This window comes from Anabaena sp. 4-3 (assembly GCF_001597745.1).
Classification (GTDB): Bacteria; Cyanobacteriota; Cyanobacteriia; order Cyanobacteriales; family Nostocaceae; genus Trichormus.
Map to the genome: position 1 here is coordinate 205,997 of NZ_LUHJ01000061.1, position 57,671 is coordinate 263,667.

The window sequence follows — 57,671 nt, forward strand, 5'->3', positions numbered from 1 at the left end:
GTTCTTCTCGGCTCCCTCTGCTCCCTCTGCTCCCCCTGCTCCCCTCCTTGAGCCACAGCAACTGTGACTGTGCCTACTTCTCCTGGTAAGCGGAAAATTTGCTTGGGAACTAATAGCTTGACTGCCTGATTCTGGCGAGTGGCTGCTAAAATCGCCGCCGCTTCTGCTACACTTGGGGTTCTGACTTTTTGCGCGATCGCTGCGTTAGGATTGGGAACAGCTACAGTAGATAAAATCTCGGCGGCAAAGGTTTTTAAAGGTAATTTTGTTAGGCGACAATAGTCCAATATCCCGGCTTCTGTGGCTTTGCTGTCAATCGTACCAATTCCGGCGATCGCATTTTTATCTAATTCATACTCTCTAAAAACGCCCTCAATTGCTACATCTACCAACTTATAACTAATCCCCGATTGACAACCAATTCCCACCCACAACCTTTGTTGTGGCTGCTGTTCCTCAGATTTTTTTTGGCTCACTCCTAATTTACTGTCGAGTACAATTTTCTACCTAAAACTTTTCAGGATTTTATTCTTGAGTCACTGATTAATTTTCAGCGTTTACTAAAATACATGAAAACTGATAATTACAATACTGTTATCAGAAATGAAAACCTATATATTAAGCATATCTAGCACAGTAGGAAACGCCGGAGGAATGACAAGGTAAACAGCAGAAAGTAATTTTACTTCTTCAGTTTGGCTCCATTGGTATCCTTGAAGCTCAAGCGTTTTACCTGGTCTACTTCGGTGTTTCAATTTCTTCCCATCTTTGCTGTAGCTATTTTATCCCAAGCCGCTACAGATGTTTATTCTTTTAGTTTTTCATTTCTGAAACAGATTTTTTATACCTCCTTATTATCTAATTAAATACCGTGTTTTTTCCTAGTTGTCAAGTTGTTTCAAAAAAATCGTCTCATGGGGTAATTCTAGAAAGAATTTGTCTAAATAACCACAGATTTTTTTGACTTTTATTGCTGTGTTTTTACTCAAAATTTAGGTCTGCAAAATATCCAGAAATCTTGATTTTTGCTAACGCCATTATTCTTGTGCGCCAGCCTGTTTTAAACTGAGAACGATATTTCGATAACCATTAAATTCGGCAATCATCAAAGCAGTATAACCACCGCGATTTTTTAAATTTATATCCGCGCCTCCGGCGAGTAAGACTTGCACGGCTTTGCTATAACCGCCAGCAGCAACCCACATTAAAGCTGTAGCTGCCGCCGAGTCTTGATAATTGACATTTGCGCCTTTGGCTAACAATAATTGCATTATGCTGGGATAATTGCGCTCTGCGGCTTTAATTAAGGCAGTTTTACCATCATCGGCTGGTAAATTAACATCAGCACCGTAGTCTAACAATAACTTTACTGTGTCGGTGTGTCCTTGGGATGCGGCTAAAGTTAACGGTGTCTCACCGAGATTTTTTACCTGTGAATCTGCACCCTCACGTAGCAATATCTCGACTATCTGAGTATGTCCTTGTAAGGCAGCAACTAATAATGGTGTGTCACCTAGGTTGTTTCTAATTTGGGGATTTGCACCCCGATTGAGTAAAATTTGGACTAAATCCAGATGCCCTTCCACGACGGCGAGATGTAAAGCTGTTTCACCGTCGTGGTTTTGATGATTAATCTCAGCTACTTTATCTAGTAAAACGCCAGCGATCGCACCTTGTCCAGCCGCCGCAGCTGCAAACAGTGCCGTGTCACCATTTTGGTTTTGCTGGTTGACATCAGCCCCAAGAGTCAGCAATACTTCCACTACATCCTGCTTTCCCAAGTCGGCTGCTATCATTAACGGTGTTTCACCTTCTTCATCTTGGGTGTTAGCATCTGCACCATGTTGTAACATCACTTGCACTACTGCGGCTTGTCCTTGTTTCACAGCCAGCTTTAAAGCTGTATCATCATCTTTGTCGGATAAATTCACATCCGCACCAGCAGCCAGCAACACCCGTACTATTTCCACATAACCTTTTAAAGCTGCTGCCATCAAAGCTGTACTACCATCTTCATTAGTAGCATTGACATCAGCCCCTTTAGAGATAAGAAGCTGGACAATATCAAGCTGTTTGTTACTAGCAGCCAACATCAACGCCGTCAAACCGTAGAGTTTTCTGGGTAAATTGATATTTGCCCCAGCATCCACAAGCGATCGCACAATTTCGGTATAACCTAGATTAGCAGCAAACATTAACGGCGTAGTGCCATCGCGATCGCACACATCCGCCCTAGCACCAGCCGCCAGTAGTGCAGACACCTGCTTCAAATCGCCTATTTTAGCCGCCTTCAGCAGCAAAGCATCATTGTTATTATTCATGAATTCGGTTCTAACAGGGAAATCTTATGTTGTTAGTCTCAGATGATTGAGCAACTTTTGCAAGGGGAATTAAACAGTGCTGAAAAACTTGCTCAAACTTACTCAAAATCCACTATGATTAGGGATAAGCGAAAACCAAGCTAAAAAAATTTTAGGCTTGAGAACCTGTACAAAACTTTTGAGAGTAGCCAGCCTGTAGCAAGGTAATTGAGAAAATCCAGAAATTTTAAATGGCTGAAAATCAGGGAGTAAAGTAGCAAAGCCTCTCAATGTAAAAACTCCAAAATAGGGTGAGTTACGCCCGATTTTAAGCCTGTGGACTGGATAATGCCGACATTACCAGAATGAAACAGGAAGCTAACGTCTTAAGTCTTTGAACAGATTTAAGCAAGTTTAGTTTAACGGACTTTTGATAGTTGATAGTTGACTGTTGACTGGGTAAAAGTTATTCTTCCCCTGCTTCCCCTGCTTCCCCTGCCCCCCTGCTTCCTCATCCCCTCCGTCGCCCACGGTACATCAAACTATGCTAATTTTTATTAAGATTTAAGAATTGGGCGAGAACACGATGAATCTGGAATTGTCTCCCTCGGTTAAATATTGGCTGAATTTCTTTCACCCCATGCTCATGTGGGCATTATTAGCACTCTCACTGTATGCTGCTTACCTAGGGTTGCAAGTACAGCGTACTCGCAACGCACAAGGGGAACAAAAAAAGGAACTAATTAAAGGTAAGTATAATATCAAGCACTACCAAATTGGCTCAGTCATTTTAGCTTTGATGGTAGCTGGTACAATTGGCGGCATGGGTGTCACCTATATCAATAACGGTAAGTTATTTGTGGGGCCGCACCTACTAGCTGGGCTGGGTATGACTGGTTTAATTGCATTTTCTGCTGCATTATCTCCTTTCATGCAAAAAGGAGCAAACTGGGCGCGGGTAACTCACATTGTCTTAAACTTTGCCATTTTAGGACTGTTTACTTGGCAAGCTATCACTGGTGTAGAAATTGTGCAAAGAATTCTTTCTAAGGCTTAGTCATTAGTCATTAGTCATTAGTCATTAGCTAATGTTAGGGACTGATGACTATTGACTACTGACTATCTAAATCATTATTTATGGAATTTACCAGGGAAGGGAAGTCCTAGAAATGTGTGAAAATCTTCTTGGACTTTGCGAGTTAAGCGGCGAGAAACTTGACGCACGATTTGGTTTAGGAGGCGATCGCCTGTAGACTGAATTAAAGACTTGGGCAAACGCTGGATAAATCGCGGAAAGTGCAGACAAACGACTAAATCTAACTCCCATTCAACCCGCGTGATTTCGCTGCCATCCTCTTGTAACTGTAATGATGCCCGATAATCCACATCATAACCAGGCGGTTGATAGTCAGGAATCGGAATTGTGCGAATGCGATAAACTCCGTCTTCGGGAGGTAACAGTTCTAAGCCAATTTTCGGCTCGACTTCATAACCAAACGAGCCAAAACGACCTATAATCAGCGCGTAACCGTTTTCCCCCAACGGTTGTACTTTCATCGGTTCAGCACAGCGCGAAAACCAGCTAGCATGAGCATTAAGATACTCAACCACGCGATGCGCTGGAGCGAACATTTCCATACAGTCGCTATAACGACCGTAAAATTTAGTTGGTGTGCCTACAGGTAATTGTGTGTCTGTAACCTCATTCTCTGGGAGGTTGGCAGCGACGGGTACAACTGTTTCTGTTATATCCAAAGATTGATACTCGCCGTTTGCTGAAAGCATGAAGCATTCCCCTCTGATTTGGCGTTTGTCTATATTAATGATTCCCAATTTGTTTGGGTTGTGTAGCACTAAACTTCTATTTTGACCGAAAGCTTAGAAATCTGTCATGAAGTTCATGAAATCACTACAATATAAAACGAATTAATCACCTACTTAGTTTCTCAGGATAGCGTTGATCATGAAAGCATTTGTAGCCGGGGCGACAGGTGAAACAGGTCGCCGTATTGTACAAGAGTTAGTAGCGCGTAACATCCCGGTTCGCGCTTTGGTACGCGATATGCAAACAGCTAGAAACATTTTGCCTCCTGATGCTGAGTTAGTTGTTGGTGATGTCTTAAACCCACAAAGCCTAACTACCGCTTTGGGAGATAGTACAGTTGTGCTATGTGCGACGGGTGCAAAACCAAGTTTAGATCCCACTGGGCCGTATAAAGTAGATTTTGAAGGGACAAAAAATTTAGTAGATGTCGCCAAAACCCAAGGCATTGAAAATTTTGTGTTAGTGAGTTCCTTGTGTACTTCCCAGTTATTCCATCCGTTAAACTTGTTTTGGTTGATTTTGGTGTGGAAAAAACAAGCAGAGGAATATCTTCAGAAAAGTGGTTTAAACTATACCATTGTCCGTCCTGGTGGGCTAAAAAATGAAGATAATTCCGATTCTATCGTCATGCAAAGTGCAGACACATTATTTGATGGTAGCATTCCTCGGCAAAAAGTCGCTCAAGTCTGTGTAGAAGCGTTATTTGAGCCAGCCGCACGTCACAAAATCGTCGAGATTATCGCTAAACCGGAAGCTAGTCCCAAAAGCTTTACAGAATTATTTCAGCAGTGCTAGTCAACAGAAGCCAGTCAACAGTCCCTAGCATTACCCAATGACTAATGACTAATGACTAATAACTAATGACTAATGACTAATAACTAATGACTAATTTTGCACTTTGCCGAAATGGGTACATTAACTGTTGTTTTTAGCTAGGATAGCGAATTTGCAAGGAGTGAGAATCTGAAAAGTTTTGAACTCAAAGGCGTAGAAAAACTAATTGCCCCTTTAGCCGCGCTTCTCGGCTTCGTGTACCTATTTCAATGGTATATTTTCGGGGACTTGCGATCGCCTTCTGAACCCATCTTTAGTCAAAATTTACCACCTTTGGTGATGAAAGGCGGCGACCCTTACATCCGTGCTTTGATGCGAACCATTGCCGCCAGCGAAGCCAATGGCAAACGTCCCTATTCTCTCTTGTATGGTGGACAACAGGTCAGCGACCTCAGTAAACATCCAGAGATATGCGTCACTATCGTCACCGGGCCAAACAAAGGTAATTGTTCTACTGCGGCTGGTAGATATCAAATAATTAATACTACTTGGTATCATATTGCACCTCGTTATCATCCTAAACGTTCACAAATGATGTTTTGGTCTACTTATAGTTTTGAAGCAGAATATCAAGATGTAGTAGTCTACCGTTGGTTGAAAGATTCCGGCGTTTGGGGAGTTGATATTCCCCAACTATTGCGCCAAGGAAAGATAAACGACGTTTTGCGCCGACTCTCCCCCACTTGGACAAGTTTAGGATATGGTATCGAAACCAATTCTATTAGTAGTTCTTTGCCCAGAATTTACCAAAAAATGCTGCAAGAAGAATTAACAATAGCTCAACAACCAGACACAGCTAATGCTGCTCCACCCCCCACGCCAAATAGTCATACCACCGATAAGCAAAAACGATAAGTAAAAAAATTGTAGGTTGGGGAGCCATCGCCGTGGACGGGTTTCCCGGCTTGGGGCGAATGGCATTTGACGTAGGAAACCCAACACCAAGATTTTAGTTGGGTTGCGCTGTGCTTAACCCAACCTACATCTAATGCACAAAATTAGCTGTGTCAGTCCACTACTACCTTGACAAATTATCTCTCAAGCAACCTGTAAGGTGGTGGACAAACTCTAAAGTATTTTCAAAGTGAATATTATGGGCAGAATTCCGAATAATTTTTAGCTCTGCTAATTGGCAGACACTAGCCGTTTTTTTATTAATCTCTATAAATTTATCATCATTTTCACCGACTAATAATAGTAGAGGAATTTGATTATTTTTAAGTTTCTCCCATAAGGATGGTTGACTACCAGTCCCCATAAATTGCAATGATTTAGTCAACTCAACTGGATGATTCTGCAACCTGTTTTCTAGCAGACTATTAAAATCTGGATGAGTTTTCATAGCACCAAAAATCGGCTGATTGTACCAATTTAATAAAAAAGCGGCGAAATCAGCTTTGGCTTCACTTCTGGCTAATTTTCTCGCTATTTGAGCATCACTTTTAACTCTGGCTAATCTTTCTGTTTCGGTTGCTAAACCAGGCGAAGCAGATTCTAAGATAACTTGATCAAAACGTTCAGGAAAATTTAGAGTTAGATATAAGGCTAATCTACCACCCATTGAATAACCAACTAAAAAGCATTTCGTAATCTTTAATTTATCTAGTAAGTTAATAATAGCTGTGGCTGTATTTGCCATTGTATAATATTCATCCCCTCCTAAAACTTGAGTCTTGCCATGCCCAGGAAGGTCTATGATTAAATAAGAAAATTCATCTGCTAGTAATTTTATAGCTGCATCGAATTCATGAAGATTACCCATGAAGCCATGTAAGAAAACAATTATCGGTTTATTGGGATGAATAATTAAATTATAGTTGAATTGATAATTTTCCCCAATCATAAGTAGAACAGCGTAAATAATTAAAGGTTTGTAGTCAGGACTTCAGTCCTAAAATAAGGACTGAAGTCCTTACTACGAACTCGATTTACAGAAGTTTACATTACTTAACATAGTTATATTTATTCCCACCGACTGACTTACAGCATATTTCATCTTAGTGAAGTACAGCAGGGTGGGCTTTCCTGTTCCCTGTTCCCTATTCCCTATTCCCTATTCCCTGTTCCCTACCCCAACAGATATGATAACTATTCAAACGGACATGATATTACAATCTAAAATTTAATGGTTAATTTATAAAACATTTGTAAATGTATATGCAAGCTAGTCAGGAATTATATCTACCAAAGATGGGTTGTGGAACTTGGGCTTGGGGAAACCAATTGCTTTGGGGATATAAAGAAAGCATGGACGAGGAATTACAAGGAGTGTTTAACCTGTGTGTGAGTAATGGTGTGACTCTCTTTGATACAGGTGATTCTTACGGAACTGGACGCTTGCAAGGACGTAGTGAGATATTGCTAGGACGATTTGCCAGGGAGTATCAAGGGGTAAACCGTGAGCATATTTGCATTGCCACTAAGTTGGCTGCTTACCCTTGGCGATGGACACGTAAATCAATGATAAAAGCTTGCACAGCTTCGGCGCAACGCTTGGGTAGAAATGTTGATTTAGTACAGATGCACTGGTCTACAGCAAATTATGCACCTTGGCAAGAAGAAGGACTTTTAGATGGTTTAGCTGACTTGTATGAACAAGGTTTAGTCAAGGGTGTGGGACTATCTAATTATGGAACGAAAAGATTACAACGTGTATATCAAAAGTTTGCTAGCCGGGGAGTACCGATTAAGACGTTGCAAGTGCAATACTCGCTGTTGTCTACATATCCTGTTACCCAGTTAGGACTAAAACAAGTGTGTGATGAATTAGGTATACAATTAATTGCTTATAGTCCGTTAGCGTTGGGGATATTAACCGGAAAATACACTGAGAAAGGACAATTACCCAAAGGTATTAGAGGTTTATTGTTTAGACAGTTATTGCCGGGGGCGCGATCGCTTTTAGAATGTTTGCGAGCCGTGGCAGAATCTAGAAATAAAACTATGTCTCAAGTCGCAATTAACTGGTGTATCTGTAAAGGAACAATTCCCATTCCTGGGGCGAAATCTTTAACCCAAGCGCAAGATAATCTTGGCGCGTTGGGTTGGCAATTAGACGCTGGTGAAATTGCCGAGTTAGATCAAGCTGCTGCGAATACAGATAAAAAAATGGTGCAGAATATTTTTCAAACTAATTAGTCATTGGTTATTGGTCATTAGTTTCTCTTTTCTGCTCCCCGGCTGCCCTACTCCCCGTTTTTCTGGAATAAAACCCCCCTTGCTAGGTAATTAAACATGGGGGGAATTGGAGCTAAAGCCCGGTTGGGCAATCGGGCTATTAATTATTTAGTGTTTATGCTCTCTAATTTAATTCCTCCTAAAGATAGAGCCAAACAACTTCTTAATATTTTCTTAATTATTTGCTGATTAAAAAAAATCTCCCGCTACAATTTAGTAACGGGAAGAGATAAAGTTCAAGTTCGTCAGGTGATCGGAATAGTTATTTATTTAGTATTTATTGTCTTTTGAGCAAGTCTGTCATGAGATAGATAAATAATCATCTTATGCGTTGAAAAATGTATACTTTAACACTGTATTCTCAAGAAAAGCTCAAATTTAGGAGCTAGAAACTAGCAAATTCATACTTTTAATGTTTTTTGTATATAAGTTGTCTATATTTTTATTTTAAAAAAGCAAAATAAATCATTCTAAAGATACATTATTGTTGATCAGGACAAATGCACTAATAAAAAGCTTAATTACTCAGTTTGTTTAGGTGAATGATGAAAAAATATGGCAATAACTATCTAGATAAATTTTCAGGTAATTGCACTGTAAATGTTGTCAAACCATAAGCACTTGTCACTGTAATTGTTCCTTGCAGATATTCTACGAGTTTCTTGACTAATGCCAAGCCTAAACCAGTACCGCTAGTTTGCAGAAATTCATTTTGATTTATCTGGTAAGATGAGTCAAAAATTGACGATTTATCTGGGGCTGGGTTTTGAGAAAATTGATAAAATGGTTCAAAGATTCGAGATTGTTGGGTGGTGGGGATTTCGACATCAGAGTTGTTAATTCTAATTTCAAAATAGGGAACTTGTAAAACTGGGGATATACTAGATTGAGCATCCTGAACTTTGGAAAGTTTTGGGTTGTTGTTGAGGTGAACAGTGACTGTAATTCGCCCTAGAGGTGGAGTATACTTACAAGCGTTAGTCAGTAACTCTGAGACAATCCGATTGAGAAGATGTAAGTCAGAAAATAGAGGCGGTAAGTCAGGCGCAATACTCAATTCTAAAATTTGTTTTTGAGTTTGGGCAATGGGTTGAAAACTGGCTACCAAATGGGTTAGCCATTTTTGCAGTTGAATTGCAGTTAATTCTAGGGGATAAGCATCTGCGTCAATGATTCGCATAATCAGCAAATCATCTACTAAATTTAATTCGCGTTCACATTCATGTTGAATGATATTTAAATAATGGGATGTAGATGTAAAAGCTTCAGGTGCATAGGCTTGAAAAATCTTCTGTTGATTCAGAACATTTTTGAGCATACTGATAGCTAATTTAATGTTTGATAATGGCGTTCGCATTTCATGAGAGGTTGCTGCTAAGAAATCTTCTTTGAGTTGATTGATTTTTTGCAGTTCTATTACTTGTATTTCTAATTGACGGGAATGCTCATTTGCTAGGTTGCTCTCTTGTGTGAGTCGTCGTTGGGTGTCATCCCGAAACACCATCACCGCGCCTGTAATTACACCAGTGTTATCTCGCAGAGGGGTAGCACTATCGGCTACGGGAATCATGATCCCATCTTTGTGAATTAGCAGGGTGCGATCGCCTAAATAAATTGTATGTCCTTGTTCAATAGCCGACAGCATGGGATTCTCTACAGGATATAGAGTTTGTTCATCAATCAGTTGTAAAATCTCGGTTAAACTTTTGTCTTTAGCTTCATCTAGTCGCCACCCGGTAATTTCTTCCGCTATCTGATTCATGTACTTGATTTGTAATTGCGAATCAACTACCATCACCCCATCCCCCATTCCTCGCAATACAGAACTCAAAAATTGTTCGCGTTCATAGCGATTAAGTGCTGTTTGAATCGCTACATAAAGTTCTTGTTCGCGCACGGGTTTAAGGATGTAACCAAAGGGAAATGTTAATGTGGCTCTTTCGACAGTGCTTTTGTCAGAATGTCCAGTAACGTAGATGATAGGAATTTGTAGATGATTCCAGATGTACTCGGCGGCTTGGATACCGTCCATTTCACTGCGGAGTCGAATATCCATTAAAATCAAATTGGGATGCAACTGTGTTGCTTTCTCAATGGCAGTTTCGGCAGTATCAGCAAGATCGACAACGGTATAGCCTAAAGATTCTAAACTTTCTTGTAAGTTGATGGCTAAAATATATTCATCTTCCACCACCAGAACCTTAATTGTTTTTGTGTTTTGGGTGTTTGAGGAGACGCTAATCATGTTTACACCTTGCTGGTTGTAAAAGTAATTTTAAATTCTGTGCCTTGCTGGCTGTTAATCTCAAGATTACCGCGCAATTGTTTAACTAAACCTTGGATAAGAGTCATACCCAGAGTTTTGCTTTTTTTGCTATCAAATTCCGCAGGTAATCCCACGCCGTTATCGCGGACAATGAGAATCAAAGTGTGATTATCTTCTAGCCATAACCTGACTTGAATCTCGCCTAAACGATGAATAGGAAAGGCGTATTTTAAAGCATTAGAGACTAATTCGTTAATAATCAAGCCGCAAGGAATAGCGGTTTCAATGTCTAAGCTGATATCTTCAACTTGAATATTCAATTGAATATCGTTAGAACTGACGTTATAAGAATCAAATAAATGAGTTGTTAAATCTGGGATATATTGAGCAAAATCAATGTTAGCCAAGTCATCAGAACGGTAAAGTTTCTCATGTACTAAAGCAATAGAAGCAATGCGGTTTTGACTATCGCGCAGAATGGCGGTAGCTTGAGATTCTTGAGTGCGTCTGCTTTGCATTTGTAAGAGACTGCTGACAATTCCCAGGTTGTTTTTAACTCGATGGTGAATTTCTTTGAGTAATACCTCTTTCTCTCTTAAAGATGCTTTGATTTTCTCCTCCGCTTGCTTGTGTTCAGTAATATCCTGTTGGACGGTAACAAAAACTTTACCATATTCAGGATGTGCAAATACTGACGTAGTGGCACTACACCAAAACGGAGTACCATCTTTTTTGACATTGTGGACTTCGTAAGTAGTTTCACCGTATTGTATAACAGCAGATGCGATCGCTTCATGAACTTCTCTAGCTGTCATCCGCCCATCTTCGTAGTTGATGATAGACGCGTGTTGATCAATTAATTCCCCTGCCTCATAGCCAAACATTTGGTCAAATTTAGGGTTAGTATAGACAATCACACAATCATCGGCTCTAACTAAGCAAATGCCCTCAGCCATGTTCCGGGTAATCACAGCTTGTAGTTCTAACATCTGTTCAGAACGTTTGCGATCGCTAATGTTGATACTATTACCGACTATCCGGTAAACGCGTGAGTGTTGATCCCGTAGGGGAGTCAAGCTAGTAATCCACCAAGTTAGTTCACCCTGAAATGGTAAACACTCCTCATAGGTGATGCTTTCGCCAGCATCTATACAATCTTGATAATGTTGGCGTACCAGTTGGGCTGTTGCTGGGGGTAGAATCTGTTCTGGGGTTTTCCCTTGCAAATCACTAGAACATAAACCCGTCAGCGTTTCGTGAGTCCAATTCAAACCCGCGTAGCGAAAATCATTATCCTGAACATTAACTACAAAAATCGCCTGTTCGACGTTATCGTAGATACTGCGTAAAAAAGCTTCTTTTTCTTGCAGTGCTTGTTCTGCTTGTTTGCGTTCGCTGATATCCGTAACTCTGACAAGATACATTTCTTTCCCAGCCGCAGAGATGCGTTTGGTTGCTAAATTTCCCCAGAAACAATTCCCCTGCTTGCTGATATATTCAATTTCTTGACTCCAAAATTCATGCTGATCGGTTGCAGTCATACAAGCTGCTAATTCTTCTGGAGACAAGGGTTGTTTCTGCAAAGTATGACCTGCTGTGCCAATCAGTTGAGCTTTGCTAGCAGCTTCAAATAATTTTACTGCTTGTTGATTACAGTCCGTAATCAATAATGTTTCTGGGTCTACTAAAAACAGCGCATCAGCAGATTCGTTAAAGATGGCTTCTCGCAAGTCACGGCTGTGGATAATTTCTAACTCGGCTTGTTTGCGTTCTGTAATATCTATAATAGCTCCAAATAGCTTTGGTGCTGGGTTTTTCGGCTCATAAATAACTTCTCCCCTAGATTCCACATAACGTACTGCACCATCAGGGCGGATAATGCGGTATTCTAAGTAAAATGGGGTATTGTGTGCGATTGTCTGGATAAACTGATTCTGGACTGTAGCGCAGTCTTCTGGGTGAACCAGTTGTAAAAATTCCGCGTGGCTCGGTTCTGGTTGCTGGGGGTTGAGTCCAAAAATATGAAAGGTTTCCGTTGACCAATGACGTTGTTGAGTATGGAAGTCCCATTCCCAACTACCGACATGGGCAATTTTTTGAGTAGTGGCTAACCTGGCTTGACTGTAGCGGAGTTTTTCTTGAGCGCGTTGGCGATCGCTAATATCTCTGACAATATGGGAAGCTCCGATTTGTTTACCATTGGCATCTTGAATGATGCTGTAGTTGATTTCATAGAAATGGCGTTCATTGGGATTGCCGAACTCTCTAATCACAGTGAATTGTTCTCCAGCCAACGCCCGCGCCCAAGTCTCGACGTTTTTAGCTTGTTCTTGGGGTAGATGCGCCAGTGCTTCTACTATGCTCATACCGAGTTGGATGTGACGACCAAAAATTTTGAGAAATTCGGCGGCGTAAGCTTTGTTAAAGGCAATAAATTTAAAATCTAAATCTAAGGCGGCGATTAAATCTGTGGAACCATTAATTAAGTTATTGAGCAGAGTTGCCATCTGCTGGCGATCGCGTAGTGCTGTTTTCTGTGCTGTAATATCTTTCGCCAGTACAAATTTAGCTGGTTTACCTGCCCAAGTGAGACTATGGGAGTTAATTTCTACATTAATGATAGTACCGTCGCGTTTCCAGTGTTTTGCTTCACAGACAAACATCGACGGTGAACAACTTTGAAATGTTGATAAAGTCGTATGTAAGTAGGAAATTTCTTCAGGAGGGCGAATATCTGCCAGTGTCATTGACAGAAATTCTGACTCAGAGTAACCATATTTGTGAATTGCAGCCTGATTAACTGCTAGAAACCTCAAAGTTTCTAAGTCAAAAATCCACATAGGATTGGGGTTAGCTTCAAACAGCAATCGATATTGAGTTTCTGATTGCAACAGTTCCATTTCTACACGTTTGCGTTCAGTAATATCTCCCAAAGAACCAACCAAACGGATGGGATTTCCTTGTTCATCCCAAACTGCTTTAGCACGGGAGCGAAACCAGCCATAGCTACTGTCTTTACGCCGGAGGCGATACTCAATACTATAACTGTGGGTTTGTCGTTGCAAATAAGCCGCTTGAGCAGTTATTACTCGTTCATAATCATCAGGATGAATGCGTTTGCTCCATTCATCATCCCAGTTGCTCAGTTCGTGCCGTCGATATCCCAACATCTCAAACCAACGGTCTGAACGGAAGGTAATATTAGTTGTGATATCCCAATCCCAAATGGCTTCATCTGTGCCGGCAATAGCTAATTGCCAACGTTCTTCACTGTGGCGGAGGGCTGCTTCTGTTTGTTTGTGTTTGGTGATATCAATACTAATTCCGGTGACAATCCAACAGTTGTCTTCAGAATGATAGCGGGATGTATAGGTTGTAGAAATCCAACGCAGAGAACCATCTTTGTGATAAAACCGAACTTCCACATTGGTAGTGCGTTCAGCCAGGAAATCTGCGAACAGGGGAATAATCACTGTTTTTTTATCTTCGGGATGCACTCGTGACATCCATAAGTATTTATCTGCCAAGATTTCCTGTGATGTATAGCCAAAGATGGTTTCACAGGCGGGTGATTGGTATTCATATTCCCAATCGTAATTGGGAAATACCCGAAAACTAAACAGCCAAGTTGCGATCGCACTATTGATAATGTCTTGTAATCGAGTTTCTGAGGCGCGATAGTCTGCTGCTGTTGCTGACAACAAATCAATTAATTGCTGTCGCTGCCTAATTTCTTGTTTTAATTCTGCGGTTTGAGTGGCGATGATTTGCCGCAGATTGGTAATCTCTTGATATAGTTCTTCCGGGTTTAAGTTTTGTCTCGCATTATCCATCTGTGTATTAATTTAACTAGCTGCTGTCAATCATAATGCCCTGTTAAAATGAATTTTTGTTTGTAGTCAAAAAAAGCCCCTGAAAAAATACCTCCTTGCACAAATCCCCTAATTTTAATGATGGAGATTTCCCTGTTCCCTATTCCCTGTTCCCTGTTCCCTACCCCAACAGAATTGTAGAGTGGGCAATGCACACAACGCCAAAATCAGGATTGCAGCGAACTGTCAGTATTGCCCACCACAATATGCCCTAAACAGCAAAATCGAGAGTTTTGACTAAAAATGCCCACTTGTCTGCGGCTTCTTCAATCATTTTAGCTGTAGGTTTACCAGCACCATGTCCGGCTTTAGTTTCAATTCTAATTAAGACTGGTGCATCACCAGCATGAGCAGCTTGCAAAGTGGCGGCAAATTTGAAACTATGGGCAGGAACAACGCGATCGTCATGATCTGCGGTAGTAATTAAAGTAGCTGGGTAAGCTGTACCTGGCTTGAGGTTATGCAGAGGTGAATAAGCGTAAAGTGTGGGGAAATCTTCCGGGTTATCTGGAGAACCATATTCAGAAGTCCAAGCCCAACCGATGGTAAACTTGTGAAATCGCAACATATCCATGACACCGACGGCTGGTAAAGCTGCGCCGAATAACTCAGGACGTTGAGTCATACAAGCACCGACTAATAAACCGCCATTACTACCACCTGCGATCGCTAGTTTTGCAGATTTTGTATAATTATGCTCAATCAACCATTCAGCCGCCGCAATAAAATCATCAAACACATTCTGTTTTTTCTCCTTCATTCCGGCTTGATGCCATTCCTCACCATACTCACCACCACCCCGGATATTAGGCATAGCATAAACACCGCCCATCTCCAACCATACCAAAAGACTCACAGAAAAACTAGGAGTCAGCGAAGCCTTAAAACCACCATAAGCATAGAGATAAGTTGGATTATTCCCATCTAACTTTATCCCTTTTTTGTGAGTAATAAACATCGGTACTTTTGTACCATCTTTACTGTGATAAAAGACTTGTTTTGTCTCGTAATCATCAGAATTAAAATCTACCTGTGGCTGTCTAAAAAGTTGACTTTCTCCCGTCACCATATTGTAACGGTAAATAGTTCCGGGTGTAGTGAAGCTAGTAAAACTATAAAAAGTTTCCGTATCATAACGCTTACCACCAAACCCACCCACAGAACCCAACCCAGGTAATTCTACATCCCGAATTAATGCGCCATGCAAATCAAAAATTTTGATTACTGAGTGAGCATCTTTTAAATAATCAGCCACAAACTGATTATTTAAAATATTCACCCCATCTAAAGTAGCTTCAGATTCAGGAATAATTTCCCGCCATGCTGATTTCTCAGGGTGATTAATATCAATTGCAATCACTCTACCCCGTGGCGCATCTAAATCAGTCGAAAAGTAGAAAACGCCGTTATCATGCTCAATAAAACCATAACTCGCTTCAAATTGATTAACTAATTCGACAACTTCAGCATTGGGATTAGTTAAATCTTTGTAAAAAACTAAATTGCGTGGGTCAGTGCCTAACCAAACTGATATAATTAAATAATTGCCATCTTCTGTGACATTACCACCAAACCCCCATTCTTTTTGATCAGGACGATGATAAATCAGGATATCTTCAGATTGGGGTGTACCTAAACGGTGATAGTAAAGCTTTTGATAATAATTAACATCTTCCAATTTAGTTTGTGCATTGGGTTCATCATAACGACTGTAGAAAAAACCTTGACTATCACTTGTCCAAGATGCACCAGAGAATTTAATCCATTGTAAATGATCAGATAAATCCTCACCAGACTCTACATCTCTGACTTTCCACTCTTGCCAATCAGAACCAGAAGTAGATAAACCATAAGCTAATAACTTACCATTATCACTGACAGCCAAACCAGAAAGAGCAACAGTCCCATCTTCAGATAACTTATTAGGATCAAGTAAAACTCTAGGTTCACCATCCAGAGACTTCAAAGTATAAATAACACTTTGATTCTGCAACCCATCATTTTTGAAATAAAAATAATTGTCCCCCTCCTGAAAAGGAATACTATACTTTTCATAATCCCAGAGCTTAGTGAGACGCTGCTGAATTTTCTCCCTAACAGAAATCCCACCCAAATAATCAAAAGTAACTTGATTCTGTGCCTCAATCCAAACTTGACTTTCATCCGAATCAGGATTTTCCAACCACCGATAAGGATCAGCAACTAAAGTACCGTGATAATTATCAACCTGCTCACATTTACGACTGCTTGGATAAATCATCATAACTCCCAACTCAAACTACTAAAAACCCCAACCAAAAAACCCTCAAAAAAAACTCCGCGTTCCTTTGCGTTTACCTCCGCGCGACGGCAGTCGCTACAAGTCGGCAAAGCCGCCCAACGCGCTGCCTCCCCTCCGCGTTTAAAAACCTCTTAACCCCTCCCCTCCATAACTAAATAAACACCCCAAATCGCCATAGCTCGTAAATACGTACTAGCCCGAAAAGTCCCAGATGCAGTAATAGCTTCAGGTGTCCGAAACTGCAAACCATTATCATAAATTTGCTCAACAACAGCCTGAGTTAACCGCAAAGCTTCATCCTGCATACCCATCTGCACCAAAAAAGCTGCTAAACCAAAATTAATCCCCGTCCAAACCTCTAGAGGATGGGTAGCTTTCGGGTTTTCTGGTGAACCATCGGGACGCACACCATTAGCCGCACCAAATTTACCATTGTAGAATTTGAGGAAGCAAGCATCATAAACAGTTCTTAAAGCAGAAAGGGCGCGATCGCTAGGAACAATATCCGGTAAATTTAATAAAGCAGCGTAAAATTGTCCACACAATTGATCTGCCATCACCACATCAGAACCGCTTTGACTATCTAAGCGATAATATTGACCATTCCAGAGTTTTTCTTGATAGATAGGTAGAGACTTGTTTAACCAAGTTTCATAGATAGATTTTTGGAAAAGTAATTTTTCTCGGCTGTCTGCATCTGACTGATTTTTGCTTAAAATCTCACTAATAGCAATAGCCGCTTCTAAAGCTGCTAACCATAAACCACCACAATACGCGCTAACCCCTTGCAGTCGCCAGTCATCAAAAGTTTGATCAGGTGCGCCGGAATTTTCAGGAATGCCATCATTATCTAAATCAAAGGTTTTGACATAATCTAGAGTTTGGACAATAGCATTCCAGCAGTCTTGAAGAAACTCGATATCATTAGCACCAGTAAACAGGAAATCACGGTAAACTTGTAAGACAAAATCACAGCCTAAATCCTTCCACAAATTACAGTCTTGATAACTGGTGTAGTTGGTTTTTTCCCAGACGTGTTCATTAGGTGCGCCTAAATCGTGGGGTGTTGCACCGACAGCTTTACGTACAGCCATCGGACTTTCTGCACCGATAGTATAGTAATAACCAATCACGCGAGTTGTATCATCACCTTGGGGAATAGCCCGCGCAAAAGCACGGATAACTGATTTTTCTAGTTCTGGGAACAGTAGCAGTAGTCCGAAAGAACCGTATAACCGGACATCTAAACTTTCATACCAACGGTAATCTAGACATTCTAATACAGCAAACTGACCAATAGGGTCGCGTTCTGTAGCTGCACTCCAGAGTGTACCACCACTGGTGAGGTCGTAAAGCTCATTAAAGAGAGCCATTTTAAACCAGTTGGGTAAGTCTTCCCGTTCTAGAATAGGTTGTTGCCAAGCTTGAATTTGTTGTTGCCAAGAGTGATATTGTTCTAAAGCCAGAGAAGCGATCGCCCAAGCATTGTTGCCATTAGTACCAAAAAAGTCTGTATATCTGCGATAATAGTTAACTCCGGCAGCAAATTCAGTCACGGGGAAATCCCAAGCTAGAACAAAGGGAATTTGCAGACTTGCGCCGGGTGCGAGAGTCAAACGAACTGCGATCGCTGCCCCTATTTGTTCATTTTCTCCGGCTGGGGTGGTATCTATATAATCAGGTAGTGAACCATCCGCCGCAAAGCTTTGCCATATCTCATCCCCCTTACCAACACTATTCCAACGGCTATGATGAAAAACTTCCACTTGGGGATGTTTCTGAGTAGCAATACACCAACTACCCTCACCTTCCTGTAAAGGTTCTGTAATTCCCACCCGTCCCAAAAAGCAACCGATAGATTGGGGACTTTCCACCAGATAATTATAATTGCCTTTACTCTCACCTAAACACGGCTGATACTCATAAACTGGACTACCATCATCGCGCATTTTCACCTCTGGAGATTTAAGCGCGTTAGTAAACCAGCCCGTCATATTCTGCCAAGTCAGCATAATACTGAGAGTGATAGGTGCATTTGTCGGGTTGTGCGCCTTCCAGACAAACACCGCCACAGGGTAGCTAGTTTCTTGATAATTATCAGCATAGATAGGGGAAAACTGCTCACAGGTTAACTGTGTCTGCAAGACATTTTCATACACAAACCAACTACGAGGATACAGTGCATGATATGTACCTGTCTCCTGTCTAACGGTAGAGGCTGGATACCATTGCCAAGCTTGCAGACTACCATCTGTGGGTGCTGTTGTTGCTAAAGCGTAAGCTTGGGAGGATGCGCCATTTGACTCAAACACACTGAATTGACAAGCGGGGAAGTTTTGAAACAGATGTTCACCCCCGTCAATGTGCCATAGATTAAAATCTCCCCGCGAAGAACGCCCGATGCAACCAGCACCGAAGCCACCCAAGGGCATACCATGCCAAGGCCCATCATCTATATTACTAGCGTAGCGAACAGTATAAGGTTTGTCCCAGCCTAAACCGATAGGACGATTCCAAGTACAAACGGGAATTTGCGGAGAGGGTTGAGTTGCCATTACCTAGTGTTACAGTGCAGTTATGCTATGGAAGCTTAACGCGATGTGCCAATTTTCTCAAGTGGAGATGTTGCAATGCAAAATCTGTACAATATACCTTTGTGCCTACTCTCCGAGAAGCCGCTTCTCTTCGAGAGGCTTCGCCAACGCGTCTTTGCGCCTACCCTGCGGGTTCCGCTTTAGCGGTATGCGCGAACTTCTAAATAATATTATTCAGCAACGCGCATAACTGGGATAAGGTAGTTTGTCAATGTCAACGCATCCACACCTAATTCTGTGCGTTCTTGGGCTGCTAATATCCCGGCTTGGGCGTGCCACCATGCCGCCGTCGCTACAATATCTTCTATAGGTAATTCTTTTGTGGCTGCTTGTGCTAATAATCCACCGATTAACCCTGTTAACACATCGCCACTACCACCACGGGCTAAGGCTGGGGTACTTTCGGGATTAATCCAGATTATACCTTGGGGATTGGCAATGGCGGTTCTTGCACCTTTCAACAATACTACTGCCTGACTCTGGGTTGCTGCTTCTCGCACAGCATTAATTCTGTCGCGTTTAGCATCAGGAAGGTGAGGAAACAAGCGTTGAAATTCTCCAGTATGGGGTGTGAGTACAGTTGCCGCTTGACGCTGTTGTAATGTGGGGATGGTGTCTAGTTGTGCGAGAATATTTAAACCATCAGCATCGAGAACTAAGGGACGTTGACTAGCAATAACTGCTTGCACAATGGGAGTAGCATCTGTAGTTAAACCAGGCCCACAAGCGATCGCACTAAAGGAATTTAAATCTGTCTTCTCTGGTAATTGTAACTGAGCGAACGCCCCTGTTTCCGTTTCTGGGCAACCAATAATTAAAGCCTCCGGCAAATGCGACACCAAAAGCGGCTTGAGAGATTCCGGTACAGCCACAGACAGCATCCCCACACCACTCGCCCTAGCACCCAACGCCGTTAAAATTGCCCCTCCTGCATAACGTCGCGAACCACAAATTAACAATAAATGTCCTTCTTTATATTTGTGCGTCACTGGGGGACGGGGTAAGGGTAAAGTAGAAAGTGCGCTTGCTGGTGTAATGCGTTTAATTTTGTGGGTGTCTCCCAACACAGCTTGCACATCAGCCAAGGGGATATCAAAATCAATTAACTCAGCCTTACCTACATACTCCAAAGCCTGATCCTGCAATAAACCCAACTTCCACAAACCCAAGCAAAACGTGTGAGTAGCGCGGATAGCTGTCCCCAAAACCTCACCTGTATCGGTATGCAAACCCGAAGGCACATCAATACTAATAATTGGTTTATCCCAGTCGTTAAAATGATTAATTGCTGAGGCGATGTTATCAGTAATTGCTCTTTCTAACCCAAATCCAAATAATCCATCAACTAAAACATCACAATCAGGTAATTGTGCAATCTCTTGATAACAGGGGATACCTAAACTTTGAGCATACTGCAAATGCTGTGAAGTTAAATCTTTGAGCTGAGAAATAGGTGCGTAAATCCAAACATCGTAACCGTGAAAGTATAACTCACGGGCAACAACCAACGCATCACCCCCATTATGTCCTGGCCCGACGAGAATACCAACACGGGGAGATGGGGAAGCAGGGGAGAGTTTTTCCCAATAATTCTTTAATTTTGAGTTAATTTGTCCTTCATTGGGGTAAATCTCTCGAATGCGCCCAGCAATTAACCCCGCGACTTTCTCCATCAAAGCGGGTACGGGCATTCCGGCGGCAAATATCCGCCCTTCAATGTCTCGCATTTGGGCAGCAGTGACTACGACTTGGGAGATGTGTTCGTTTCTATTCATCTTAAGTTGCGTTGAAAAAGAATATTGAGAAATAGGTAAGGTAAAAATTACGAATATTCCTCATCCCTACTTCCCATTCCCCACTCCCAGCCTAAGTTAAAAATTGCAACTTGGTGTACTATCGAGATTTTCCAGAACGATGCTCTCGGTTTTCATAGGGGCCAAGGAATCTTTCCCCGTTAAAATGAATCATGTGATCTGGTTGATCTGCTACCCAAACTTCTGTTTCCCAAGAAATTTCCGCCAAATACCGAGTCATTTCCTTACGACTGGGGAAAGCAGTCACAAAAACTAATCCTTTATGGCAAGACTGAAATAGCTGCTTCAACTCATTATGACGTTTCAAATTGATTGCGCCATGACTGGTGACAGCTTCAATCAATACTAGCCAGTCTTGCTGTTCATAGTAAACTGCAATGTCTGGCATTTTACCGTGAGGATCTAATTCAATCCCCATTTCTCGGAATTTCTGAGTTTCATTAATGATGAACTTATCCCCAGCATCGCCTACATAGAAAACTAAACCCCCAGGCGTAAATCTGGGACAGAAATTTTCTAAAATCTCTTTGATTAATAAATTTTGTCCACCTGATGATAATTGAATAGCTTGACCATCAGGCAAAGTTACGGGAATTATCGGTATGTTGCGATTTCTATCCTGTAATAAGTTTGTGATTGAAACAGCATAATTGCGACAAGCCTCTTCCCACTGCCCAGAACCATAGGATTTAAGCAGTGACAATGCTTGTTGATGAAGTTGATAACACCATTTCGGGCTGTTTATTGGTCGATCAGGTTGATCTGGATTCTCAACAACTATCCCCATCTGCACAAACTGGTGCATCGTCTGCCGTCGAACTGTTTCGCGTGTATTCGGTGCGTATTGTTTACCGTAGTAATCACGAAACCAATCCATCATTTCTGTAATTCTGCGTCTGGGTGCTGTCGCTTGATACCAAGGTGTTTCAGGACGAATATCTGCCAATGCCAGTAAGCAAAGTGCTGAACGCTCGTTTTGTTGTTGCCTCGGAGCAGAAATTGCTTTGAGTATAGCAAGTGCTTCCTCAATTCTTTTACTAGCTTGAATCGCGTTCGTTGCTTCGCTCATAATCGACAAGGTTTTATGTACAATCTGATCAAGTTGCTCCTGATCAAAGTGAAAATCACCAATTTGGCTTCCTAGTCGCATTAAATCATCTTTGCCTGGGTATTTAATTCTCCGCAAATCCGTTGCATTAACTTGTGTGTGTCCGCTAAACTGCCGGAAGTAATGATCAAATAAAGTTGAATTGAGAAATCCTGCTAAACCTCTTGCTAAGTCAGGGTTAATTCCCTGACCTTTAGCATGATAATAGTTGAGGTGATTTTCTATACCTAATGCTGGCGCATCTAAAGGAGAACACACAGCAGCAACCACACGCCGCTTTTCTTCTTTAGCCGAAAACCGTTTTGTCAACACGTACCAACCCGGTTGAATTAACCATTTTTCTGTGTCTTGGTTTTGTTCAATGGCGATCGCCTTACGCGGATTATTAGGTGGGAATACAACTTTCCCTGTCTTGATAGCTTCTGGATAAAGCAATGGAACGCTTTGCTTATCCCAGCAAGTTCTCAAAGCTGATTTGAGACGAAAATCGACAACTGGCCCTGTTGAAACTTCTAAACCAATTTCATCCAAAGTAAATGAGAATTTATTCATTTGCACTCTCAAAGCATCTTCAAGAGAGTTAGTCACGATATGAATAAAATTCTCAGCATCATTAGCTGCAACAACTTCTTTATAAGGAACGTACCTTAATTCTGATAATTCATCTAAATTGTTTTCAGAATTATTAGTAATTTGCACATAATCAGGCTTAATATTTGTTTTTATAGTATGAAAAATAATATTTTCTTGTAATACTTTATCTTCAGAAAAAGCTGCGGAACGACTTTCAAAAATATGAATTTTATTAAGTGCCGTATTTGCCAACAAAGCTTGACGAAAAGGACGAAAATAAGCACCATTACAGAAACTTCTCGGCGTAATTGCAACTATCTCTCCATTTTTTGCAAGCTGTAAAACAGTCAGCCAAACAAATGCACTATAGAAATTTACAGTGTCAATTCCCTGTTTTGAAAGTATTTTCTTTTCGACTGATTGGCTACTAATTTTTTTATAAGGTGGATTCAGAATCGCGTGAGTAAAATTAATGGATGACTTAGTAAAAAGCGGCAAATTAATTTCAGTAACAGCCTTAATGAAGCTTTCTTCATGTAAGCAGTAATTTGCTTTAATTCCTCTGTTTTCTAAAGCTACACAACATTCTGTAAGACATTGCCTCAAAGAAGATAAAAAAGCTGATTCAACTTCATAAGCTGTGAGCAAGCAGCTTTCAACGTTGTTGGGATTTGCTAATATTTGCTCTACAAATGCAGCAGTTAATGCACCAACTCCCGCACCCGGATCTAGAAGACTGATATTACCAGATAGATGACTGAATTGTTTCGCCATAAAACGAGCAACTGGGGCAGGAGTGAAAAACTGTCCCAGTTCACTACGCTGCTTCAGATCCAGTCTTGAGGAGAATTGAATCCTATTAATGTCAGTGGAGTCTGTAAGAAACGTTGTCATGGTGTGAATCTCCCGAACTAATTCGGGAGAGTGTCAAACAACTACTCCCCCTCATCCCTAAACTAAAAACGGCCGTGCTAACAAAAAGCTAGAAATTGTCTTCGCATCTACTGGTTCACCTTCCAGAATCGCTTTTTCTAACTGTTCAGGAGTGAAAAATACAATCTCAATATCTTCATCTGAATCTTGCGCTGGTGGGGTTGCCAACTTTTCTAAATCCCTTGCCAGAAAAGCGTAGATAATTTCATCAGAATAGCCAGGTGCTAGAAAAAATTCGCCTAGTTTATCCCACTTTTGCGCGCTATAACCAGTCTCTTCTTGAATTTCGCGCTGTACTGTCTCTAGAGGATCTTCATTAATTTCTACAGTTCCGGCAGGAAACTCTAATATTCTGCCTTGAATTGCAAACCGATATTGGCGTACAAGTATAAGTTTACCTTCCGCAGTCACAGGCACAGCTAAAGCACCACCAGGGTGACGAATACATTCCCATTCCCCTTCGGCTTTGTTGGGTAAACGCAAACGATTCACTTCAAAGTCAAACTTGCGTCCTTTATAAAATAAGCGTTGCTTTAATAGCTGTGGTAATTCTCTACCTATTGGCATAGTGAAATAGTGTTGTTGTTGAGAGGACCAAAAAACACTGGGGGGTGGTAATCGCACCAGGGTTTTATGCGTTGATGGGTGGTAATTTTAACTGTCCTTTAACAAAAGTACATCAGAACAGTCTACTTTTTTTACCAACTCTTTTATCGCTAATCCGGAAACTGGATCTATCCAATCGGGGGCAATTTCCGCTAGCGGTACTAACACAAAGGCTCGCTGTTGCATTCGCGGATGGGGAATTTGCAGAGTTGGCGTATCGATCATTAAATCATCATACAGCAATATGTCCAAATCCAGCGATCGCGCTCCCCAGTGTTCTTGCCGTACCCGCCCAAATTTTTGTTCTATCGCTAGCAATGTCTCTAATAATTCCTGGGGACTCATTTCTACTTGCACAATCGCACAACCATTAATGTAATCGGGTTGTGGCGGCCCTACGGCTTTGGTTCTATACCAACTTGATGTTGTCTCTAGTTTAATGCCGTCAATTGTAGCTAATTCCTGAATTGCTGCGGCTAATATTGCCAAAGAATCGCCCAAATTACTGCCAAGGGCTATGGCACTACGTCTGACTTTGACTACCACCCCATTATCCCATAAATCATTATTGAGACTGATTGATAAATTCTGCCAAAATTTTTTTTACTACTTTGGATAGTGTTTTTGATGTTTAACAATTAATTAAAACAAATGTAATCCTCTATGCAAAAAAAAATAATTAAATATAAAAAAATTCTTATGTAATAACGAATTTAGTGATTTCATTATGAGATATTATACTAACACGAACGTAGTGAGGCAAGTCAAAAACTACTATTTAGTAGTTAGCGGGTGACTACATTCAGCTACGAACTAATAAGAAGAAACTTACCTCTAAGTTCCAGCAAGCAATTTCAATGACTCAGACAAGGAGGAACGGCACTTGTCGTCTGGTAATCATTTAGAAAACGAAGAATCCACAACCGAGCATTTACCACCCAACAGACTGGTGAAAGCAAGGCAGGTACTGCACCAGATGAGCAGTGTCACCTCTGGGATGATGAGCAGGATCAGTAGCCGAGAACGTCCAATCTATCGGCGTTGGTGGTTATGGACAGGTTTGAGTGTAGGGGGTGGGATCATTGCTTTTAACTATTGGATATCGACAATAGATCAGACACTACCCGATAAATCGGAACTGCAAACGGTGATCCGCGAGCAAACATTAACAATCAAAGCTGTGGATGGCAGTATATTACAACAGCAAGGGGAAGCAACTAGAGAAGCACTGAATTTAGAACAGATACCAGACAACCTGAAAAACGCCTTTATTGCGATTGAGGATAGAAGATTTGAGCAACATAGTGGCGTTGATCCTCAAGGAATTATTCGAGCAGCTATAAATAATTTGCGCTCGCAAAATATCGTAGAAGGTGGTAGTACCATCACCCAACAGTTAGCTAGGATTCTGTTTCTCAACCAAGAACGCACAGTCTGGCGCAAAGTCAAAGAAATCCGCCTCGCCCAAAAACTAGAAACTGAGTTAACAAAAGACCAAATTTTAGAGCGTTATTTAAATTTAGTGTATTTGGGAGCAGGGGCTTATGGTGTAGCCGATGCGGCCTGGGTGTACTTCAGTAAACCAGTAGATCAACTCACTTTGGCAGAAACAGCCACCATTGCAGGGCTTGCCCCAGCACCCAGCACCTATTCCCCAGCCACTAATCCCGCACTTGCCAAACAAAGACGCAATTTAGTCTTGCAAAGGATGCAAGAAGACGGATTTATCACAGCTGCCGAAAGACAAGCCGCATCACAAGCAGCAATCCAACTCAAACCCAGTTTACCTAAGCGGCTACAAGTAGCAGCCCCTTACTTTAGTAGCTACATTCTGCAAGAATTACCAAAGTACGTTCCGGCGGATGTTCTCGCCAAGGGAGGGTTAACCGTAGAAACCAGCTTAAACCCAAATTGGCAAAAAGCAGCTGAAGCCGCAGTAGCGAAAACCCTGAAAAATCAAGGACGCTGGCAAAAGTTTACACAAGCAGCATTGGTAGCCATTGATCCCCGCAACGGTGAAATTCAGGCGATGGTGGGGGGGAAAAACTTTGGCAAAAATCAATTTAATCGCGTCACCCAAGCCCAACGTCAACCAGGCTCAACATTTAAAACCTTTGTTTATGCAGCCGCGATCGCCACAGGTAAAAATCCCAACGACAGCTATTTAGATGCGCCTTTTGTTGTTGATGACTACGAACCCAAAAACTACGGTAGAACCTTCCGGGGTAGGATGAGTATGCGTGATGCCCTGACGCGTTCTGTGAATGTGGTAGCGGTGAAAGTATTACTAGATGTCGGATTTGATCCTATTATTAACGTAGCCCATAACATGGGCATTAAATCTAATCTGCTACCTACCTACTCACTAGCTCTCGGTTCCAATGAAGTCACGTTACTAGAACTAACTAGCGCGTATGGTAGCTTTGCCACGCAAGGATTATACACTCAGCCTCATGGTATCCGTCGCATCCTCAACCGCAAAGGCGAAGTCATCTGGTCAGTCGATTTTCAACCCAAGCGAGTCATTGACCCGACTACAGCCGCCATCATGACTTGGATGCTACGCAACGTTGTAGAAGCTGGTACAGGTGCAGCCGCCCAATTAGGTAATCGACCAGTAGCCGGAAAAACAGGTACTTCCGATGAAGCCCGTGATTTGTGGTTTATTGGCTACATTCCCCAAGTAGTAGCGGGGGTGTGGTTAGGTAATGATAACAACCGTCCCACCTCTGGTAGTAGTGGTAGTGCGGCTTACACTTGGCATGAATTTATGGAAGTTGCAGTTGAGGGGATGCCAATAGATAAGTTTCCCCCCAAACCTCAACTAGAAGGTCGCAAAGGCAGCATCAAAGCTAAACCGATTAAGCCTAAAAAAATCATCAATGGTTCTCTTAACGCTGATGAAAAATCAGACCAACAGGAAACCAGACCATCCAGAAGACGCAGCAGCCGTTACCAACAAACAGATAATAACTCCAATTCCAACTCATCCAGAAGACGGCGGCGTTATCGCCGTAGCGAAGCATCCAGTTCTAGTGCGGTTGCTGCTCCTCCCAGAAGAAGGCGCACCGGAACAGTAGAATCAGGTTCTTCTACACCTTCTAGTTCTAGACAGTCTTCATCTCCAACCAGTTCCCCATCCCCTAAACCCTCTTGGCGTGAACGACTCAGACCGAGGTCATCTAATTCGGATTGAGTCATTAGTCATTAGTCATTAGTCATTAGTCATTAGTCATTGGTCATTAGTTTCTCTCCTCCGCTTCCTCCGCTTCCTCCGCTTCCTCCACTCCCCTGTTCCCCTATATCTTTTGGGCTATGTGAACGGCTGAGAGAAATGAGACGGGTATACTGGTGATGGAGTGTCTTTCTAATGCTTTCCTTAAAGCTGACAATAAAGCATTTCTCTGCTGGGTGTCTAAAGCTATATATGGTGCTAAGGTGCTTAAAAGCAAGAAATAATCATCTATGCTATAAGTCAGTTCACAAGGTAATTCTTCAGATACTAGACACTTAAACAAACCAGAGTTAGTCACAGCCTGTGCAAATCTTCTGAGATAGTTTTGTTGAGTTTCCCTTTCTTCATAGCTTGCCAAACTGGAAACTTGAGTTTGATAAACCTCATGTAAAACTTGATAAATTTCATACTGTGGTTGGGGTGTCATATTCCACAGCAAAATCAAAAATCCATCTTCTTTTAAAGCATCGGCGGCTTTTGCATACCCCATTTCTGGGGAAACCCAATGAAAAGAAGTTGCAGCTAACACAGCATTGAACTTTCCTGGCTCTAGCTGCCATTCTTCAAATGAGGTATTGGTAATTTCTACGGAGGGATATTGTCTACAGTTTTGTCGAGCTAGTTGACAAAGTTTTTGGCTTGGTTCTAGACACAGCATTGCGAAGCCCAATTGAGCAAAAGCCGTCGTCGCAGTTCCAGGGCCGCATCCAATTTCTAAAATAATTGCATCTTGTGGAAGTTGGGCTAACTCTACAGCACGGTGAATCAGTGCTTGAGGATAGCGTGGTCTGGTTTGATGATAAGCATCAGCTACTTCGCTATACCAATTTTTTCTCTGCTGCGAAGTGTAGATATTTGATAATTGCTGATACCAATTTTTTCTTTGTTCAAAATCTTTCATAGCAAGCTTGAGAGCAATTTCCACAATGTTGGGAATACATCAATGGAAAATTCCACATCCCAGAGGATTACAAAGGGTAAACCGGCAAAGTAAAGTGAAACCATGCACCACCGTTTGGGCTAGAGTCTACCCAGATTTGACCGTAATGCGCCCGGATAATACGTTGGCATAAACAAAGACCAATACCGTAACCTTCTGTACTTTCGTCCCGTTCTAGGCGATAGTGGTTTTCAAAAATGCGATCGCGATTTTCTGGGGGAATACCAGGGCCAGTATCGCCAATACTAAACTGCACTTTTTGCGTAGTCCGATGCAATCCAGCAACAGTGATTTTACCAAAATCTGGTGTATATTTTATGGCATTATCTAACAAATTAATTAAGACTTGGTGGATGCGTTCCGGGTCAGCATATACACAAGGTAAATCTTTAGGTATATCGGTTTCTATGATTTGGGATTTGGCTGTGTAGCGATCGCGCAATTCTGCTAGGACATCTAAACACAGTTCACCGAGTTGTGTCTTCTGGGGTGTGATGGGAAACTCTGTATCATTTCCTCGCCCGACTTGTAACAGTTCCGCGATCATCCTGTCGATGGTTTTGGTTTGATTGCGGGCTTGCTTTAACAAATGAGCGATTAATGCGGGTTTGAGACGCTGAAATTCGCCTGTTTCGGAATTATAGTTAGATTGTAGAGTTTCTATAGCGATCGCCGCAGCCGTTAACGGATTGCGGAGGTCGTGCGCTAGCATCCCAATGATTCTATCTTTAAATTGTAGCTGCTCTAACAGTTTCTCCTTTTCTTGTTTGAGATGAAATATCTCATCAGAAAGTTTGATGAGTTCTGCCGAAACCGCCACAGAATAAATTGGCGACTGTGGTTGTGATATACGACCGTTGTCATCTATACGTTCTTGTAAGTCTTCCTGCAATTGGTGATAAGTTTCTACAGCTGCCACCCAGCGCGGCCACCAAGTTTTCAATTGGACAATGATGTTGCTGCCAGCTAGAATTTGCCTCGGTTCTGGGTGAATTTTAACTAAAGCCGGTGTCGCCACTAATTTAAAGTGTTCTGCCAAATAGGGTTGTTGCCTAACGTCTATAATTTGCAGTTCAAATTTATACTCAGCCTTTAATTCTTTTAAGTAAGCACGGATACGCTGCACCTGTTGCTTGGACTTTGGTCGTCCATCAATAAACAGAAGCAGCTGGAGCGGAGCCTCAGAATAAATAGGCTGATCCTGGGAAACTTGCATGTAATCTTGTTTCAACACTGGTAACAACCTGGCGGCACTTTGCAGAAATTTAGAATAGACTGACACTTGTCAATGGTCGTTCTTGTTTCTCAATTTAATATCTATTTTAGATTTTGCATACTCCTATCTGACCAGGGTTTTGACGATGAGATACATATTTTTGAGCGTTTTGCTTCCATTTTGTTTAACTGGTGTTTCGAGAAGCGTTCTGGCTGGGCCATATCCGTCTTCACCTTCTGATAATCATACTCTGGCTTCCGAGCCAATTAATGAAAATTTTTATACTCAAGCCCAGAGATTGATGCAGCAACAGCTAGATTTTATTGCTCGTGTTGAGCAAGCGTTAGTTTCTCCTGATGCGAATCGGATGCGGGTGGTGCGGGGACAATTAATTTTCCACACGAAAAACACAGAACGTTTTCTCAAGCGTCAATCCCAAAATCCCCAAAGTTTATGTAGTCACAGAGATACTTCCCCTATACCTAGCCAGTTAACTCAACCACAAGTAGAAATTTATTGCGCCTTGTATGCTTCTAGCCAGGAATTATTAAAACTTACGCCAGTGCTAGATCAGTTGTTGTCTCGACGGGGTGAATTAGCTTTAGTCAGAGAGTTACCTTTAGTTAGTGGTGAACGACTATCAGATCCCGTGCTGGCAATTGCACCTGTGCAGCGTCCCAATTTGGGAAAACCGGCGACACCCTTCGCAACCAGAGAGGCAAATCTAGCACCAATCAATCAAGCTGCATCCACATCTAGTCCTTTACCGATTGTCGGTAGAGTGGGCAAGACAGCTATAGCTAATTATCGTCCACCTGTACAACCTGCGATCGCACCACCAGCAAATGCACTGACTGTTTTGGCTAATGCCAAGGGATTTTTAACAGCAGCCCAAGTGGCACTTCCTGCGGGTACTCAATTAACAGACTCCCAGGAAACTGCTGCTGCCCTTGATCGTTTTGCTTACGGATTAGATCCCCAAGAACCACAAACTTACGCCCAGTTTTTGCAACTACCACGCACGGGAATTTTTCGCGTATTAGCTGCTGCTGCTTACCAACGTCCACTGAATACTTTGTGGAATCGGCTGCAACCTAGCGTCAGTCAGCGTTATCCTTTCCCTATTTTGAGTGATGCTCAAACAGGTTTTAAACCTAGTTTAACACTGGAGTTAATCGGCGATCGCTTCCAAATGCAGCACCCTGGAGTAGATTACAGTTTCATGGTAGATGTGGGAGATATCCCCTTGGAGAAATTAGATCACAAACTGAGTGCTATAGTCTCACCCACAAGGGAATTTCTGCTCAATTACCAGCCTCCCCAACAATTAGAAGCTTTGCAAGTAGAAAGACGGAGATTTTTAACTGGCAAACATCAACACTTCCATCAAAATCGAGTCATGTTAGCTAGTGCGCCCGCCAAATTAAATCATACTTATTTAGTGCGATCGCTGCAATTCCAACTCCCAGAGATGATTTTAAATAGTCAGCTAATTCCTACGGCAAAACAACGCTACATAAAGCAATTAAAACAAATACAAAGCAGTGATCTCATAGTCGCCTTCCGACCCGTGCGACAACGTGCCGACGGCAGCTATACTATACTGTGGCGAGTCATACACGAGCTACCAGCCCCGCAAATTGTCCAGCTATGAGGGACTGGGGACTGGGGACTGGGTATTGGGGACTGGGGAAGATGAGGTAGACAAGGGAAGGGAGAAATTCTTTAACAGTCAACAGTCAACAATCAACAATTTTGAATTTTGAATTTTGAATTTTGAATTGATTAGTCTCCCTCATCCCCTAAAAATCTACAACCGCTCACGATAAACCACCCCAGTCTGCGCTAGGGTAGGAATTGACACGCGTTTGTGATTTCCTGTGCTTTTGTGTAAACGTCCAGTCACATTTTTCAGTTTGGCTGTTTTACTAACTTTGCTATCAGCCTGTGGCAATACTCCTACTGCCAAAAACTGGGAACAGTCTTTGGCAGCAGATCCCAGGCTACAAAGTAACCCAGTTATTTTTGGGCAAAATCCAGCCAGTGAACCGCTATCGGGGCAGAATCAAACCTCAGTGCAATTACCTGCGGATTTTCCCCAAGAAATTCCTATATATACGAATGCTAAACTAGAAGAAATTACTCCAGCTAGTGGTGCAGATAACAGGGTATCAGCGCGCTGGCTGAGTTCTGAACCCAGCAATTTTATCACGAGCTTTTACCGTAGTCAGTTTCAGAAAGACAACTGGCAGATTTTACAACAACCCACAGATGATGTAGAAGGTAGTTTTGCAGCTCGTCGCAACGATTTGCTGGTGAATGTCTCTATTCAACCTCAATCAGTGACTAATCCCGCACCGAACCAACCACAAGCGGCGACATTAATCAAGATTGAGTATGTCAGGAATAGTACAGCAACTACGCCAGGCACGTCAACAGTAACCGCTAATAATCCTACCCAAGCAGGTGATCCAAAATTTATCGGCCCTGTACCTCCCGCTAGCTGGGGTAGTATAGCGGAGAACCAAACACCAGCCTCAACATTATCATCTCAAGTTTTTAGTGATTTGAGCAAAGCACCCGAACAACTGCGCCAATATATCGAAGATTTAGGGGCGTTAGGTGTGTTCACATCCGCCGCTTCAGCCACTAAAACTAATTCCTATACAACGACTAACCAATTTGAACCGAGCAAAATTACTACCCGTCGAGAATATGCCCGTTGGCTAGTGACGGCGAATAATGCTATGTATGCCAACAATCCAGCTAAACAAATTCGCCTGGCATCAGAAACTACCCAACCTTCTTTTAGTGATGTGTCGTCTCAAGATCCTGATTTTCCAGTGATTCAGGGGTTAGCTGAAGCTGGGTTAATTCCTAGTGCCTTATCTGGAGATTCTACAGCAGTTTTGTTCCGTCCTGATGCACCTTTAACACGGGAACAACTGCTACTGTGGAAAGTACCTCTAGATACGCGTCAAGCTTTACCTGCGGCTAATCTCGCAGCTGTTAAGGAAACTTGGGGTTTCCAAGATACGGGTAAAATTGACCCTAAAGCGTTGAGAGCAATTTTAGCTGATTTCCAAAATGGTGAACAAGCAAATATTCGCCGTGTGTTTGGTTATACAACTTTGTTGCAACCGAAAAAACCAGTAACTCGTGCAGAAGCGGCGGCGGCGTTGTGGTATTTCGGTACTCAGGGCGAGGGTATATCGGCTAATGAAGCGCAGCAATTACAGCGATCGCCAACCTAACATATATAATTATTTGACCAAAGGAATGGGATACAAGCCCCGCCCTTGCAGTTAGTAGTTAGTAGGGTGCGTCAGTATGAATATTTTCTTGGTATAGCTAGGTTTCTCGTACTGACGCACCCGACATTTTGGATATTTTTTTATCTCATTGAGGGTGGGCTTTACCTCACCTCGATATATTGCCCTTAAATCCTAAAAATCCCTGAAAAATCAATCTTGTCTGTGATTTTTCCTGATATGTTATTGATAGCTACGTAAACTTACTTACATAAAATCGCTAAGCTCTGCACTAGGTAGGGTGGATTTTTCAGTAAATTTATCAAGCTGGCTGGACTTTAACATTTCAGTATGAAGATATGAAGACAAAAATTATAGCGGCAGGATTTGTCATCTTTTCTGTGATGTTGCCGCTTGAAGCTAAGGCTCAGAGTTTTAGCGGCATGTATGTATTTGGCGATAGTTTAGCTGATACTGGTAATATCTTTAACCTAACCAATGGGGCTGTAAATCCAGTAACGGCTATTCCACCAAGTCCACCATATTATTCAGGACGCTTTTCTAATGGCCCGATCTGGGTGGATTATGTAGGACAACAGTTAGGATTACAACCTACTTTAGTAACTCATATATTGCCTAATCAGCCACTTCCTACTCAGGGTATTAACTTTGCTATGGGTGGGGCTAATTCAGGATTCGGTAATGCAGTTGTTCCTAACGCCCCCTTACCAGGAGTATTACAGCAAGTTCAGGGTTTTGTAGCAGGAAATAATGGACAGCCCGTAGACCCTAACGCGCTTTATGCTGTAGTGGGAGGTGCAAATGATTACCTTTTCCCGTCATCACTTAGTCATCCTCATCAGCCTAAGCCTTACACCCATATATCCCAAGCTGTACATACCCTAGCAGCCGCAGGTGCTAAAAACATTGTAGTATTTAACCTGCCAGATTTGGGTAAACTACCAGGGGCTAGTCTACCAGGGCGGAATCCTGCTGATTTGACCGCAGCGACTTTAGAGTTTAACTCAAATTTAACTAAGGATTTGGCAACTATTCGTCAAAACCCAAATATTAATCTCAGGGAAGTTAATGTTTATTCTCTAGTCAATCGTTGGCGTGCATCTCCTGAGAAATTCGGTTTTTCTAATGTTACCGATGCTTGCTTTTCAGTAGCGAATGCTACAAGTTGTAGTAATCCAAATGAGTATTTATTTTGGGATCCTCTCCATCCTTCAAGTCAAGCTCATAAAATGATAGCAGAGGCGGTAGCCGTACCTGAACCTTCAGAAACGATGATGACTTTAGCACTTGCTGCTGTGGGTACACTAGGTTTCCTCAAGCGTCAACGTCAAAAGTCAAAGTTGACTGGGGTGGGTAAGTAATTTTTTGAGCTAGCTAAATTCATGTGGACTAACGATCGCTTATTTGAAACTATAGCCGAATTGGTGATGCAGCACTCTCCTAGCGGTGCCGAAACGGAAATTAATCAATTTCTGATGCAGCAATTTGCTGCGCTAGGTGTACCAACTTGGTGCGATCGCGCGGATAATATCATCGCCAAAATTCCTGGTAAAATTTCCGATAGAGCGATCGCCATTACTGCCCACAAAGATGAAATAGGCGCGATAGTTAAAAATATCGCTGAAGACGGTAAGGTAGAAGTTCGCAAACTGGGCGGTGCTTACCCTTGGGTTTACGGTGAAGGTGTTGTAGACTTATTGGGAGATAATGAAACTATTAGCGGCATTCTCAGTTTTGGTTCGCGTCACGTTTCCCATGAATCACCGCAAAAAGTCCAGCAAGAAGATACAGCCGTCAAATGGGAAAACGCTTGGATTGAAACTAAACTCACAACTGCGGAATTAGAAGCGGCTGGTATTCGTCCCGGTACGAGAATGGTAATTGGGAAGCATCGCAAGCATCCTATTAGGTTAAAGGATCATATTGCTAGCTATACGTTAGATAATAAAGCATCTGTGGCAATTTTGCTAGCTTTGGCGCAACATTTACAACAGCCAGCAGTCGATGTTTATTTAGTCGCTTCCGCTAAGGAAGAAGTAGGAGCAATTGGAGCGTTATTTTTTACCCAAAATCAAAGTTTAGACGCTTTAATTGCTTTAGAAATTTGTCCGTTATCGCCAGAATATCCGGTGAAAGATGGGGAAAATCCGGTGCTTTTATCGCAGGATGCCTATGGGATATATGATGAGGGGTTAAATGGACAGTTACGCCAATGTGCTAAAAAGTTAGATATGCCGATACAATTAGCGACATTGAGTCAGTTTGGTAGTGATGCTTCGATTGCTATGAAGTTTGGTCATGTTGGGCGTGCTGCTTGTTTGGCTTTTCCTACTCAAAATACCCACGGTTATGAAATTGCTCATTTGGGTGCAATTAGTAATTGTGTTAGTTTATTGAAAGCTTTTTGTGAGACTGATTTTGAGTAGGTTGTTTTAGTAAGATTTTAGTGTTGCTGACAAGATTGTTTGATGGTTCGCGCCAAGGCGCAAAGGCGCAAAGAAGAGCGCGAAACAGGCGGGTTAAGTAGGGTGTGTTAGCGATAGCGTAACGCACCTAACGCACTCTAAAAAATACCTAATTTTCTGCAAAAATAAAAGCTGATTTCTATATTTAGCTCATTTAAATATTATAATTATCATCTAATCCCAAGCTGAGAATCCCTAAAATTTTACCTACTTGGTTTAAAAAGTATTCATTCAAATCTACTTCTATTGTTGTTCCTTTTAACTGCATAAATTTCCAATTACTACCAGTAGTTACAGCACCAATTATGTAGTTTACTTGGTTTCTTTTCTGCTGGTTAAAAAGCTGAGAAGCTATCATTTCTGCCATACACTGTCCTAAGCCAGCTTCAATGTTTTCGTTTTTTGCCTCGACTATGGCTATAACTGGTGATGTAATAAATAACTGTTCGGGAGAACTACTAATCAAAAAATCACAAAAACCACTTAAGCCTTTTTCTATATCAACATTAAACTCTTTGCCAGAAAATAAACTGACTTTTTGCGGGTATAATCTTTTTAATTCCAATAATATAGGCGCAATAATCATCTCAGAACGAGATTTTTCTGAATTAATTGCTAAAGCAATTGGTGCATTAAATCGCAGTGTTTCAGTTAAGTAATTACTACATTTTATTTCTGGTACTTCAGCAAATTTACTGGCTTGCTCAATTAGAGTAATATTAAATTTTTCTTTAACTGATTCAATATCAAACTGACTGTAAGACATTGCCTCATCCTGTTACTGGCATCTCAGCATCTAATTTTATTTTAATTAGCGTCATATCTTGCACCATTCTCAATAAGCTTAAGGTGGGCATTGCTAACAACTTAAAACTAAAGCTTTGAGCAGATTCCAAGCAATGCCCACCCTACAAAAATTATCTCTATATTTAATTTATTTTGGTGATGTAGGATGTGGTAGCAGTAAGCTATTCCATACCATAAGCCCCATGCCCATTTAATAATGATTACCTGATTTGCGGTGATGCACGGCTGTTACCCCATCCTGATTTAACACTTTGCCATTATCCACAGTGGCATACACTAACCAATGATCGCCTGATTCCATCCGGTTCTGGACTGAACACTCTAAATAAGCCAGCGCATCTTTCAGTATCGGACTACCGTTTGCTGCTTCTTCTGTGGCGACATCAGCAAATCGGTCTTGTCCTGGGGCAAAGGGTTTGAGGAAGTGTTTCATCAATCCTAAGTGATTGCCTTCTTTCAGGACATTCAGTGTAAACTTATTACCTGTGTGTGTCAGTGGTTCTACTGCCCTATCTTTGGCAATAGCCACAGTTAAACCAGGAGGATTAAAACTGGCTTGCGCTACCCAAGAGGCTAACATGGCACTTGATATATCGCCTTGTTTGGCGGTGACTACGCACAGTGAGCCGACAATTCTCCCCACGGCTTGCTCTACGTTGGTGGCTGGTTGACTGGCTGCACGGACTTTTTTGGCTTTTTTCAGGGCTTGAGCAAAGTCAGTTCCGGCTTCTTCGCATAACTGCAAGGTGGCATCGTTGGGTTTGAATTTGACGCGGATGGTATCAAACCCGAACCGATAACCAGCGTCTTTAAGTTTGCTTTCAATTAAGTCTACTGCTTCCCCACTCCAACCAAAGGAACCAAACACGCCAGCTAGTTTGTTGTTAGTGGCGGTAGATAAGACTATTCCTAATGCGGTTTGTACGGGGGTGGGTGCATGACCGCCGAGGGTAGGTGAACCGATGACGAACCCGGCGGATTTTTCTACAGCTGCCCGCATTTCTTCTGGGTCGGCAAATTCACAGTTAATTGATTCTACCGCTACCCCGGTTTTAGTGATACCACGAGCGATCGCCTGAGCTAATGTTGCTGTATTTCCATAGGCAGAAGCATAAATCAAGGCAACTGTCAAGTCTGCCGAGGCTTGCTGTTGAATCCAGTCTCTATAAGCTTGGGTAAGTTCTATTAAGCCGTAACGGACTATCGGCCCGTGTCCAGTAGCGTACATCCGCACAGGTAAATCAGCGAGTTTATCAAGTGCGGTTTCTACTTGTTTGGCGTGGGGAGCCATGAGACAATCAAAATAATAGCGGCGGTCTTCGTTGATTGTCTCCCAACCTTCATCAAATACTTGATCACCGCAAATATGCGCCCCAAATAATTTGTCTGAATACAAAACTTCGGTTTGGGGGTCATAAGTACAAAGTTCGTCAGCGTAGCGGGGGTTGGGGGTGGGGATGAATTGCAAATGATGACCTTTGCCTAAGTCTAGGGTTTCATCCCCCCGCATGATCAGAATTGGTAAGTCTTGATTTTCTAACGCGCCACGTAAGTTAATCGCGCCTGGGTTAGAACATACAAAGGTAATTTGTGGTGCTAGTTCTAGCAGTGCTTTGATTGTGGCGGCTCGGTTGGGGTTAATGTGTCCGAGAATAACGTAATCTATGGTGGTTAAGTCTAGGCGTTGCTTTAATGCGTTTAGGTAAATTTCGGTGAATGTTTCCCCTGGTGGATCGATGAGGGCGATTTTATCGGCTTGTATTAGGTATGAGTTGGCTGTTGTCCCTTTGGCTAGGGCGTATTCTATTTCAAATCTTAGTCTTGTCCAACTGCGCGATCGCACTATTGTGGTGTCTGTGGCTATGGGGAGAATTTGAACGTCGCGGGGTTTGGTTTGTGGCATGGGTTTTGAGGGCAGAGAGGTTGTTATTTTTTTTTAACGCGGAGGTGCGCGGAGGTAAACGCGGAGGGGCGCGGAGGTTTAACTCCTTATTCCCTACTCGCCACTTCGTTTTTTAGTAATGGTTTCCGACTTTGCGGTGGTGAACTGCTGTTAGGGCTTCGGGTTTTGATACTCTGCCTGTGTAGACGTTGCTGTATACTACCCAGTGGTCGCCGCAGTCCATTCTACTTTGGACTTCGCATTCTATGTAGGCTAATGCGTCTGTGAGGATGGGCGCACCGTTTTCTGCGGCTTGGGTTCTGATTCCTTCAAATCTGTCTGCACCAGGGGCGAATCTTTTGAGGAAGTGGCGCATGAGGATTTGATAGTTTCCTTCTTCTAATACGTTGAGGACGAAGCGATCGCCTACTTGCATTAAAGATTCTATTGCTCTATCTTTGGCTACTGCAATGGATAATCCTAATGGTTTGAAGCTGGCTTGACTTACCCAGGATGCAAGCATCGCGCTGGCTACTTCTCCTTTTTTGGCTGTGATAATATATAAGCCGCCGCTTATTCTTCCCAAGGCTTTGTCTAAGTCCGCACTTAGGGATTTCATCGCTTTGATGCTGCGATCGCGTGTTACCCACTGTCCTAAGTCTGTTCCGGCTTCTTCACACAGTTTGTAGGTGTTTTCGCTGGGTTTCTCTCTGACTTCAATCACCGGGAAGGCTACGTGTAAGCCTAACGCCCGGAATTGGTTTAGTAGTGGGTAGGTGGGTTCACCGTCACCACCGCCTGTTTCAAATATACCTATGCTTTGTTTTTCGTTGGCTGAACCTAAGACTGTACTCAGGGCTGTTTGGATGTTAGGATTACCGTTAGCTGGAGGCATCCCAATTACTAAGCCGGTGCAGCGTCCGACAAGTTCGCGCAATTCCTGTAAGTCTGCTGCTGAACCTAGGTCTACTATTTCGACGGCTACGCCTGTTTTAGTGATACCGTTAACTATACTTTGGGCTAGGCGATCGCTATACCCATATTCGGAAACGTAAAATACCCCTACTGTTGTTTCTGCTTTGGTTTGGCTTTGACTCCAACTGCGATAACGTCCGGTTAATTCTTCTACGTTATGGGACAGCAATGGCCCGTGTCCAGTCGCTACCATTTTAATAGTTGGCAGTTCTCCCATACGTTTCAAGGCTGATAATACTGAACGCGCATTTGGAGCCATTAAGCATTCATAGTAATGTTTAAATTCGGCTTCAATGGTTTTTAAGTCTTCGTCATAGGTGCTATCAGAACAGTAGTGCATTCCGAAAGCGTCGCAGGTGTACAGAGTTTCGGTTTTGTGGTCGAAGCTAAATATGGTGTCCGGCCAGTGTAAATTGGGGGCAATCACAAATTCTATTTCGTGACCGTTACCTAAGTCTAGGCGATCGCCATTTTTTACAATCTTGTGCTTAAATGGCTGATGTACTAAGTTTTCCAGAAATTGAATTGCTACCTTAGACGCTACAACCGTAATCTCTGGCGCGATTTGTAACAAATCTTTGACTAAGCCACTGTGGTCGGGTTCGGTGTGGCTGACAATCAAATAATTGATATCCTGTGGATTAATTAAGCCTGTGAGCGTATCAAAATAAAGTTTACGGAATTTTTCGTGGGAGGTATCTACTAAGGCTATTTGCTCACCACGTATCAGAAAGGAGTTATAGGTAGTACCGTTTTCTAAACCGAACTCGATATCGAAGCGATCGCGATCCCAATCCAGAGAGCGTATTACTGTAGTATCCTCAGCAATATCCCCTGTCTGTATGGTCAGCCGTTTTTCAGTTTTATCGGTGACTGCTACCATAACTCTCTCCTTAACACAATGAGTATTTATTCCTCTGGTCTTATTGTGACACAGGTGAATTGTAAATTTTTATTAAAACAGCAATAAAAAAGTTAAAAAAACCAAACGTGTGAAACAGTACCCCCACCCAAGACACATAGAGAATATCTGGCTAGCCTTAGAAATTGGCAATTCCCGGTTACATTGGGCTTTGTTCACAGGTGAAACCCTTAACCAAACTTGGGATACAGAGTATTTACCTGAGACTGGGGATTGGGGACAAATCAATTCAAAATTCAAAATACCCTACGGGAAGGCAAGCCTACAAAATTCAAAATTCAAGAATTCTAAGGAAAAAATCTCCCCCACTCCCTCATCCCCCTCATCTCCCTCATCTCCCTCATCTCCCTCATCCCCCTCATCCCCCTCATCTTCCTCATCTCCCCTACCTCTCGTCATCGCTTCCGTAGTTCCTCAGCAAACTGCACTTTGGGAAACATACCCTAACGCTCGTGTCATTACTTTAGATCAAATACCACTCAATAATACATATCCTACCCTGGGAATTGACAGGGCTTTGGCTTTGTGGGGTGCGGGGATGACTTGGGGTTTTCCGATGTTGGTAATTGATGCGGGGACAGCACTAACTTTTACGGGTGCAGATGCTAACCAGTGTTTAGTCGGTGGTGCAATTTTACCGGGGATGGGTTTACAGCTTGCGAGTTTAGGTCAAAAAACCGGACAATTACCCCAGTTAAATATAGACTTAATTCAATCTTTGCCGCCACGTTTTGCCTTGAATACATCAGAAGCAATTCAAAGTGGTGTGATTTACACTCTGTTAGCGGGAATTAGAGATTTTATTGTTGATTGGTGGCGGTTGTTTCCTGATGGGAAAGTGGCAATTAAAGGAGGCGATCGCATCTTATTATTTAACTATCTCCAAGCCTTATATCCTGAGATAGCAGCACGTTTAATAGTAGAGCCTAATTTAATATTTTGGGGAATGAAAACAATAGTTATGCAAAATGAATGAGCGATTGCGGAAAAGCCCTTGTAGATATTGGATCTATCAGTGAATTAGTTTTGAGCAACAGGAGATACTTTATAAAGACTACGTTAAATTGTAGTAGACTGACACGACTAAAATGATGCACAAATATAATTCAAAATTTCTTGTGGTGCAGGCATCTTGCCTGCATGGTACGGTCAAGATGACCATCCCACAAGAGTTTACTAATGCACTAAATTAGCTGTGTCAGTCCAGTAGGGTGCGTTAAAGCTGAACAATCAAACTAATTCAGATTTATTCTTGATTATTTACAAGTACACTTGAGAAACATGACATTATATAGAAAGAAAAAACCTGGATATTTCGCAGCAGTAATCGGTAGCTTTATAGGAGGTATAGCACTATTAAATCTAGGCGAATATTTAGGTAATAGCTATGTGAAAAATTTTCTGCCCAATGCAGAATTAGATGGTATTATTCCCCCTGTGTTGGGTCAGTTTATGGGATGGTGGGTTGGTGCAGTATTTGGATGTTGGCTGGCTTTACGCTGGCAAAATTACAGAAAGTCAAAGAAAACAGCTAGTTTATTAGCAATTATGACTCCAGGTGGTATTATCATTTGGACGCTGTTATATTTGTTTTTTTATCAATGGGGTATTGCTAATAGTAGTAGTGCTGTGTTGGATCAATTGCAAAATTATGTTAAGCCCATATCAGCTAGTTTGATGATGATGGTTTTAGCATTCGTCGCCAGACATTTCACCAAACCACTACCAGCTAATCAATATCAAGATGATTAAATTAGTTCGTAGTGTTAGCGTAGCGTCTCGCAGAAAGGGCTTCAGCCCTCTATATTAAGGGCTAGAGCCGCTTACTACAAACGATTATTCTGGGATGACGGCGATACACTCAATTTCTACTAAAACATCTTTTGGCAAGCGTGATACTTGTACACAAGCACGGGCTGGGGCTGTAGCTTCATCAAAATATTTAGCGTAAACTGCATTCATAGCGGCGAAATCATTCATGTCAGCCAGAAATACGCTAGTTTTAACTACATCTTTAAACGTAGCCCCGGCTGCTGTCAAGATAGCTTCTAGGTTAGCGAATACCTGTTCGGTTTGCTTTTTCACATCCTCTGTGTAGACAACATCACCGAGTCGAGGATCAATGGCAATTTGTCCAGCCACAAATAACATTTTACCGGAAGCTGCGATCGCTTGATTATAAGGGCCTACTGGTGCTGGTGCTTTATCAGTACGAATAACTTGATGAGTCATATATTTTACTGCTTCTGAAAATACTTCCGACTTGTAAACTTCTCCATCAGGCATTATCGCATCAGTCAGGTCTGCATCTACAAAACTAGCACCATAGATATTCGCCCCAGTTAAATCTACTTTTCTCAAACTCGCTCCATTGAGATTAGCTTTCATCAAATCTACTTGTTGTAGTTCTGCTCTCTCTAAATTTGTTCCTTGAAGACAAGCTTTTCTCAAATTAACATCTTTAAGATTTGCTGCTGCCAAATCAGCACCAGCAAAATTCATACCTGACAAGTCATGTTTAGATAAATTAACGCCCCGAATTTTAGCACTCTGAAAATTTGCGTTTTTCAGTGTCACGCTGGATAAGTTTACTTGACTAAAATCAGATGCAGTTAAGTTAGTATCGCTTAAATTAGCACCGACCAAACTGGATCTAACAACTTTTGCTTCATTCAAAAATGCGTCAGTTAGGTTGGCATTTTTTAAATTGCAGTCGCTTAAATTAGCATTATCTAGGTTGGCATTACTAAAATTGGCACGCTCTAAATTTGTTTTACTTAAGTTAGCATTACTCAGGTTAGCATTAGTGAAATTGGCATTATTTAGGGTTGCTTCACTTAAATTCGTATTACTGAGGTTAGCGTTAGTGAAGTTGGCACTACCTATTTTTGCCTTAGTCAAAACAGCACCACTCAAGTCAGCCCAACTCAAATTTAAACTAGAAATTTCCCTCAAACTACTCAAATTTACACCTATCAAAGATGCTCTGGTGAGATTAGTACCTTCAAGACAGGCATTACTCATATTTGCATCATTCAAATCTGCTCCTGTCAAATCTGCTCCTTGCAGGTCTATTCCACTCAGATTTGCACCCTTTAAGTCTACACCTCTCAGATTTTCGTTATGAAATTTCCGTTGACCTGCGGCGTATTTTTCTAACAGCGTCTCAGCATCCATAAAGCACAATTGAATACAACTTATTTAGTATAATTCCAGATATTGCGCGTTGTAGGTATTATGCTGTATGTCTTGGTGTCGCTGTGGTTAATTAACCCTAAGCCAACCTGGGACGAATCCCATAATGGCGATAACGCCAATAATCTTGCAAAATGCGGTCATGGTCAAAACATAAATTATTCGGTACACGCCAAGACTCAAAAATCCCTACACTTTTGGCATCATCACCAGCGTTTGGTTCTCCGGTTGCTGTTGCCAAAAATACAATACTAATAGTGTGCTGACGGGGGTCGCGTTTGGGGTCAGAATAAACTAGGAATTGCTCTATTAACTCCACCTGTAAACTCGTTTCTTCCTCAGCTTCCCGTTTAGCTGCTATTTCTACAGGTTCGCCATAATCAACAAAACCGCCAGGTATCGCCCAACCCAAGGGCGTATTATGTCGCTCAATTAATACTATCGGTCGATGCGGTCGGTCTACTAATTCAATAATGATATCTACGGTTGGTGCTGGATTTCTATATGTCATAGTCATTAGTCATTAGTCATTGGTCATTGGTCATTGGTCATTAGTCATTAGTCATTAGTTTTCCTCCCCCTGCCTTCCCCAGTCCCCAGTCAACAGTCAACAGTCAACAGTCAACAATTAAGATAGCTTTCCAAGCTAGCTTGACTGTGATAAATTCGATGCGATCGCTTCTCACATTTTTGAACTAGAATATGCCTTTTCCTAGATCCAGTGGCGTTTTGCTGCATCCTACTTCGTTCCCCAGTCGATTTGGTATCGGAGATTTAGGCTTAGAAGCCTACAAGTTTATTGATTTTCTCAGAGAAAGCTACCAGCAGTATTGGCAAGTCTTACCTTTAGGCCCTACTGGTTACGGTAATTCTCCTTATGCTTGTTATTCAGCATTGGCAGGAAATCCGATGCTGATTAGTCCTGAACGATTACAAGAACAGGGTTTTTTATCAGAGGAGGACTTTGTTAATTTACCAGAATTTGATGCTTGTAAAGTAGATTATGACCGAGTTATCTCTCTGAAGACTGAGCTTTTAAAAAAAGCTTGCCAGAATTTTCAAGTTAAAGCCACTCCTTTACAACAAAAAGAGTTTTCTGGTTTTTGTCACAGTAAAGCTTATTGGTTAGATGATTACGCTTTATTTATGGCGTTGAAAGATGCCCATCATGGCACAAGTTGGCATACTTGGGAAGCGGAATTGGTGAAGCGAGAACCGCAAGCCATTGAGCAAGTCAGACAACAACTAAAGGCTGAAATATTTTACTATAAATTCGTTCAATATGAATTTTTCCGTCAGTGGTCGGAATTAAAAACTTATGCCAATATGAGCGGGGTTTACATTATTGGTGATATTCCGATTTATGTAGCTCAAGATAGTGCTGATGTGTGGGCGCATCCCGATATTTTTTGTTTAGATGAAGACACTATGCAACCTGCGCTGATGGCGGGAGTTCCACCAGATTATTTTAGTGCTACTGGTCAATTGTGGGGCAACCCGGTTTATAACTGGGATGAATTAAAAAAACAAGATTTTCTCTGGTGGTTAGGTCGCTTTGAGGCGATGTTAGATTATGTAGATGTGATTCGCATTGATCACTTCCGGGGATTTGAGGCTTTTTGGGCTGTACCCCAAGGTGAAGAAACTGCGATTAATGGCGAATGGGTAAAAGCTCCCGGAGAAGAATTATTTGATGCGATTAAACAAAAATTGGGTAAGTTACCTGTATTAGCTGAGGATTTGGGGGTAATTACGCCAGAGGTGGAAGCACTGCGAGATAAGTATGAATTTCCAGGGATGAAGGTTTTACAGTTTGCTTTTGGTTCTGATCCTGGTAATCCATTTTTACCGTTTAATTACTCGCGTAATTTTGTTGTTTATACTGGCACTCATGATAATGATACTACTGTAGGTTGGTTTAATTCTGCCAATGACTACGAAAAACAAAACTTGTTGCTTTATTTAGGGTGTGTTAGTCCTGAAGGTATTCACTGGGATTTAATTAGATTGGCTTTAAGTTCGATAGCTAATCAAGCGATTATTCCGTTGCAGGATATTTTGGGTTTGGGAACTGAAGCGCGGATGAATTTTCCGAGTGTTGCTGAAGGTAATTGGGATTGGCGATATGAGCCGAAAGCGTTAACAGAACAGTTAAGCGATCGCTTAAAAATTCTCACTAAACTTTACGGACGGGCTCCTCAAGGCAAGTAAGGAAAGAAGAGGGAGCGGGGGACATAGATATTTTTGATTCCCCTGCTTTCCTAAATCTTCCAATTGATTGGTTTATTCAGGTTTAGCAGCAGCAATTTTAATTTCTTCAGCTTTACCAACTTCTCCCATTTGCTTGGCTGCTTGCTGATTCACACTCATCAGTACGCCACCAGCATTATTAGTTTTGATTGTCAATTGTTCTTGCGCTTTCCAAACGCGACGCGCTCCTTGGGGTAGAATCCCCTCAAATTCGGTTTTACCATCAGCTACTACCCGAATCCAAGAGGCTGCGGTTAAAGTCACACCAATCTGTACTGATTGATTGTCTTTGTTATCTGTGAGGCGATCGCTCACAGGTATGGTTCTGGTTAACTGCTTGACTGGCGTTGATTGTCTTGTCACTAATCTGTCTGGCTCAACGCTGGGTTGAATGTTGCTATTATTTGCTGTAATTGCAGTCTTGTTCAATAACTGAGACAAACTGTTGACAGCACAGACAATCAAGACTATGTATACCAAGTAAAGATGAATAGGACGTAATTGATGAATTGACTTAGTTTTTCCTACAGATGGCAGATTGACTATTTGATAACCAACAGGAAAATTACTAGCAAATTCCGCGCCCTTGAAGCCAACTGCATCAGCAAACTGTCTAATCAAGCCTTGAATATAAATTGGTTCTGGCAAATCTTCTAAATTCCCTTCTTCTATCGCTTGTAATAGTCGCCGGGGAATTCTCGTATGGGCGACCATTTCATCGAGAGATAGACCAAGTTGTTGACGTGCAGCAGATAATTTACTACCCATTTCGGCTAGTTTTTCGGCTCTTTGTTGTTCTAGCGAAGGTTTTGGTAGGTCATTCTTTTTAAAATTTAGCCATTTCATGTTTTTCTACACTCCTTACCCCAATCTTGAATAGGTATGTCTTTGGTCTGAATTTGTAAATAGCGAATTTCGTCATCTTGAAGAAAACGATATTGACCTTCTCGTAATAAGGGTTTTTGTGGTTGTTGTAATTGAATCGAACCAATTGCAGTTCGATGTAACTTGATCACTGGATAACCTAACTGTTCTGCGATACGGCGAATTTGGCGGTTTCTTCCCTCCTGCAAAACAATCTCTAAACGACTATTTTTAGCAAAACTTTCTAGGAAGCTTACCTTGGCCGGACGGGTTTTTCTCCCATCTAGAAGCACACCCCGCCGCCACTTTTCTAGCACTGCTTCCGGGGGATGACCTTGTACTAGAATTTGATAAGTCTTAGGAATACTGTGACGTGGATGGGTGAGTTTAAATGTTAATGCTCCATCATTAGTCAGTATTAACGCGCCTGTAGAATTGATATCTAAACGACCAACGGGATGAATACCATAACCTTGACGTAAGTTTTCCGGTAATAAATCCAAGACTGTCTTTCTCCCTTGGGGATCGTCACAGGTGGAAACTACACCCAGGGGTTTGTTTAACAACACATATACAAGAGTTGGACGATTGTCAGCCGCTACTGGCCGACCATCAACAGTGATTTTATCCTTTTGGGGGTCAACTTTTTGTCCCAATTGTGCTATCTCACCATTTACCCGCACGCGCGATCGCCGAATCATTTCTTCGGCTTCTCGACGTGAAGCAATGCCCAACTCAGACAGAACTTTTTGTAATCTCGCCTCCATGTATAAATTACTGGTAATAATTTCAAAGTTTTAAATATTCATCAGCTTGGCATTTTGTGGTAAATAGCCATCAATGCTACAGTTAAACCTTGTTTAAGTTCAGTTGGTTACTGAGCAAATACCCAACCCATGAGAGTGGTTAAATGCCAGAGAAAAATCCCAAAATTAGAAGTTTAAACAAAATCCGCATCATTACAAACATACTGACAACAGCACTGAAGGTATGGTTAAGAACACAAGTCAGCCAAGTATCTGAGCTAGAAGTCGAGATTAAAGCTAGCGATCGCCAACTTCTCTCCGGTTGCATTCCTTGGGTTTCCATCTTCGCCACTCATGCTGTCTATCAAGGTCTCCATATTAACCAAATTAAACTAGGAGCAGAGAATATTCAAATCAATATCGGCCAAATACTCAAAGGTCAACCACTGCAATTGTTGCAAGTAGTACCCGTAGTTGGCGAACTGATCATAGAAGAGAAGGATCTGAATGCCTCCCTCTCATCTGAACTATTATTAAGTGCTTTAAATGATCTACTCGTTAAACTTTTACCAGATAATTGTCCAGATGCCAAGTCTATTTTTTGGCAAAAGATTATTCTGAAAAATCAACAAATCTCTCTCATAGCCACCCTCACATCTGTAGGTAAATCTATACCTTTAGAAATAAGTTTCTACCTAGAATTGCTGAGGGGACAAGAGTTACAACTCTCGCAAATTCAAGTCATACAAAATGGCGTATTACTATTAACAAGTAGTGATAATTACAATTTTCATCTTGGCTCAGATGTCAATATCGCAGAACTCAGCCTGACACCAGGTAAGTTAGTTTGTCGCGGACAAGTTAACGTTAATCCGTGATCGGAGTGGGGAATGGGAGCAGGGGAGGCAGGGGAGGCAGCCGCGTGGGCGGGTTTCCCGACTTGAGCGGACTGCCGTCAGCAGGGGGAGAATAACTAATGACTAATGACTAATGACTAATGTACGGGCGGGTTTAGAGAGAATTATCATGGCTCTACAGATTATCTGGTAAACCCGCCCCTACTGACTAATGACTAATGACTAATGACTAATGACTAATGACTAATGACTAATGACTCACTTATCCGCTACCAGTGGCAAAATAAGCGTCACGAAATAGTAAACTAAAGGAGCTGTAAAAATATAACTATCGGTACGGTCTAAAATACCACCGTGTCCAGGGATTAATTGTCCTGAATCCTTTACGCCAGCATCACGCTTAAGCATTGATTCAGTGAGATCGCCCAACAGACTAGCCAAGCCAATGACTAAACCGAGTGTGACACCAGTAAGTAAAAATTTGGGTAACTGAAGATAATAAGAGCCAGCAAGAGCAACGGCTAAACTAGCACTCATTCCAAAGACTGCGCCTTCAACAGTTTTCTTGGGACTAATATCAGAAAGACGAGTTTTACCAAAGAATTTACCGAAAAAATACGCGCCAATATCTGCCGCCCAAATACACAAGAAAGTCAACAGCGTGATTGTCAATCCTTGTGGTAGAGCATTGATATTTGTGACAGCGAGGATATCTGTCCAGGTTGTAGGCCAGTTGCCAGCGAAAGGAAGATTGTTGATAGCTGTACTACCAATTGCGCGTAACCTTACCCAGTAACTCGGTAAGTAACCCACATAAAACAGCCCCATAATGGAAGCGGAAACATCGGCAATAGTTGCCATTTTTGGCTGAAACAGCAGGTAAAAACAAATAACTGTGCCAGCTATAGGCATGACAGCATCAGCTAAAGTACCATTCAGGTTAGAAATTCCCAGCAAAACTAGACTAAGGAAAAGGGTCGTTTTGGCAGCTGGTAAAATACCTCTGGTTCGCACCAAATCAAAATATTCCTGTTGTCCCAAAAAAACGACAACAGCAAGCATGATAGTAAAGTACCAACCCCCCAACAAAACAGCACTTAAGGCAAGGGCGATCGCAACAATTCCACTAATAATCCGAGACCAAGGCATAGAAATATTTAATACTGGGGGAAGGGAAACAAGAAGGGGGAGCAGGGGAAGCAGGGGGAGCAGGGGAGCAGGGGAGCAGAGGAAGCGGAGGAAGAAATTCTTTAAGAGTCCCCAGTCCCCAGTCCCCAGTCCCCAGTCCCTAGTCTAGTTTCTCACCACTGAGGATAAAAATGGGATCAACGGCGGCAAAGGTTTGAGAAAAACCTCGTTTCTCTAAGCGGTTAACCGCCGACTGCACAACTTCCACATTTCTAGCTTGTAATTGGGCAAAGCTTTGAGAAATAGCATACAGGCTTTCTAAATTGCTGGCGGTGGTGACTACTCTGCCTGATGATGGTAAATAATGCCATACTGCTTGCAAAATTTCTTGAATGGCTCGTCCTCCCTCCAGACAAACACGATGGGGAGCAACCTTGAGGTCGTGTAGACATTCTGGTGCGCTACCTTCAATCACTTCCACATTTGTCACCCCAAAGCGATCGCAGTTACGTTTAATTAAGTTGGCAACTTCTTCATCCCGTTCTATGGCAATAATCTGACCCTTGGGACACAATAACCCCACTTCTACCGGAATTGTACCTGTTCCTGCGCCAATATCCCACAACACAGAATCAGGTTCTAGTCGTAGCTGAGATATCAACAGCAACCTAATTTCGCGCTGGCTAAAAGGTATGCCTGGCAAATGCTCGAACAATTCATCGGGAATACCAGGAGTGACATAAGGCCAAAGTTGGGAAGGCATAGAACTATACATTTATACTAAGGATATCAGCTTGTCTCATTTGGCAAGACACACTTTATAAGTTTTTGCAGCGTAGCGTTATCAGCCATCATGATGATTGGAGAAACATTAAATGCTCGCTACGAGATTAAACAACAGTTAGGCAAAAAAGCCGGACGGCGGACGCTACTAGCTAGGGATGTAGTCACTGGTGAATTAGTAGTTGTCAAGTTGCTTTCTTTTAGCAGTGATTTTGAATGGGATGATCTCAAGTTGTTTGAGCGTGAGGCAGAAACTCTTAAATCTTTGTCTCATCCTTTAATCCCACGATATTTAGATTATTTTGAGGTAAACTCACCCAAAATTAAAGGATTTGCCCTAGTACAGAGTTATATCTCAGCTTCAACTTTAGAGCAATATATACAAAGTGGTAGAACTTTTACCGCAGCTGAGGTTAAACAAGTAGCCAAAGCCGTTTTAGAAATTTTGATATATTTACACGGGTTACATCCGCCTGTAATTCACCGTGATCTTAAACCTAGCAATATTTTATTGGGCGATCGTTCTGGTAATGATGTCGGTCAAGTTTATTTAGTTGATTTCGGTTCGGTACAGACGGCTTTGGCGACAGAAGGCGGAACAAGAACTGTAGTAGGAACTTACGGTTATATGCCGCCTGAGCAATTTGGAGGGCGTACAGTACCAGCTTCTGACCTTTATAGTTTAGGCGCAACGCTAATTTACTTGCTTACAGGTACTCACCCGGCTGATTTACCCCAAAAGGATTTTTGTATTCAGTTTGAGTCAGTAGGTAATCTCAGTCCAGGCTTGACACGTTGGTTAAAGTTGATGACTCAACCGAGTTTAGAAAGGCGATTTAGTTCGGCGAGTATTGCTCTGCAAGCTTTAGACGAGTCGCCAGCAGCAATAGATATTAGTAGTTTAGCTGTTACCCAACCTGTTGGGAGTAAGATTCAACTCACCAAAGATTGGGATTACTTAGAAGTTTTCATCCCGCCAGTTGGGTTTCATCCGATTCAAAAAAGCTCACAAATGCTCACAAGTGCCAGCTTTTTCTTCCTGCTTCTTCCTAGAAGTGTCGGCACTATCTAGTCCACAGGCTAACACGACTAATCTAGTCGCTTGTTGACAGAGATTGATGGCAGCATTGACATCTCTGTCACCCTCCCAGCCACAGTGTTCACATTGAAACACTCTTTGCGACAATGACAGAGATGATTTTTGCTCTCCACAACTAGAGCAAGTTTTACTACTGGGATAAAATCTATCCACAATTACCAACTTACTACCGTATAGTTGTGTTTTATATTCTAGCTGCCTACGAAACTCATAAAATCCCATATCAGCAATAGCTTTAGCTAACTTCCCATTCGCCAACATACCAGAGACATTCAAATCCTCTATCCCTATCAGAGCGTGGTTTTTGCTGATATAGGTGGTGATTTTATGTAATGTATCTTTCCTGATGTTGGCTATTTTTTGGTGTAGCCTAGCGATTTTGATTTTATATTTTCTATAATTACTTGAACTCTGTTGTTTATGACGGTTCAAGTATTGCATTCTGGCTAGTTTCGATTCATACTTTTGATAACTCTTTACGCCATCGAATATTTCTCCTGTGGATAATGTCGCTAAATGATTGATACCTAAATCAACGCCTACAAACTCTTGTGTTTTAGGTGTTGTGGAAGTTTCTACTTCTATTTTCCAAGAGATAAACCACTGATGAGCTTGTTTACTGATGGTGACTGATTTGGGTTGATATCCTGTGGGTAAATCTTCGTAAGTTTTTAGCCATCCAATCACAGGTAATCTGACTTTACGGGTGTCAATCTTAATTGCACCATCTAGGGTAAAACTATCGTGTCTGCCTTTTTTCTTGAATTTAGGAAAGCCTTTGGTTTTGTGGAAAAAACATTTAAAAGCATCTGATAGGTGTCTCAATGCGTATTGGGGGGCGCATTTCGATACTTGATAGTACCAAGGATGAGTAGATTTAATTGATGCTACTAACCATTTATGTAAATCTATGGCTGTGGGGAATTTGATTTGGTCTTGGTAGGGGCGAACGGCCGTTCGCCCGTACTTGTTATGTTGGAGTAGTTGCTGACACAATGCTAAACCTTGATTCCAAGCATGTCTGGCTACTCCGGCGTGTTGTGCTAGTAGTAGTCGTTGTTTTCGCTTGAGTTTTAGTTGTGTCTTAAATCCTAGTAGCATGATGCTATTCTACAGCCAAATCCCGACATCATCACCACATACATCAGTTGTGTCACCTAGATTAAATGTGAGTATTTGTCAGCAATAGTTAGCAAATAATTAACTAGCTACTAACCCTCAATGGTGTTTACAGGTTTATTTGCGATCGCCTGGAATTCTTTTATTTTATTTTGGACTCTTGGCGCACTATCAGCCCCTTTTCCGGTCAATCTGCCCTTTGCCTTATTTTCTCTGCCGTTTTGGGGTGCTGGTGCTTTTATGGTCTACACTTTGTTACTGGGTTTATTTGGACGTATTCGCCTACGTTTAGATAGTCAAAAAATCAGTTTTACTCAAGAGTTATTTGGTTTTAAATGGCATCGTCCCCGACCATCTACTAAAGAAAGTATTAGAAAGCTAGTTTACACGAAAAAACATTGGACGAAAGATTCTGATGGCGATGGGCTACGCCCCGCCGTAGGCGATCGCACTCAAGTACCAGCACAATTAGATATTTGGGCTGGTGTCCAAAAGTATCAGCTTGGGACTAATAGCGCGATTCAATCCGAAGCAGAATTAGAATGGTTAGCCCATGAAATCAGTGATTGGTTGGGTATCCCTATTCACCGAGAATAAATAAACTGGTTCATATTTATCAAGGTCTAAAAATGACAACTACAACCAAAAGACAATCCTTACTGGCACTAATTCAGGCACATTTAAACCTTGCACCCGAAAGCACTCTAGAAAAAGTTTTAGAACTACTAGAGGATGAAGAAGATATTAGAGATGCTCGTGCAGAAATAGCAGATGCAAAAATTAACGGTACGGTATCTTGGGATGACTACAAAAAAGGACTGATGTGAGTTATCAAATTGAATTTACCAAGGGTGCTACTAAACAATTAAAGAAACTACCCAGTGATATTAAAGAACGCATCGACTCGAAAATTGAAGAATTAGCAATAGAACCCCGGCCAAGTGGCGTGAAAAAATTGTCAGATGAAGATTCTTTATATCGCATTCGAGTAGGTAATTATAGAGTCATTTATCAAATATTTGATACTATTTTGTTAATAAGTGTAATTAAAGTCAAACACTGTAGAGAAGTTTATAGAGATGAGTCTTGATACAGAATGGTAAATTAAAGATAGTATAGAGGAACTGTATATGTTTGGACTGGGATGGCCGGAAGTAGCGATCATCGCCATTGTGGCTATTGTAATTTTTGGCCCTAAAAAAATTCCTGAACTGGGAAACGCACTAGGTAAAACCCTAAGAGGCTTTAAAGAGGAACTCAACAATCCTAGTGAGGATACCAATTCAAGAGAAGAATAAAAGTAAAACTAAAAATTGTTAACTGAGGAATGGTAAATGCTAGAGATGTGATGACTCACATCTCTACTATCAACTACAGCAAAGTATTAATTACTGAATTAGATGCTATGCCATTTTGGTTATCTACAACGGTGGTGGTAGTATTTTGTGGCTGCATTTCTTCTTGAACTAAGCCGCGCAGTTTGATGAGTTTAATGGCACGGCTGACGCTTTCTGGAAGAATCACCACCAAACCATTATCGGGTGCTATATCTAAGCCTCGATTAATTGCTGTTGTTTCATCCAAAATTGATTCATAACGGGCATCTGGCTTGACTTGGGTGATGCCTTTGGTAATCAAGTCAGAAGCTGATCCCCGTGGTCTACCCCGTGTGTCGTCGTCTTCTTTAACGATGATATAGTCAAAAATCTCTGCTGCTAGTTTACCCAAGGTGATAAAATCTTCGTCACGGCGATCGCCTGGCCCACCAACTACGCCAATGCGTTGTCCTGTAGTCCAGTTGCGGACAAAAGCACCCACGGCTTCGTAACTGGCTGGGTTATGGGCATAGTCTACCAGGGCGTGGTATTTGCCTAAATTAAATAAATTCATCCGTCCTGGTGTTTGACTGACAGAAGCGCGGAAAGTCCTTAAACCAGCCCGAATTTGCTCAATGGTGACGTTCTGCACAAAGGCTGCTAAACTTGCCGCTAAGGCATTAGCAATCATGAATGGCGCACGCCCGCCCATTGTTAGGGGGATATTTTCCGCCCGTTCAATGCGATGTGTCCAATCGCCCTTGACAATCGACAGATAGCCATTTTCATAGACGGCGGCTACTCCTCCCTTCTGAACGTGCTGCTGCACTAATTCCGAACTGGGGTTCATGGAGAAGTAGGCAATGTTGGCCTTGGTTTTTTCTGCCATTGCGGCGACACGGCGATCGTCAGCATTGAGTACGGCATAACCATCAGGATATATAGCTTCTGCCACTACACTCTTGAGTTGGGCTAACTGGTCAATAGTATCTATATCACCTATACCTAAGTGATCGGCGGCGACATTTAACACTACACCGACATTGGCAGCTTCAAAACCCAAACCGGAGCGCAGAATCCCGCCACGGGCTGTTTCTAATACGGCTACTTCTACTGTGGGGTCTTGCAGGATAACTTGCGCGCTTTGGGGGCCTGTGTTGTCTCCTGATTCGACTAAGTAATCACCGATATATGTCCCGTCTGTAGTTGTATAACCTATTACCTTACCTGTTTGCTTATAGATATGAGCTATCAGGCGGGTAGTTGTGGTTTTGCCGTTAGTGCCTGTGATGCTGAGGATGGGAATACGGCCGGACTGTTCATTGGGAAATAACATATCCATAACTGCGCCGGCGACGTTGCGAGGAGTCCCTTGACTGGGGGCAACGTGCATTCTAAAACCGGGGGCAGCGTTAACTTCCACAATTACGCCGTCTAATTCCCGTAAAGGGCGACTGATATCTGTAGTGACGATATCTAAGCCAGCGATATCCAAACCGATAATTTTGACTACCCTTTGGGCTAACCAAACATTTTCCGGGTGAATTTCGTCTGTTCGGTCTACAGCGATGCCACCTGTACTTAAGTTAGCGGTTGCCCTCAAATAACAAATCGTGCCTTTGGGTGGCACGCTGTTGAGGGTGTAACCTTGCCGTTCTAGTAGTTGGTAGCTGGTGCGGTCGAGTTCAATTTTGGTGAGGACTTTATCATGACCTTCGCCACGGTTGGGGTCTTTGTTGGTTTCCTCAACCAGTTGGGCAATTGTGGATCTACCATCACCGACTACATGAGCAGGTACACGTTCGGCAACTGCCACGACCTTACCATCTACCACCAATACCCTGTGGTCGCGCCCAACGTAATACCGCTCAACAATGATGGAACGGGAAACTTGCCTTGCTGCTTCATAAGCGGCTTCAGCTTCTTCCCAATTTCTGATATCGATAGTGATGCCACGGCCATGATTACCATCTAGCGGCTTAATCACAATTGGATAACCGCCAACGTATTCAATGGCTTCTTCCAAATCATCTAAAAAATTAATGACTGTACCCCTAGGTACGGGGACACCAGCCGCCGCTAAGACACGTTTAGTGGCTTCCTTATCACAAGCGAGTTCTACGCCTAAGATACCTGTTTTTTCGGTCATAGTCGCTTGGATTCGCTTATGATGCACACCATAGCCTAGCTGAATCAAAAAGCGTGCGCTCAACTGTATCCAGGGGATACCACGTTTTTCGGCTTCTTTGACCAGGGCTTCAGTAGAAGGGCCTAAAGAAGCATCTCGCCAGAGGTCTTTGAGGTCTTGAATGTCTTGCTCTAGTTCTGCCTTGGGATAGCGTCCGCGATCTACAATGCTTTGGCACAACCTGACGGCGGCTCTGCCAGCATAGCGTCCGGCTTCTTCGTTCAGATATTCAAGCACTACCTGGTAAACTCCAGGTGTGGCAGTTTCACGGGTGCGACCGAAACCGACGTGCATTCCTGCCAATTCTTGGAGTTCTAGGGCTACGTGTTCCACGATATGACCCATCATGGTGCCTTCTCGCACTCTCATCAGAAAGCCACCACGACAGCCAGGCGAGCAATAGTGACTCTCCAGACTTGGCAGCGCCTCTACCAATCCTTCATAAAAACCGGGGATTTCATTTGAGGGTGTATCGGCAAGGTTCTCTAAGTCGAGGCGCATGACGATCAGTTTGTGGCGTCGAATGCTCCAGTAATTTGGGCCGCGTAAGGTCTGGATCTTGAGGATTCTCATGGGAATAGGTAGATGGAGATTCGGAACCAAAATTCTAGTTTCTTACTGGAATTGACCGCTAAACTGTTCATAGTAAACAGTTATTTCTTTCTTAAATAGTATTGCGCTGATTTTTTCACAGCAAACAATCACAGACGATCAATTCAGTCTCACCTCAGTTACTCTATTCCTTCAGCTAGAGATGCGGTGTACGGCAGGCAATACAGTCCTTTGGTACAGGTGAAAGCGATCGCCATAGCTGAGGATATGCAGACGTATGTTATGCACGGTCAACGGTTCATTTGCGCCAACGTGGGGTTCGTTGGTGTGGGTGAGTTCGGTGGGATCGACAATGGTGACACTGCCTTTCCCCATAACTTGCAGCCAACCATCTCGTTCAAATACAGCACAAGTGTCTTCATCAATGCCAATACCTAGGCGGTCGGGGTGAGATGCGATCGCGCTAATCAAGCGACCCATCCGATTACGGTTGTGGAAGTGTTGGTCAACAATCACTTCAGGAATTAATCCCAAACCTGTTGCCATATCCACCAAAGAACGGTTTGGTGTTTCACCACTACCACCGCCAGCAATCATGTGATGCCCCATAACTGCTGCCCCTGCACTTGTACCAGCCAGAGTCAGATTTCCCGCCCTCGCGCGCCGCCGGATAATTTCCATTGCTGATGTATCTGCCAATACACCGCATAAGCGTAGTTGATCTCCTCCTGTCAAAAACACGCCACTACATTCTTCTAGGGCTGTTTTCACATAGGAAGATTCACACTGTTCCCGGTCACGGATGTCTAAAATTTCGACTTTTTCAGCACCCATTTCTTCAAAAATGCGGATATACCGACCACCGATAATCGCGGGTTCGCGGGAGGCGGATGGAATTATTGTAATATAAGCCTTACTTGCACCAGAACGCCCAAAAAAAGTTCTGAGGATTTCGCGTCCATGAACTTTATCTTCTGCGCCTCCGATTACCATAACGGCGGTTTTAGTTGCTTGGGGTGTCCTCATTTCCAGCGATTTAGCTTTTAATTCCGGCATTGTGTTTCTCCTGTCAACAACTTCAGGTGAATTGAACAAGGGTTAGTAGCCTAATGATTTCTGCACTTTGCTTTTGGGTGAGGACAATGCGATAGACCCACAAGAAGTCTGATTTATTCTGGTGTTCTTTGTCCTCAAAGCCAGCGCCTTGTTTTTCACCTGTCCACTTTTTCCAAACTGGCCGATTTGTGCTTGAGGGTTAACCCCTCTGACGGTGGGGATGAGGTTTCCCCTCTGGTTTTGGAGTGAGCAGGTCTTTACACACATTATTCTGAGGCTGGCCTGATGCATCCTGGAAGTTGTTAACCCAGATTATTTATTTAAATCCAGTTGTGACAATATTTAAACATAAATTAAGTGATTAGAAAAACTTTCCAGTCTAACAAAAATCAATAGTTCCCATCCTTTTCGATACTATTGATAAAGCTTATATGTAGTTTTAACCTACAATTTGCTGCTTGTGTTTGATAGACATTCAAATTTAAGATTAGTGTTCTCGAATACGAAATACTGTGCGCTTTGATATAGTTACACTTTTTCCTGACTGTTTTACCTCAGTTCTCAACTCTGGGCTACTGGGTAAAGCCCTTGCCAAGCAAATTGCTCAAGTCAATCTGGTGA

General features: G+C 42.3%; 44 protein-coding genes and 1 pseudogene (1 of these 45 cut by a window edge). 19 read left to right on the forward strand and 26 right to left on the reverse strand.

Going from position 1 to position 57,671, the window contains the following annotated elements; translation table 11 throughout:
- Window positions 1–476: cobalamin biosynthesis protein (locus A3775_RS16025; RefSeq protein ID WP_156481663.1), on the reverse strand; the 476-nt coding region annotated here is incomplete at its 3' end.
- Window positions 477–1,037: 561 nt separating this feature from the next.
- The gene (locus A3775_RS16030) at window positions 1,038–2,321 is read right to left on the reverse strand and encodes an ankyrin repeat domain-containing protein (protein ID WP_066425821.1); all 1,284 of its coding nucleotides are present in this window, start codon (window positions 2,319–2,321) and stop codon (window positions 1,038–1,040) included.
- A gap of 565 nt (window positions 2,322–2,886) precedes the next feature.
- On the opposite strand from A3775_RS16030, the gene A3775_RS16035 reads away from it, so the two are divergent.
- A complete protein-coding gene (locus tag A3775_RS16035; protein ID WP_066375267.1) occupies window positions 2,887–3,357 on the forward strand; it encodes a DUF4079 domain-containing protein in 471 nt (156 codons plus the stop codon).
- A gap of 74 nt (window positions 3,358–3,431) precedes the next feature.
- Here A3775_RS16035 and A3775_RS16040 read toward each other — a convergent pair whose 3' ends face one another.
- Window positions 3,432–4,085, reverse strand: a complete 654-nt coding sequence (locus A3775_RS16040) for a DUF1997 domain-containing protein (protein ID WP_066375264.1) — start codon at window positions 4,083–4,085, stop codon at window positions 3,432–3,434.
- A 178-nt stretch (window positions 4,086–4,263) separates the two neighbouring features.
- On the opposite strand from A3775_RS16040, the gene A3775_RS16045 reads away from it, so the two are divergent.
- Together A3775_RS16045 and A3775_RS16050 are read left to right on the forward strand one after the other, a co-directional pair.
- On the forward strand, window positions 4,264–4,920 hold the full coding sequence (locus A3775_RS16045; RefSeq protein WP_066375262.1) for an NAD(P)H-binding protein: 657 nt from the start codon (window positions 4,264–4,266) through the stop codon (window positions 4,918–4,920).
- A gap of 204 nt (window positions 4,921–5,124) precedes the next feature.
- Entirely contained in the window at window positions 5,125–5,814 is a 690-nt protein-coding gene (locus A3775_RS16050) for a glycoside hydrolase family protein (RefSeq protein ID WP_066425822.1), read from the forward strand.
- Window positions 5,815–5,977: 163 nt separating this feature from the next.
- Here A3775_RS16050 and menH read toward each other — a convergent pair whose 3' ends face one another.
- Window positions 5,978–6,802: a 2-succinyl-6-hydroxy-2,4-cyclohexadiene-1-carboxylate synthase gene (menH, locus tag A3775_RS16055; protein WP_066375253.1), complete on the reverse strand. Its 825-nt coding sequence runs from the start codon at window positions 6,800–6,802 to the stop codon at window positions 5,978–5,980.
- A 314-nt stretch (window positions 6,803–7,116) separates the two neighbouring features.
- Between menH and A3775_RS16060 the strand changes: the two genes are divergently transcribed.
- Window positions 7,117–8,097, forward strand: coding sequence for an aldo/keto reductase (locus A3775_RS16060; RefSeq protein WP_066375469.1), 981 nt, complete (start codon window positions 7,117–7,119; stop codon window positions 8,095–8,097).
- Window positions 8,098–8,701: 604 nt separating this feature from the next.
- Here the strand turns inward: A3775_RS16060 and A3775_RS16065 are convergent.
- The 8 genes from A3775_RS16065 to folK all read right to left on the reverse strand — a co-directional run bounded on the left by A3775_RS16065 (window position 8,702) and on the right by folK (window position 24,729).
- Window positions 8,702–10,381 carry a response regulator gene (locus tag A3775_RS16065; RefSeq protein WP_066425824.1) on the reverse strand — a complete coding sequence of 560 codons (1,680 nt, stop codon included), beginning with the start codon at window positions 10,379–10,381 and terminating at the stop codon, window positions 8,702–8,704.
- A gap of 2 nt (window positions 10,382–10,383) precedes the next feature.
- Window positions 10,384–14,235 carry a PAS domain S-box protein gene (locus A3775_RS16070; RefSeq protein ID WP_066425826.1) on the reverse strand — a complete coding sequence of 1,284 codons (3,852 nt, stop codon included), beginning with the start codon at window positions 14,233–14,235 and terminating at the stop codon, window positions 10,384–10,386.
- A 250-nt stretch (window positions 14,236–14,485) separates the two neighbouring features.
- On the reverse strand, window positions 14,486–16,534 hold the full coding sequence (locus tag A3775_RS16075; protein ID WP_066375247.1) for a prolyl oligopeptidase family protein: 2,049 nt from the start codon (window positions 16,532–16,534) through the stop codon (window positions 14,486–14,488).
- Window positions 16,535–16,686: 152 nt separating this feature from the next.
- Window positions 16,687–19,110: a GH116 family glycosyl hydrolase gene (locus A3775_RS16080; protein ID WP_066375241.1), complete on the reverse strand. Its 2,424-nt coding sequence runs from the start codon at window positions 19,108–19,110 to the stop codon at window positions 16,687–16,689.
- A 209-nt stretch (window positions 19,111–19,319) separates the two neighbouring features.
- The gene (locus tag A3775_RS16085) at window positions 19,320–20,924 is read right to left on the reverse strand and encodes a bifunctional ADP-dependent NAD(P)H-hydrate dehydratase/NAD(P)H-hydrate epimerase (protein ID WP_066425828.1); all 1,605 of its coding nucleotides are present in this window, start codon (window positions 20,922–20,924) and stop codon (window positions 19,320–19,322) included.
- A 118-nt stretch (window positions 20,925–21,042) separates the two neighbouring features.
- The gene (locus A3775_RS16090; RefSeq protein ID WP_066425830.1) at window positions 21,043–23,538 is read right to left on the reverse strand and encodes a BsuBI/PstI family type II restriction endonuclease; all 2,496 of its coding nucleotides are present in this window, start codon (window positions 23,536–23,538) and stop codon (window positions 21,043–21,045) included.
- A gap of 57 nt (window positions 23,539–23,595) precedes the next feature.
- On the reverse strand, window positions 23,596–24,144 hold the full coding sequence (locus A3775_RS16095) for an NUDIX hydrolase (RefSeq protein WP_066425932.1): 549 nt from the start codon (window positions 24,142–24,144) through the stop codon (window positions 23,596–23,598).
- A gap of 87 nt (window positions 24,145–24,231) precedes the next feature.
- The gene (gene folK, locus A3775_RS16100) at window positions 24,232–24,729 is read right to left on the reverse strand and encodes a 2-amino-4-hydroxy-6-hydroxymethyldihydropteridine diphosphokinase (RefSeq protein WP_156481659.1); all 498 of its coding nucleotides are present in this window, start codon (window positions 24,727–24,729) and stop codon (window positions 24,232–24,234) included.
- Window positions 24,730–25,066: 337 nt separating this feature from the next.
- On the opposite strand from folK, the gene A3775_RS16105 reads away from it, so the two are divergent.
- Complete coding sequence (locus A3775_RS16105) at window positions 25,067–27,379, forward strand: transglycosylase domain-containing protein (RefSeq protein WP_066375233.1); 2,313 nt, start codon at window positions 25,067–25,069, stop codon at window positions 27,377–27,379.
- A gap of 103 nt (window positions 27,380–27,482) precedes the next feature.
- Here the strand turns inward: A3775_RS16105 and A3775_RS16110 are convergent, their stop codons facing one another.
- Window positions 27,483–28,319 (reverse strand): class I SAM-dependent methyltransferase, encoded by an 837-nt coding sequence (locus tag A3775_RS16110; protein WP_066425836.1) that lies wholly within the window; start codon window positions 28,317–28,319, stop codon window positions 27,483–27,485.
- A gap of 67 nt (window positions 28,320–28,386) precedes the next feature.
- Window positions 28,387–29,592: a histidine kinase gene (locus tag A3775_RS16115; RefSeq protein WP_197480182.1), complete on the reverse strand. Its 1,206-nt coding sequence runs from the start codon at window positions 29,590–29,592 to the stop codon at window positions 28,387–28,389.
- Between the two features lie 127 nt (window positions 29,593–29,719).
- Here A3775_RS16115 and A3775_RS16120 point away from each other — a divergent pair, with 127 nt between their 5' ends.
- The 4 genes from A3775_RS16120 to A3775_RS16135 all read left to right on the forward strand — a co-directional run bounded on the left by A3775_RS16120 (window position 29,720) and on the right by A3775_RS16135 (window position 35,272).
- A complete protein-coding gene (locus A3775_RS16120) occupies window positions 29,720–31,228 on the forward strand; it encodes a hypothetical protein (protein ID WP_066425838.1) in 1,509 nt (502 codons plus the stop codon).
- Between the two features lie 226 nt (window positions 31,229–31,454).
- Window positions 31,455–32,828, forward strand: a complete 1,374-nt coding sequence (locus tag A3775_RS16125) for an S-layer homology domain-containing protein (protein ID WP_066375223.1) — start codon at window positions 31,455–31,457, stop codon at window positions 32,826–32,828.
- A gap of 356 nt (window positions 32,829–33,184) precedes the next feature.
- Window positions 33,185–34,207, forward strand: a complete 1,023-nt coding sequence (locus tag A3775_RS16130) for an SGNH/GDSL hydrolase family protein (RefSeq protein WP_066375218.1) — start codon at window positions 33,185–33,187, stop codon at window positions 34,205–34,207.
- A 21-nt stretch (window positions 34,208–34,228) separates the two neighbouring features.
- On the forward strand, window positions 34,229–35,272 hold the full coding sequence (locus tag A3775_RS16135; protein ID WP_066425839.1) for a M42 family metallopeptidase: 1,044 nt from the start codon (window positions 34,229–34,231) through the stop codon (window positions 35,270–35,272).
- A gap of 193 nt (window positions 35,273–35,465) precedes the next feature.
- Here the strand turns inward: A3775_RS16135 and A3775_RS16140 are convergent, their stop codons facing one another.
- The 3 genes from A3775_RS16140 to A3775_RS16150 form a co-directional block, all read right to left on the reverse strand.
- The gene (locus A3775_RS16140) at window positions 35,466–36,077 is read right to left on the reverse strand and encodes a hypothetical protein (protein ID WP_066425840.1); all 612 of its coding nucleotides are present in this window, start codon (window positions 36,075–36,077) and stop codon (window positions 35,466–35,468) included.
- 231 nt (window positions 36,078–36,308) lie between these two features.
- Window positions 36,309–38,021, reverse strand: a complete 1,713-nt coding sequence (locus A3775_RS16145; protein ID WP_066425842.1) for a diflavin flavoprotein — start codon at window positions 38,019–38,021, stop codon at window positions 36,309–36,311.
- 112 nt (window positions 38,022–38,133) lie between these two features.
- On the reverse strand, window positions 38,134–39,858 hold the full coding sequence (locus A3775_RS16150; RefSeq protein ID WP_066425844.1) for a diflavin flavoprotein: 1,725 nt from the start codon (window positions 39,856–39,858) through the stop codon (window positions 38,134–38,136).
- Between the two features lie 109 nt (window positions 39,859–39,967).
- Here A3775_RS16150 and A3775_RS16155 point away from each other — a divergent pair, with 109 nt between their 5' ends.
- Entirely contained in the window at window positions 39,968–40,873 is a 906-nt protein-coding gene (locus A3775_RS16155; protein ID WP_197480176.1) for a pantothenate kinase, read from the forward strand.
- A gap of 305 nt (window positions 40,874–41,178) precedes the next feature.
- Window positions 41,179–41,649, forward strand: coding sequence for a hypothetical protein (locus A3775_RS16160; RefSeq protein WP_066375208.1), 471 nt, complete (start codon window positions 41,179–41,181; stop codon window positions 41,647–41,649).
- 84 nt (window positions 41,650–41,733) lie between these two features.
- Here the strand turns inward: A3775_RS16160 and A3775_RS16165 are convergent, their stop codons facing one another.
- Window positions 41,734–43,074, reverse strand: a complete 1,341-nt coding sequence (locus tag A3775_RS16165; RefSeq protein WP_066425845.1) for a Rid family detoxifying hydrolase — start codon at window positions 43,072–43,074, stop codon at window positions 41,734–41,736.
- Between the two features lie 97 nt (window positions 43,075–43,171).
- Window positions 43,172–43,603 carry an NUDIX hydrolase gene (locus A3775_RS16170; RefSeq protein WP_066425847.1) on the reverse strand — a complete coding sequence of 144 codons (432 nt, stop codon included), beginning with the start codon at window positions 43,601–43,603 and terminating at the stop codon, window positions 43,172–43,174.
- Window positions 43,604–43,794: 191 nt separating this feature from the next.
- On the opposite strand from A3775_RS16170, the gene malQ reads away from it, so the two are divergent.
- Complete coding sequence (gene malQ, locus A3775_RS16175) at window positions 43,795–45,303, forward strand: 4-alpha-glucanotransferase (RefSeq protein ID WP_066425850.1); 1,509 nt, start codon at window positions 43,795–43,797, stop codon at window positions 45,301–45,303.
- A 72-nt stretch (window positions 45,304–45,375) separates the two neighbouring features.
- Here malQ and A3775_RS16180 read toward each other — a convergent pair whose 3' ends face one another.
- Window positions 45,376–46,188, reverse strand: coding sequence for a RodZ family helix-turn-helix domain-containing protein (locus tag A3775_RS16180; protein ID WP_066375199.1), 813 nt, complete (start codon window positions 46,186–46,188; stop codon window positions 45,376–45,378).
- Window positions 46,185–46,973 carry a pseudouridine synthase gene (locus A3775_RS16185; protein ID WP_066375198.1) on the reverse strand — a complete coding sequence of 263 codons (789 nt, stop codon included), beginning with the start codon at window positions 46,971–46,973 and terminating at the stop codon, window positions 46,185–46,187. The genes A3775_RS16180 and A3775_RS16185 overlap by 4 nt, the downstream gene beginning before the upstream one ends.
- 143 nt (window positions 46,974–47,116) lie before the next feature.
- Here A3775_RS16185 and A3775_RS16190 point away from each other — a divergent pair, with 143 nt between their 5' ends.
- Window positions 47,117–47,830 (forward strand): DUF2993 domain-containing protein, encoded by a 714-nt coding sequence (locus tag A3775_RS16190; protein WP_066425851.1) that lies wholly within the window; start codon window positions 47,117–47,119, stop codon window positions 47,828–47,830.
- A 237-nt stretch (window positions 47,831–48,067) separates the two neighbouring features.
- On the opposite strand, the gene A3775_RS16195 is transcribed toward A3775_RS16190, so the two are convergent.
- Both A3775_RS16195 and cbiT read right to left on the reverse strand, forming a co-directional pair.
- Window positions 48,068–48,958 carry a phosphatidate cytidylyltransferase gene (locus A3775_RS16195; RefSeq protein WP_066375193.1) on the reverse strand — a complete coding sequence of 297 codons (891 nt, stop codon included), beginning with the start codon at window positions 48,956–48,958 and terminating at the stop codon, window positions 48,068–48,070.
- Window positions 48,959–49,097: 139 nt separating this feature from the next.
- A complete protein-coding gene (gene cbiT, locus A3775_RS16200) occupies window positions 49,098–49,700 on the reverse strand; it encodes a precorrin-6Y C5,15-methyltransferase subunit CbiT (RefSeq protein ID WP_066375190.1) in 603 nt (200 codons plus the stop codon).
- 90 nt (window positions 49,701–49,790) lie between these two features.
- Here cbiT and A3775_RS16205 point away from each other — a divergent pair, with 90 nt between their 5' ends.
- The gene (locus A3775_RS16205; protein WP_369817219.1) at window positions 49,791–50,792 is read left to right on the forward strand and encodes a serine/threonine protein kinase; all 1,002 of its coding nucleotides are present in this window, start codon (window positions 49,791–49,793) and stop codon (window positions 50,790–50,792) included.
- Here the strand turns inward: A3775_RS16205 and A3775_RS16210 are convergent.
- A complete protein-coding gene (locus tag A3775_RS16210) occupies window positions 50,727–51,920 on the reverse strand; it encodes an RNA-guided endonuclease TnpB family protein (protein ID WP_066425860.1) in 1,194 nt (397 codons plus the stop codon). The two genes, A3775_RS16205 and A3775_RS16210, sit on opposite strands and share 66 nt — an antisense overlap.
- Window positions 51,921–52,034: 114 nt before the next feature.
- Here A3775_RS16210 and A3775_RS16215 point away from each other — a divergent pair.
- The 4 genes and pseudogenes from A3775_RS16215 to tatA all read left to right on the forward strand — a co-directional run.
- Window positions 52,035–52,535 (forward strand): annotated as a pseudogene (locus A3775_RS16215) (serine/threonine protein kinase); the annotation flags it as partial.
- A 32-nt stretch (window positions 52,536–52,567) separates the two neighbouring features.
- Entirely contained in the window at window positions 52,568–52,765 is a 198-nt protein-coding gene (locus A3775_RS16220; RefSeq protein ID WP_066375188.1) for a hypothetical protein, read from the forward strand.
- Window positions 52,762–53,028 (forward strand): type II toxin-antitoxin system RelE/ParE family toxin, encoded by a 267-nt coding sequence (locus A3775_RS16225; protein ID WP_066375185.1) that lies wholly within the window; start codon window positions 52,762–52,764, stop codon window positions 53,026–53,028. The genes A3775_RS16220 and A3775_RS16225 overlap by 4 nt, the downstream gene beginning before the upstream one ends.
- A 40-nt stretch (window positions 53,029–53,068) precedes the next feature.
- On the forward strand, window positions 53,069–53,236 hold the full coding sequence (gene tatA / locus A3775_RS16230; RefSeq protein WP_066375183.1) for a twin-arginine translocase TatA/TatE family subunit: 168 nt from the start codon (window positions 53,069–53,071) through the stop codon (window positions 53,234–53,236).
- A 73-nt stretch (window positions 53,237–53,309) separates the two neighbouring features.
- Here the strand turns inward: tatA and cphA are convergent, their stop codons facing one another.
- Window positions 53,310–56,015 (reverse strand): cyanophycin synthetase, encoded by a 2,706-nt coding sequence (cphA, locus tag A3775_RS16235; RefSeq protein ID WP_066425864.1) that lies wholly within the window; start codon window positions 56,013–56,015, stop codon window positions 53,310–53,312.
- 171 nt (window positions 56,016–56,186) lie between these two features.
- Window positions 56,187–57,050: a cyanophycinase gene (locus A3775_RS16240; protein WP_066375179.1), complete on the reverse strand. Its 864-nt coding sequence runs from the start codon at window positions 57,048–57,050 to the stop codon at window positions 56,187–56,189.
- Between the two features lie 512 nt (window positions 57,051–57,562).
- Here A3775_RS16240 and trmD point away from each other — a divergent pair.
- A protein-coding gene (gene trmD, locus A3775_RS16245; RefSeq protein ID WP_066425866.1) for a tRNA (guanosine(37)-N1)-methyltransferase TrmD crosses the window boundary here: on the forward strand, window positions 57,563–57,671 show its beginning. It continues 614 nt past the right edge of the window; the window shows 109 of its 723 coding nt (coding positions 1–109); it begins with the start codon at window positions 57,563–57,565; its stop codon lies off the right edge, out of view.

What these genes read in the sequence shown, in the direction of transcription:
- A3775_RS16030 (WP_066425821.1), bottom strand. Translation starts at nt 2,321, where the DNA reads ATGAATAATAACAATGATGCTTTGCTGCTGAAGGCGGCTAAAATAGGC.
- A3775_RS16035 (WP_066375267.1), top strand. Translation starts at nt 2,887, where the DNA reads ATGAATCTGGAATTGTCTCCCTCGGTTAAATATTGGCTGAATTTCTTT.
- A3775_RS16040 (WP_066375264.1), bottom strand. Translation starts at nt 4,085, where the DNA reads ATGCTTTCAGCAAACGGCGAGTATCAATCTTTGGATATAACAGAAACA.
- A3775_RS16045 (WP_066375262.1), top strand. Translation starts at nt 4,264, where the DNA reads ATGAAAGCATTTGTAGCCGGGGCGACAGGTGAAACAGGTCGCCGTATT.
- menH (WP_066375253.1), bottom strand. Translation starts at nt 6,802, where the DNA reads ATGATTGGGGAAAATTATCAATTCAACTATAATTTAATTATTCATCCC.
- A3775_RS16060 (WP_066375469.1), top strand. Translation starts at nt 7,117, where the DNA reads ATGCAAGCTAGTCAGGAATTATATCTACCAAAGATGGGTTGTGGAACT.
- A3775_RS16065 (WP_066425824.1), bottom strand. Translation starts at nt 10,381, where the DNA reads ATGATTAGCGTCTCCTCAAACACCCAAAACACAAAAACAATTAAGGTT.
- A3775_RS16070 (WP_066425826.1), bottom strand. Translation starts at nt 14,235, where the DNA reads ATGGATAATGCGAGACAAAACTTAAACCCGGAAGAACTATATCAAGAG.
- A3775_RS16075 (WP_066375247.1), bottom strand. Translation starts at nt 16,534, where the DNA reads ATGATTTATCCAAGCAGTCGTAAATGTGAGCAGGTTGATAATTATCAC.
- A3775_RS16080 (WP_066375241.1), bottom strand. Translation starts at nt 19,110, where the DNA reads ATGGCAACTCAACCCTCTCCGCAAATTCCCGTTTGTACTTGGAATCGT.
- A3775_RS16085 (WP_066425828.1), bottom strand. Translation starts at nt 20,924, where the DNA reads ATGAATAGAAACGAACACATCTCCCAAGTCGTAGTCACTGCTGCCCAA.
- A3775_RS16090 (WP_066425830.1), bottom strand. Translation starts at nt 23,538, where the DNA reads ATGACAACGTTTCTTACAGACTCCACTGACATTAATAGGATTCAATTC.
- A3775_RS16095 (WP_066425932.1), bottom strand. Translation starts at nt 24,144, where the DNA reads ATGCCAATAGGTAGAGAATTACCACAGCTATTAAAGCAACGCTTATTT.
- A3775_RS16110 (WP_066425836.1), bottom strand. Translation starts at nt 28,319, where the DNA reads ATGAAAGATTTTGAACAAAGAAAAAATTGGTATCAGCAATTATCAAAT.
- A3775_RS16120 (WP_066425838.1), top strand. Translation starts at nt 29,720, where the DNA reads ATGAGATACATATTTTTGAGCGTTTTGCTTCCATTTTGTTTAACTGGT.
- A3775_RS16130 (WP_066375218.1), top strand. Translation starts at nt 33,185, where the DNA reads ATGAAGACAAAAATTATAGCGGCAGGATTTGTCATCTTTTCTGTGATG.
- A3775_RS16135 (WP_066425839.1), top strand. Translation starts at nt 34,229, where the DNA reads ATGTGGACTAACGATCGCTTATTTGAAACTATAGCCGAATTGGTGATG.
- A3775_RS16140 (WP_066425840.1), bottom strand. Translation starts at nt 36,077, where the DNA reads ATGTCTTACAGTCAGTTTGATATTGAATCAGTTAAAGAAAAATTTAAT.
- A3775_RS16145 (WP_066425842.1), bottom strand. Translation starts at nt 38,021, where the DNA reads ATGCCACAAACCAAACCCCGCGACGTTCAAATTCTCCCCATAGCCACA.
- A3775_RS16150 (WP_066425844.1), bottom strand. Translation starts at nt 39,858, where the DNA reads ATGGTAGCAGTCACCGATAAAACTGAAAAACGGCTGACCATACAGACA.
- A3775_RS16160 (WP_066375208.1), top strand. Translation starts at nt 41,179, where the DNA reads ATGACATTATATAGAAAGAAAAAACCTGGATATTTCGCAGCAGTAATC.
- A3775_RS16165 (WP_066425845.1), bottom strand. Translation starts at nt 43,074, where the DNA reads ATGGATGCTGAGACGCTGTTAGAAAAATACGCCGCAGGTCAACGGAAA.
- A3775_RS16170 (WP_066425847.1), bottom strand. Translation starts at nt 43,603, where the DNA reads ATGACATATAGAAATCCAGCACCAACCGTAGATATCATTATTGAATTA.
- malQ (WP_066425850.1), top strand. Translation starts at nt 43,795, where the DNA reads ATGCCTTTTCCTAGATCCAGTGGCGTTTTGCTGCATCCTACTTCGTTC.
- A3775_RS16180 (WP_066375199.1), bottom strand. Translation starts at nt 46,188, where the DNA reads ATGAAATGGCTAAATTTTAAAAAGAATGACCTACCAAAACCTTCGCTA.
- A3775_RS16185 (WP_066375198.1), bottom strand. Translation starts at nt 46,973, where the DNA reads ATGGAGGCGAGATTACAAAAAGTTCTGTCTGAGTTGGGCATTGCTTCA.
- A3775_RS16190 (WP_066425851.1), top strand. Translation starts at nt 47,117, where the DNA reads ATGCCAGAGAAAAATCCCAAAATTAGAAGTTTAAACAAAATCCGCATC.
- A3775_RS16195 (WP_066375193.1), bottom strand. Translation starts at nt 48,958, where the DNA reads ATGCCTTGGTCTCGGATTATTAGTGGAATTGTTGCGATCGCCCTTGCC.
- cbiT (WP_066375190.1), bottom strand. Translation starts at nt 49,700, where the DNA reads ATGCCTTCCCAACTTTGGCCTTATGTCACTCCTGGTATTCCCGATGAA.
- A3775_RS16205 (WP_369817219.1), top strand. Translation starts at nt 49,791, where the DNA reads ATGATGATTGGAGAAACATTAAATGCTCGCTACGAGATTAAACAACAG.
- A3775_RS16210 (WP_066425860.1), bottom strand. Translation starts at nt 51,920, where the DNA reads ATGCTACTAGGATTTAAGACACAACTAAAACTCAAGCGAAAACAACGA.
- A3775_RS16220 (WP_066375188.1), top strand. Translation starts at nt 52,568, where the DNA reads ATGACAACTACAACCAAAAGACAATCCTTACTGGCACTAATTCAGGCA.
- tatA (WP_066375183.1), top strand. Translation starts at nt 53,069, where the DNA reads ATGTTTGGACTGGGATGGCCGGAAGTAGCGATCATCGCCATTGTGGCT.
- cphA (WP_066425864.1), bottom strand. Translation starts at nt 56,015, where the DNA reads ATGAGAATCCTCAAGATCCAGACCTTACGCGGCCCAAATTACTGGAGC.
- A3775_RS16240 (WP_066375179.1), bottom strand. Translation starts at nt 57,050, where the DNA reads ATGCCGGAATTAAAAGCTAAATCGCTGGAAATGAGGACACCCCAAGCA.